A 54,761-nucleotide genomic window follows, 5' to 3' on the forward strand; every position below is an offset into this window, starting at 1 on the left:
TGGTCTACGGCGCCGACCCGCGGGCCGACGTACGGGCGCTGGCGCAGCCGCTGCGGGTCGTCGTGAACGGCAAGGTCAGGGCCTGACCCGCGCGTCGGCGTCCTGTTGACGGCGCGTGACATCCGAGGCCCGTCGGTCGTTGAAGACGGCCGCGCGGGCCGACCGACTGTGAAGGGAGGGAACTCGCGTTCCTTCTGAGGCGCCACAAATCGAATACATGCGTGGAAACCACCCTTTGGGGTGAACTCACGTCAGGTTGCCGCCCGTTCACTCACAGTGCGTAAAGATTCCGGGGTCGAGGCCGTCGGCGCGCGCAATGTCCCCCATTGGCGGCGCGACGGCACCCATCTCCCCGGGGGTTCCACCATCTTGAACAGCAACACCTTCCGCATGCCCGCGGCCGTCCTGCTCGCCACGGGAGCGGTGGCCCTCCTCACCGCCCCGCCCGCCCTCGCCACGGGAGGCGGTGGAGCCGGGGCGGGCGGCGAGGGCAAGGCCGGCGCCGTCGTCCTGCGCGCGGGACTGGACGTGGGCCTGCTCAACAAGACCGCGCACGTTCCGCTGAAGGCGACCCTCAACGAGGTCAGCGCCCCCGCGACGGCCGAGAAGACGGCGCTGACGGTCACCCTCGACGGGGTCGAGGGCAACAAGCCGGTCAGCGTCCTGCGCGCCGACGTGGCCACCTCCAAGGCGACCGCGGACAAGAACCGGGCGGAGGCGGAGGCGAACCTCGCCAAGGCCTCGGTGCACGTGCCCGGGCTGCCCCTGCTCTCCCTCGTCGAGGTGGAGAAGGTCACCTCCAAGGCCGTCTGCGAGGCGGGCAAGAAGCCGGTGGCCAGCGCGAACGTCCTCGGGAAGGTGACCGCGCTCGGCAAGAAGGTCACCCTGTCGGCGGGCGGCCCCACCAAGCTGGAGGTCCCGGGCGTGGGCGTGGTCAACCTGGAGCTGTCCGGTACGCAGACCACCTCCACCACGGCCGCCGCGGCCGCGCTGCGCCTGAAGGTCTCGGTGAACCCGCTGAACCTGAACGTGGCGCAGGTGGACGGCGAGATCGTGCTCGCCGAGGCGCACTGCGAGACCCCGGCGGGCCCGGCGCCCTCGTCGGCCCCGCCGGTGGACCCGGACGTCAAGCCCCAGGCCGGGACGGGCACCGGGACCGGCTCCGGCATCGCCTCGGGGGGCACCACTGACGCCAACCTGGCCGAGACCGGCGGCGGTTCACTGACCCCCTACGTCGCGGGCGGGGCGCTGTTCCTGCTCGGCATCGGCGGGGTCGCGCTCCTGGTGACCCGTCGGGGCAGGGCCTCGTAGGACCGCCGGCCGGACCCATACGGGCCGTTCGGCCCCCGGCCGCCGCCCGAGGAGCGCACGGAGGGGAGTGCTCAGCGGGTGGCGTGCTCCAGTCCCTGCCCGCCCGCGCCGCGTGACATCACGGCCTCGGTGACCTGCTGGTCGATCCGGGCGTACTCGCTCCGCTTCGCGGCGGGCAGGGAGGTGTCCGAGGCCGCGCAGGAGGCGCAGACGACACGGAACGGCGGCCCCATGTCCGAGTACTGCGTGAGGTATTCGGCCTTCACCACCTCCCAGCGGCCGGGGTGGGCCGCCGCCGGGGCGAAGGTGAACCGGGGCACCGAGGACTGGTTGCCGCGCAGTTTGTCGGCCGGTACGAAGCTGGCGACCTGGTCGCCCATGCCGAAGACCACCCAGGTGCCGTTGATCTTCTCGTAGGGCTGCGGCACGTGGTTGTGCGTGCCGATGATCAGATCGATGTCGGGGAGGCCGTCGGCCGAGCGGGAGGCGGTCAGCGCCTGCGCCAGTTCCTTCTGCTGCTCGTCCGGCGCCGTCTGCCACTCGGTGCCCCAGTGGACGCTGAGCACCACCACGTTCGCGCCGCCGGCCCGGGCGGCGCGGGCATCGGCGATGATCCGGTCCTTGTCGATCAGGTTCACGGCCCACGGCTTGTCCTGGGGGAGCGGGATGCCGTTCGTGCCGTACGTGTACGAGAGCTGGGCGACCTGCGCGCCGCCGGCCGTGAGCCGGGCCGGGGCCTTGGCCTCCTCCGCGCTGCGGGCCGAGCCGACGTGCGGGATGCCGACCCGGTCGAGGTGTTCCAGGGTGCGGGCGAGACCCTCGTAGCCGTCGTCCAGGGTGTGGTTCGAGGCGGTGGAACAGCCGTCGTACCCGGCGTCCTTGAGGGCGTCCGCCAGCTGGTGCGGGGCCTTGAAGGTGGGATAGCCCGTATAGGGGCCGCCGGGGCGCCCGTACGGTATCTCGTGGTGGCATATCGCCAGGTCGGCGGCGGACACCAGGGGTTTGACCCCGGCGAGTATCTTCCGGAAGTCGTATTCCCCGGCCTCGTCCGCGTCGTCCGCCGACCGCTGGACGATCGACGGGTACGGGATGATGTCGCCGGTCGCCACCAGGGTGAAGGGCGCGTGCGTCGGCCGTGCGGCGCTCGGCTCCGGGACGGGCTCGCCCCCGAGCCGCTGCTCCGAAGCCGTCGCCCTGCTGCCGCTGTCGTCGTCGAGGAGCCGAGGCGCGGCGAGAACGCCGCCGCCGATCACCACCAGCCCCGCCAGGCCGACCCCTATCCGCCCCGCCACCTTCATGAACCGCCCCCGTCCTCGCTTCCCGCCATCGTAGGCGCGACAGGCCCCCCTGGCCCGGTGACCCGGCCCACGGGCCGGGTCGGTGCCGGGGTGGGGTGTCGGCCGGGACTAAAACGAGATGACTTCGGCGCCGGGTACCGCCCGGCGGCTCGGATGCGGATCGGGCGCCGAACATCGAAGCCCGTCCCGGACGACACCCCACCCCGGCACCGGCCCGGCCCCAGCCGTCTGGCCCGGCCGGAGCCCCCGCGGCCCCGGTTCAGCGCGCGGCGAGCGCAAGGGCGTGGTCCAGGGCCTGGAGCAGCCGGCCCGTCGTCACCCGGTCCCGGACCGCCAGCCGCAGCCAGGAGCGGTCCAGCCCCGGGAAGGTGTCCCCGCGGCGGACGGCGAAGCCGAGGGCGCGCAGCCGGGTGCGGACCTCCGCGGCCCCCGCCACCCGGATCAGCACGAACGGCCCCTCCGCCACCCCCACGACCGTCACCTCGTCGAACTCCGCGAGCCCGGCCAGCAGATGGGCCCGGTCCACCGCGATCCGCCGCGCCGCCTCCTCCGCCTCGGCCAGCGCTGCCGGAGCCACACAGGCCTCGGCCGCCACCAGGGCCGGGGTCGAAACCGGCCACAGCGGCTGCGCGGCCGCCAGCTTCGCGATGACCTCCGGCTCGGCCAGTACGTAGCCGATCCGCAGTCCCGCCAGCCCCCAGGTCTTCGTCAGGCTCCGCAGCACCACCAGCCCCGGCAGGTCCATCCGTCCGGCCAGGGCCTCCCGTTCGCCCGGGACGGCGTCCATGAACGCCTCGTCCACCACCAGGATCCGGCCCGGCCGGGCCAGCGCGGCCAGCGTCGCCGCCGGGTGCAGGACGGACGTCGGGTTGGTCGGGTTGCCGATCACCACCAGGTCCGCCTCTTCGGGCACCGCCGCCGGGTCCAGCCGGAACCCGTCCGCCGCCCGCAGCACCACCCGCTCCACCCGGTGCCCCGCGTCCCGCAGGGCCGCCTCCGGCTCGGTGAACTGCGGATGCACCACCACCGGCCGTACGGCGCCCAGCGCCCGCGCGATCAGGACGAAGGCCTCCGCGGCCCCCGCCGTCAGCAGCACCCGTTCGACCGGCAGCCCGTGCCGGGCCGCCACGGCCGCGCGGGCCGCCCGGCCGTCGGGGTAGGCGGCGAGGTCCCCGAGGGAGGCGGCGATCCGCTGCTTGAGCCAGGCCGGCGGGGTGTCCGCCCGTACGTTGACCGCGAGGTCCACCAGCGAGGCGCCCGCGTCGACCACCTCGGCGTCCCCGTGGTGGCGCAGGTCGTGCGCCTGCGCCGTGGCCACCGCGCAGGTGGCCGCCACCGACCGCCGCTTGGGCACGAGGAGTTCCCCGCCCGTCGCGAGGGCCGCGGCCTCCGCCACCGAGGGGGTCCCGGCGGCGGTGCGCACCGTGTCCGAGGGGTGCGGCACGCTGATCGCGGCCAGTTGTTCGGCGGGATAGCCGACGAGGGGTACGCCGAAACGTTCCGCCGCACCCGCGATCCCCGCCTCGCCCACCTTCGACTCCACCGTGGCCAGGGCCGTCACCGCCTCCACGGTCAGCCCGGCCCCCCGCAGCGTCTCCTCGATCAGGGCGCAGACCTCCGCGACGGACACCCCCGCGCGTCCGCCGACCCCGACCACCAGACGCGTCGTGTAATCGCCCACCGGGAGTCCTCCCTCCGTAGTCATCGTCACCCTCACCTCACCGGCACGTCGCCGGCACCCGTACGTCACCGGCAGCGGTACGTCGTCAACACTCCGATGCCCGCCACCCGCGCGCGGAAGTGCGCACGGGGCGCGGAGTCTGTATTCAGGGGCACATGGCCGTGATCGTGGCGTTGGGTGCGTTCCTGATGACCCTGGCGGGCGGATGGGCGGCGCAGCGCGTCACCGACCGCCGCCACCTCGTGCTGGGCCTGGCCGGCGGGCTGATGCTCGGGGTCGTCGGCCTCGACCTGCTCCCGGAGTCCCTCCACGCGGCCGGCGACGAGGTGTTCGGCGTGCCGCTCGCCCTGCTGCTCTTCGTGGGCGGATTCCTGGTCGCCCACGTCGTGGAGCGGCTCCTGGCGGTCCGCCAGGCCGCGCACGGCGCCGAGGACGGCGCCCGCGTCCCGCAGGTCGGGCTCACCGCGGCCGCGGCGATGGTCGGCCACAGCCTCGCCGACGGGGTGGCCCTGGGCGCGGCCTTCCAGGTCGGCGGCGGGATGGGCGTGGCCGTGGCGCTGGCCGTCATCACCCACGACTTCGCCGACGGGTTCAACACGTACACGCTCACCCGGCTCTACGGGAACGACCGCCGCAAGGCCCTGATGATGCTGTTCGCGGACGCCGTCGCCCCGGTCGTCGGCGCGGCGTCCACTCTGCTGTTCACCCTTCCGGAGGAACCTCTCGGCGCGTACCTCGGGTTCTTCGGCGGTGTCCTGCTCTACCTCGCGGCCGCCGAGATCCTGCCCGAGGCCCACCACAAGCACCCCGCCCTGTCCACGCTGATGTGCACGGTGGGCGGGGTGGCCGGGATCTGGCTCGTGGTGGGCATCGCGGACTGAACTCACGGCCGGGCCGCCGCCGCCTCGACGAAGCGGAGCGCGACGGACGGCTCCGCCGCCCAGTGCGTGTGCAGGTAGCTGGCGTGCACGCCCTGCTGTACGAAGCCCTCGACCCGGCGTTCGGGGTGCGTGAACCCCCACGCCGGCGTGGCCCCGGCGCCCGGCTCGATCACCGTCCGGTGGAACTCGTGCCCGCGCAGCCGGGTGCCGTTGACGGCGAGCGCGCTGTCCGACACGGCGACCGCCTCGCGGTAGCCGAGGGTGAGCCGCTCCGACATCCGGGCGTCGGCGTCGAGCACCCCGCACATGGGCTTGCCGTCCAGCGACCGCGCGAGGTACAGCAGCCCGGCGCACTCGGCGGCCACCGGGCCGCCGGCCTCGGCGAAGCGGGCCACGGCCTTGCGGAGCGGTTCGTTGGCGGACAGCTCCGGCGCGTACACCTCGGGGAAGCCGCCGCCGATCACCAGGCCGGTGGTTCCCTCGGGCAGTGCCTCGTCCCTGAGCGGGTCGAAGGTGACCACGTCCGCCCCGGCGGCGGTGAGGAGCTCCGCGTGCTCGGCGTAGGAGAACGTGAACGCCGGTCCGCCCGCGACGGCGACGAGCGGTCGCATGCCGGGGGCGCTGCCCCCGAACCCCCGCGCCTCAAACGCCGGCGAGGCTGAAGTTTCCAGCCCCTCCGGCGTTTGAGGAGCGGGGTCTGGGGCGGCGCCCCGGCTGCGCGTTAGCGCAGTAGCCGGAGACCAGGCCTCGCAGGCCAGGGACGAGGCCGTGCGGGCCAGGGCCATCAGGGCGTCCAGGTCGCAGCCCGCCCTGACCTGCTCGGCCAGCGCCGCCACGGCGGCCACGGCATCCGCGCGGCGCTCCGCCACCGGCACCAGGCCCAGGTGGCGCGAGGGGGTGGCCACCTGTGGAGCCCGCCGCAGGACGCCGAGCACCGGCATCCCCGCCTCCTCCAGCGCCTCCCGCAGCATCACCTCGTGCCGGTCGGAGCCGACCTTGTTCAGGATCACGCCCCCCAGCCGCACCTGCGGGTCGAACGACGCGAAGCCGTGGACGAGCGCCGCCACCGAACGCGACTGCGAGGAGGCGTCGACCACCAGCACCACCGGCGCCCGCAGCAACTTCGCGACCTGCGCCGTCGACGCCAGTTCGCCCCGGCCCGCGGCCCCGTCGTAGAGCCCCATCACGCCCTCGACCACGGCGAGATCGCACCCGGCCGCCGCGTGCGCGAACAGCGGAGCGACCAGCTCCGGCCCGCACATGAAGGCGTCGAGGTTGCGCCCCGGCCGGCCGGTGGCCAGCGCGTGGTAGCCCGGGTCGATGTAGTCGGGCCCGGCCTTGTGCGGGGACACGGCGAGGCCGCGCTCCGAGAAGGCCGCCATCAGGCCCGTGGCGACGGTGGTCTTGCCGCTGCCGGACGAGGGCGCGGCGATGACCAGCCGGGGAATGTGGAACGAAGTCACCACTCGATGCCCTTCTGGCCCTTCTGCCCCGTGTCCATCGGGTGCTTGACCTTGGTCATCTCGGTGACGAGGTCCGCGAACTCCACCAGCTTCTCCGGCGCGTTGCGGCCCGTGATCACCACGTGCTGCGTACCGGGACGGTTGCGCAGCACCTCGATGACCTCGTCGACGTCGATCCAGCCCCAGTGCATCGGGTACGCGAACTCGTCGAGCACGTACAGCTTGTGCGTCTCGGCGGCCAGATCGCGCTTGACCTGCTCCCAGCCCTCCTTGGCCGCCTGCTCGTTGTCGAGCTGCGCGTCCCGCTGGACCCAGGACCAGCCCTCGCCCATCTTGTGCCAGGCGACCGCGCCGCCCTCGCCGGAGGCGCCGAGCACCTTGAGCGCGTTCTCCTCGCCGACCTTCCACTTCGCCGACTTGACGAACTGGAACACCCCGATCGACCAGCCCTGGTTCCAGGCGCGCAGCGCCAGTCCGAACGCCGCCGTGGACTTGCCCTTGCCGGGACCCGTGTGCACGAACACGAGCGGACGGTTGCGGCGCTGGCGCGTGGTGAGTCCGTCGTCCGGAACGACGGACGGCTGTCCCTGAGGCATTACGCGGCCCTCCTGTTGCTGTCGGATGTCACTGCGGTACGTACGTTCTTCACGAGCCCGGCCAGCGAGTCGGCCCGCAGTCCGTCGAGCGTGACGGCGGGCCCGCCGAGGTCGGCGGCCAGTACGCCGGCCAGCCCCAGCCGGACCGGCCCGGACTCGCAGTCCACGACCACCGAGGCGACGCCCCCCGCCTGCAGCAGCCGCGCGCTGCGCCCCGCGAGCTCCCGCGGGGTGCTGTCCGTCCGGCCCGCGGCCGTCCCGGCCGAAGTGGCCCGGCCGTCGGTGACGACGACGAGCAGCGGCCGGCGGGAGGGGTCCCTGAGCCGTTCGATCCGCAGCACCTCGTGGGCCTTCAGCAGCCCGGCGGCCAGCGGGGTGCGGCCGCCCGTCGGCAGCTGCTCCAGCCGGGCCGCGGCCGCGTCCACCGAGGAGGTCGGGGGCAGCGCCAGCTCGGCCGTGGCCCCCCGGAAGGTGATCAGGCCGACCTTGTCCCGGCGCTGGTAGGCGTCCAGGAGCAGCGACAGCACGGCGCCCTTGACCGCGCTCATGCGCTGCCGGGCGGCCATGGAGCCGGAGGCGTCGACGAGGAAGAGGACGAGGTTGCCCTCGCGGCCCTCCCGCGTGGCCTGGCGCAGGTCGTCCTTGCGGATGACCAGCCCGCGCCCGTCCCGGCCGCGGGCCCTCTGGTGCGGGGCGGCCGCGTGCACGGTGGCCATCAGGTGCAGCTTCGTCAGGTGGCCGCGGGGGCGCTGGGCGCCCGTGGTCCGGCCGTGGGCGGTGCGGGCGCGCGAACGCCGTCCGGCCGCGCCCTCGCCGAGCCCCGGCACGCTCAGCATCTTGGTCCGGAACGGCTCTGCGGCCCGTACGGCGGCCTGCTCGGGCCCGCCGTTCTCCTGGGCGGAGGGCTGCGGGGACTCGGGGGCGTCCGAGGGGGCCTCGCCGGGGGCCTCGGTGGGTCCGCCGGTGTCGGTGGAGTCCGCCGGGGCGTCCGAGCCCTGGGGGCCGCCGCTCTGCGGGGGCACCCCGCCACCGCCGTCGGGGCCACCGCCGTCGTCCGGGCCCTCGGAATCCGGATCGGCGTCCGGGTCCGGGTTCCGGCCGGGCTCCGGATCCGGGTCGGGCTCGGGTTCCTCGTCGGGGAACTCGTCCAGGATCCGGTCGAGCATGTCCTCGTCGAGCCCGGGCGCGTCGAAGGGATTGCGCCGCCGCCGGTGGGGGAGCGCCAGCAGCGCTGCCTGCCGGACGTCCTCCTTCCGTACGGAGGTCCGGCCGGCCCAGGCGGCCAGCGCGGTCGCGGTGCGCGCCATCACGATGTCGGCCCGCATGCCGTCGACCTCGAAGCCGGCGCAGGTCGCCGCGATCTGCAGCAGCGCCGTGTCCCCGAGCACGACCTGCGGGAGCAGGGCCCGCGCGGCCACCACCCGGGCGCGGACCTCGTTCTCGTCCCCGGCCCAGCGGGTGGCGAAGCCCGCGGGATCGTCCTCGTACGCGAGCCGGCGGCGCACGACCTCCACCCGCTGGGCGGGCTCGCGGGAGGCGGCGACCTCGACCGTCAGCCCGAAGCGGTCGAGCAGCTGCGGGCGCAGCTCGCCCTCCTCGGGGTTCATCGTGCCGACGAGCAGGAAGCGGGCCGCGTGCCGGACGGAGACGCCCTCGCGCTCCACGTACGAGGCGCCCATCGCGGCGGCGTCCAACAGCAGGTCGATCAGGTGGTCGTGGAGGAGGTTGACCTCGTCGACGTAGAGGATCCCGCGATGGGCGTCGGCGAGGAGGCCGGGCTCGAAGGCCTTCACGCCCTCGGCGAGGGCCCGCTCGATGTCGAGGGCGCCGACCAGGCGGTCCTCGGAGGCGCCGACCGGCAGCTCGACCATGCGGGCGGGCCGGGCGCGGCCGGGGCCGGGCTCGTGCGGGCCGTCGGGGCAGGCCGGGTCGGGTGCGGTGGGCGCGCACGAGAACCGGCAGCCGGGCACGACGTCGACCTGCGGCAGCAGCGTCGACAGCGCGCGGACGGCGGTGGACTTGGCGGTCCCCTTCTCGCCGCGCACGAGCACACCACCGACCGCCGGGCTCACGGCGTTGAGCAGGAGCGCCAGCCGCAAGTCGGCTTGGCCGACCACTGCGGTGAACGGGTAGGGCGTGCTCATGCGTTGCTCACTCCTTGGAAGATGGTGCGGACCGTTGCCGGGGCTCCGCCCCGGACCCCGCGCCTCAATCGCCGGCGGGGCTGGATCTTGCAGGCCCGGCGGCACGTCATGGCGCGCCCGGCGGAAGGAAGGGCAGGCCCGCAGGGGCTCCGTCCTCGATGAGCCGCAGCAGCGCAGCGGTGTCGGCGTGTTCTTCGATCAGGTCGCCCAGCAGGTCCAGCTGCTCCTCCCGGAGGGAGGCGAACGAGGTGTCCGGGGCGGGCACGAAGCGGCGCCCGGCCGCAGAAGCCACCTCACGGAGGAACGCGCGGCGGAAACCGTCCGACTCCAGCGAGCCGTGCCAGTGGGTTCCCCACACCGACCCGACCCGGCAGCCGTCCAGGAAGGGCTCCCCGCCGAGGACCTCGGCGACCCCGTGGTGGATCTCGTACCCCTCGACCGGTTCCCCGAGCGCCGAGCCCACCGGCCGCGCCAGGGTCTTCTCCCGCTCGAAGCGGACGCGTACGGGCAGCAGCCCGAGGCCGTCGACCTCGCCCGCCCGCGATTCGACCTCGTCCGAGATCCGCTCGCCCAGCACCTGGAACCCGCCGCAGATGCCCAGGACCGGCCGGCCCTCCGCGGCGCGCCGCAGCAGCGCGTCCGCGAGCCCGCGTTCGCGCAGCCAGGTCAGGGCCTTCACCGTGCCCCGGGTGCCGGGTACGACGACCAGGTCCGCGTCGGCCAGCTCCTCGGCCCGGTCCACGAACCGCACCACGACCCCGGGCTCCGCCGCGAGCGCGTCGACGTCCGTGAAGTTCGACATCAGCGGCACCGCGCACACCGCGACCCGCAGCACGTCCTCGCCCACGGGCGGCGCCACCACGGACTCCCGTACGGCGCCCCGCAGGGACACCCGCAGCCCGTCCTCCTCGTCGATGCCCAGCCCGTGCCGGAACGGCAGGACACCGTAGGTCGCCCGCCCCGTCAGCCCGCGGAGCATCTCCATGCCGGGCTCCAGCAGCGACACGTCGCCGCGGAACTTGTTGACCATGTATCCGGCGATCAGCGACTGGTCCTCCGGCGACAGCAGCGCCGTCGTCCCGAAGAAGGACGCGAAGACCCCGCCCCGGTCGATGTCCCCGACCACGACCACCGGGAACCGGGCAGCCCGCGCGATGCCCATGTTCACGATGTCGGTCCGGCGCAGGTTGATCTCGGCCGGACTGCCCGCCCCCTCGCAGATCACGGCGTCATACGTGCCCCGCAGCTGCTCCAGGCAGTCCGTGACGATGCCGAGCAGTTGCTCCCGTCGGCCGCCGTGCAGCGCCTTCCCGGGGGACGACCCCCCAGGCCCCCCAGCCACCCCGAAGAACCCGCGGGCGCTCATCTCGCCCACCGGCTTGCCCAGCAGCACCACCTGGCTGCTCTGGTCGCTGCCGGGCTTGAGCAGCACCGGGTTCATCAGCGCGGTGGGCTCCACGCGGGCCGCCTGGGCCTGCATGGCCTGCGCGCGCCCGATCTCGGCGCCCTCCCGCGTCACGAAGGAGTTGAGCGACATGTTCTGCGCCTTGAACGGCGCCACCTTCACGCCCTGGCGGGCCAGCCAGCGGCAGATGCCCGCCGTGACCACGCTCTTGCCGGCGTCCGACGTGGTACCGGCGACCAGGAGTCCGCCGCCGAGCTTCGCGCCGCTCATCGACGTCCCTTCCTCGTCCTGCCGGAGACCAGCGTCCGGGCGGCCACACAGGCCCCGAGCGCCAGCCAGGTCACCTGTCGCGACAGCCGTACCGCCCGCTCGATGTCCGCGACCTCCACCGGCCGGCCGGCCCCGCCGTTCAGCACCGCCCGGTGCTCGACACGGCCGCCGTACGCGAGGGTGCCGCCCAGCCGTACGCCGAGCGCTCCCGCGAAGGAGGCCTCGACGGGCCCGGCGTTCGGGCTCGGGTGCGCTGCGGCGTCCGCGCGCCAGGCGCGTACGGCTCCCCGCCGGTCGGGACCGGCCAGTACGGCCGCGGCCGCCGTGAGCCGGGCCCCCGGCCAGCCGGCCAGGTCGTCGAGCCGGGCGGAGGCCCAGCCGTAGCGCAGGTAGCGGGGGGACTTGTGGCCGACCATCGCGTCCAGGGTGTTCACGGCGCGGAAGGCCAGCAGGCCGGGGACGCCGCCGACGGCGCCCCACACCAGGGCCCCGACCACCGCGTCGGAGGTGTTCTCCGCGACCGACTCCACGACGGCGCGGGCCATCTGCTGCCCGTCCAGGGACTGCGGGTCGCGCCCGCACAGGTGCGGGAGCCGCTCCCGGGCCACCTCGGTGTCCCCGGCAGCGAGCGCCCCGCCGATGGCGCGGGCCTCCCGGCCCAGCGAGGTGCCGCCCACGACGGCCCAGGTGGCGGCCGCGGTCAGGGCGATACGGGTGGCAGCGGGCCGGGAGCGCACGGCGCGGGCGCCCAGCGCACCCACGGCGGCCGCGCCTCCGGCGCACACCAGCGTGTGCAGGAGGCCGCGGGCGCGGTCGTCGCGCCACAGGGCGCGTTCGACGGCGGCGGCGGCCCGTCCGAAGGCGGCCACGGGGTGCCCTCGGCGGGGATCACCGAGGATCCGGTCGCCGATCAGGCCCGCCGTGGCGCCGTACGCGAAGACGCGATCGGCACGCATGGTGGCAGGTATGTCCTCACTCAGGGTCCGCGCCCTGGTTCGACGTGTCCGGCGGCGAGAGTTCCTGGCTCCCGGGGCGCACGCGCGGCGTGCGCTCCCCGGTGACAGTGGCGGGACCGCGCCGGATTCGCACCGGACTTCCTCTCCATGCCGCCGTATTGGCTCGGGCAGTCCACCACGCACCGAGAAGGCCCGTCAACTCGCCGTTGACCTGCGGCGCGGCAGGGGCGCGGGATGCGAAAAGCTCCCTCCGGGACAAACCCGGAGGGAGCCTTCGCGCCTGGTCGGCCGCGGGGCGGCGGGTCAGGCGACGATCAGGTAGATCCCGTAGCCCACGGCTGCGGTGATGACCGCGAAGCAGGCGTACGCGCCGCTGCGGGCGAGGGTGGCGGTGCCGCCCTGCTCGGTGGCGGTCTCGTGCTTGGACAGGCCCACCAGGCCCAGGGTGAAGAGGGCCACGAGGGCGACGGTGGCGAAGAGGCTGACCCCGAAGACGGAGCCGAGCGCTTCCCAGTCGATCTTCATACTGCCGCTTTCTGAATGTCCGGGTCTCTGGGTGTGTCTGTCTCGGTCAGACCGCGGCGGCCGGAGCCGCCTCGGTCTGCGTCGCGGCCGGGATGGTGGCCTTGAGGGCTTCGTCCGTGACCTCGGCGGTCGTCGCCGCGGCGGTGGTGGTGCCGGCGGCGGCGACGGTCGGCGGGACGGTGACCGCGGCGATCGCCGTGGTGACGACACCCGGCTCCTCGGCGCGGGCCGGCTCCACGTCGTTGACGTTGTGGTGGTCGACGACCTGGCGGCGCGAGATGAACCAGATGGCCAGGCAGGAGCCGATCAGGAAGAGCGTGACCGCGGCGATGCCGATGTCACCCGCGCGCATGACCAGCTCGGCACCGGCCGAGACCAGCGCGGCGGCCGGCAGGGTCAGGCCCCAGGCGACGAACATGCGGGTCGCGGTGGACCAGCGGACCACACCGCCCTTGCGGCCCAGGCCCGCACCCATGACCGCACCGGAGCACGAGTGGGTGGTGGAGAGCGAGAAGCCCAGGTTCGAGGAGGCGAGGATGACGGACGCGGCCGAGGTCTGGGCGGCGAAGCCCTGCTGCGGCTGCAGGTCGGTCAGGCCGCTGCCCATGGTGCGGATGATGCGCCAGCCGCCCAGGTAGGTGCCCATCGCGATGGCCATACCGGCGGAGACGATGACCCAGACCGGCGGGTTCGCGTCGGGCGCGATCGCGCCGCCGGCGATGAGGGCCAGGGTGATGATGCCCATCGTCTTCTGCGCGTCGTTGGTGCCGTGCGCGAGGGAGACGAGACCGGCCGAGGCGATCTGACCGGCGCGGTACCCCTTGGCGGAGGTCTTGTCGCCGACCTTGTTCCCCAGCTTGTACGTGACCTTGGCGGCCAGGTACGCGGCCATGCCGGCCACCAGCGGGGCGGCGATCGCGGGGATGAGGACCTTGGTGACGACGACGCTGCCGTTGACCGCGCCGATGCCGGCGGAGGCGACCGCGGCACCGATCAGGCCGCCCATCAGGGCGTGCGAGGAGCTGGAGGGCAGTCCGACCAGCCAGGTGACGAGGTTCCAGAGGATCGCGCCGACCAGGGCCGCGAAGATCACTTCCGGCTGGATGCCCTCTTCGTTGACGAGGCCCTTGGAGATCGTCTTGGCGACCTCCACGGACATGAACGCGCCGACGAGGTTGAGCACGGCGGACATGGCCACCGCCGTCTTGGGCTTGAGGGCGCCGGTCGAGATGGTGGTGGCCATCGCGTTGGCCGTGTCGTGGAAACCGTTCGTGAAGTCGAACACGAGAGCGGTAATGATCACGATCCCGAGGAGAAGCGTTATGTGCTCCATTTACCCAGGCTTCTGTTTGACGTCAGTGGCTCGGCGACCGTAGGCAACCTGGATGAACGGAAGGTGAACTGACTCGGGCGGAGCGGTGTACTGGTCGAGGGCGTGATCGGGACATTCGTCCTGATTCTGCCGTAGTTAACTCGATAAATGCACGTCAAAGCCGGGTGAATACACACCTCCGCGCCACGGCGGAGGTGTACAGGGCCCTCCGCCCGGACCCCGGAAAGAGACCTAGATCACCCTGTCCCCGGCGGGGATGCGGCGACCGGCGGAGCGATCACCTCCGGTCAGCCTCCGGTGAGTCGTCGGTGGGCCGTCGGTGGCGCTCCGGTGGCCCTCCGCACCCCCCGACGGGACACTTGGAAGCGTGCGTACCGCGACAGCAACGGCAGCGGCCGTCACCACCACCCTCCTCGGCGCAGGCGCGGCCGCGGTCGCAGCCGCGGTCGCAGCCGGCCGGCACGCCGCCGAGGCGGCCCTGCGCTCCGAACCGGGGCGCCCGCTCTCCGGCGGGCAGCGGCTCAGCGTCCACTCCACCGCCGCCGGCCGGGTCTCGCTGACCCGCTCGCTGGCCTCCCTGCGCCCGGGCACCTACGGCCTGGTCGCACCCGGGGTGCACGCCGTGGTCGGGCCCGTGGTCGCCGACGCCGACCACTACCCGGACACCGTCGTACGGCAGCTCCTCACCGTCAACCACGGCGCCCTCGCCCCCGGCACCCGCGTCACCCTCACGCCGCAGGTGTACGTCGGCAACCCGAGCAGCGCCCTCGGGCTCGACCACGCCGACGTGGACATCCCCGGGGAGCTCGGTGCGCTGCCCGCCTGGTTCGTGCCCGCCGCCCGGGACACCTGGGTGATCACCGTGCACGGGCTCGGCGGCACCCGCGAGCACCCGATGGTGGTCATGCCCTTCCTTCACCGCCACCAGCTGCCCGTCCTGGACCTGGCCTACCGCGGCGACCTCGGCGCCCCCGCGTCCCCCGACGGCATCGGGCACCTCGGCGAATCGGAGTGGCGGGACCTGGACGCCGCCATCCGCTACGCCGTGCGCTACGGAGCCCGCCGCGTGGTCCTCCACGGCTGGTCCACCGGCGCCACCATGGCCCTGCACGCCGCCGAACGCTCGGCGCTGGCCGACCGGATCTGCGGACTGGTCCTGGACTCGCCGGTGCTCGACTGGCACGCGACCCTGCGCGGGCTCGCCGCGGCGCGCCGCACCCCCGCCGTGGTGCTGCCGCTGGCCGTCTGGGCCGCCGAGGGCCTCGCGGGCCTGCGCGCCGACCGCCGGCCGCCCGGGGCGGATCCCGGGGCGCTGCGCGTCCCCGTACTGATCTTCCACGGACCGGACGACACCCTCGCCCCCTGGGGCCCCTCCCGCCGGCTCGCCGCGGCCCGCCCCGACCTCGTCGGCCTGCACACCGTGCCCGGAGCCGGACACGGAGCCATGTGGAACGCCGACCCGGCCGGCTACGAGGAGGCCCTGCGCCGCTTCCTCACTCCCCTCATGTGAGGGCCTGTCCGAGGGCCTGTGTGAGGGCCTGTCATGTGAAGGCCGTGTGACGGACCAGGTCCTGCGGGCGTGTTGTCCCGGTCTGCACCGCGGGCAGGTGGTGGCAACGGCTGATTCCGTTTGGGCTTTCGGCCAGTGACGGGCGAGACTGCTTCCGTGACGTCCCGAAAGCCTGATGAGCAGTTGGCTCGCGACTCCAGACTCCGACTCGTCTCCCCGCGTTCCGTCGCCGCGGCACGCAAGGCGGTGACCGACCGACGCAGCCGGCCCGCCCCGAGGCCCCCGGCGGGCACCCCCGCCACGGCCGACCTCGCGAACCGGGCCCGGGCCTCGCTCGCCGACGCCGTACGCCTGACCCGCTGGGCCGAGCGCAACCTCGGCGCCGGAGACGGCGGCCGGCCCGCCCCCACGGGCGCCCTGCCGCCCTCGGACGTCGAACGCGCCGCCGCGGAACTGGGCCTGACGCACGGGCAGATCCGGGTCGGCTGGGACCGCGCACGGCTCGCCGGCCTGGTCGAGGTGCACGGCGGCCACGCCCGGCCCGGCTGGCGGCTGCGGGCCTGGGACCGCGACGACACCGCCGTACTGCGCGGCTGGGTCGCCCTCTTCGACGCCTGGTCGCTCGTCCACCCCGCCCCCGCCGACATCGCCCCCGCGGCCGTCGCCGAGGTCGTCGAGGCGATGCCCCAGCTCCTCTCCCTGCTCCAGCTCTCCGACGGCCCCGTGACCGTCCCCGACCTGCTCGACCTGCTCGGCCAGCGCGTCACCGAACTGCGCGACGAGCGGTGCGAGATCCCGTACGACGCCGAGCCCGCGGCGGCCCGCACCGCCGCCCCCGGTGAACCGGAAGCCCCCGCCCCGGACCCCGCCTCCGCCCCGGACCCGGACGGGCAGGACCGGCCCGCGGCCGCCGGAGCCGGCCCCGCGGAGGCCCGCCCCACCCCCGTCCCCCTCGCCCGGCTGCTGCGCTGGGCGCTCGGCGGACTCGCCGCCGTGGACGCCGTCACCCTCGGCCCCGCCCGGGCCGCGCTCACCCCGCTCGGCAGCTGGGCCGTCTGGGTCAAGCTGGAGCAGATCTGCGTCGCGGCGCAGAGCCCCGCCGGGAACATCGAGCAGTCCGCCGCCGCCATGCTGCACGGCTGCGCCCGGCTCACCCCCGGCCCGGCCCGCGCCGAATACCAGGCCTGGCTCGCCGCCCGGCCCGTCGGCCACGCCGTCACCGAGCTCCTGCAGGCCGCCCGCGGCGAGGACGCCCTGCTGCGCGGCCTCGCCTTCGAGGCGCTGCGCGTGGTCGGCGCCCCCGCCGAACCCGAGGTGCGCGCGACCGTGCGCGAGCCCGCCCTGCGCCCCTACGCCCTGCTCTGGCTCGCCGAGCACGACGGGATCGACCCCGACGAGGCGCAGGACGTCCTCACCGCCGAGGAGTCCACCTGGCTGTGGGTGGACACCGCGGCCGCCATCGCCGACCACGGCGAGGCCGAGCTGCTGGCCCGCCACCTGGACTCGGCGGTCCGGACCACCGTCCCCCGGCTGCTGGACGAGGTCCGCGCCGTCGGCCATCCGCGCACCGTGCAGGTCCTGGTCGCGCTGGCCGCCGCCCATCCGGACCCGGCCCTGGCCAAGGCCGTCCGCCGGGCCGCCTTCCAGGTCCACACCGGCGGCGCCTGACCCCTGGCCGGGCGCGGCGCGCGCGGGAGTGAGGCGTCGTGCCCGGGCACGGCGCCGCGGGTCTCAGACCTGCGGCGCGTACGTGCCGAAGCTCCAGATGTTCCCCTCGGCGTCCCGGGCCATGTAGTCGCGCGAGCCGTAGTCCTGGTCCTTGGGCTCCATCACGATCTCCACCCCGTGCTCGGCGGCCCGCCGGTGGTGGGCGTCCACGTCGTCGACCACGACATAGACCCCCGAGGGGCCGGCGTCCTCCATGGCCTTGTCGAAGACCCCGCCGGTGCCCTTGCTGCCCAGCATCACCATGCCGTTGCCGTAGGCCAGCTCCGCGTGCACCACCGAGCCGTCCTCACCCTCGTACACCGCGACCTGGCTGAACCCGAAGGCCTCGGTCAGCAGCCGGATGGCCGCCTTCGCGTCGCGGTAGACCAGCGTGGGACAGATGGACGGAACGCCTGCCATGACGATCACTCCCTCTCGTGACGGTGACCCGCGTCACACCAGCATGGCAGGCGGCACCGACAGTCAGCGGAAGGTGTTGCACTGGGCCATGTCGCCCGTGCGGTAGCCCTGGTAGAACCACTGCTGCCGCTGTTCGGCCGAGCCGTGCGTCCAGGACTCCGGGGTCACCCGGCCCTGGAACTTCTCCTGGATCCGGTCGTCGCCGACCGCGGCCGCCGCGTCCAGCCCGTCCCTGATGTCCTGGTCGGTCAGGTTCGTGATCAGTGGCCGCCCGGTGGACTCGTCCGGGGTGCGCGTCGCGTTGTGCGCCCACACCCCCGCGTAGCAGTCGGCCTGCAGCTCGACCTTGACCGCGTTGCTGTTCGCGCCCTGCCGGCCGTCCTGGGAGCGCTGGAGCGTGCCGAGCAGGTTCTGGATGTGGTGCCCGTACTCGTGGGCGACGACGTAGGCCTGGGCGAAGGGGCCGCCGCTCGCGCCGAACTTCGTCCGCAGCTCGTTGAAGAAGCCGAGGTCCAGATAGACCTGCCGGTCTGCGGGGCAGTAGAAGGGGCCCACCGCCGAGGTGGCGGCCCCGCACGCGGTGTTCACCCGGCCGGTGAAGAACACCGTCGACGCCGGGCTGTACTGGCCGCCGCGCCGGGCGAACTCCTGCCGCCAGAAGTCCTGGGTGCTGTTGACCACCGCGACCAGCCGGCAGTCCTCCCGCGCGTTCGCGTCCTGCCCCGTCCTGCACTCCTGCTGCACCTCGTTGACGGAGGACGCGGCCGGCCCCGGCTCCTGGTCCCCGGAGGACAGTCCGAGCTGGTCCGGACCCACACCGAAGAGCAGGCCCAGGACGAGCGCGATGATGCCGACGAGGCCGCCGCCGACCGTGGCCCTCCCGCCGGGGATGCGGCTGCTGCGCACATCCTTGACCTCGGAGGTGTCCAGGTTGGCGTTGTCGTCGAACTGCATCCCCGCACCGCCCTCTCTTCGTGGGACCGGGTGGGCCGCGTGACCGTCCCTGCGGTGAGTATCGGCCCATTCCTCCCGGTACGCGCCCCGGCACTCCCCGGGATCCCTGGGCCGAACGGGGGACGCGGCGGAGCGGCCCCGAGCCGCCGGGTGGTCCGGCCCGCGCCCGGAAACCAGTTGCACACCCCCGGTAGAATGTCTCCCATGGCGAATCTCCTCGCGGATTAGCGGCGTCGAAGCTCGCGTTCTGCCCCCCTCTTCCGCCGTCCCGACCCGCCCTGGAGTATTTCCGTGATCACCGCCACCGGCATCGAGCTGCGCGCCGGCGCCCGCATCCTCATCGAGTCCGCCTCCTTCCGTGTCGCCAAGGGCGACCGCATCGGCCTGGTCGGCCGCAACGGAGCGGGCAAGACCACCCTCACCAAGTGCCTCGCGGGCGAGGGGCAGCCCGCCGCCGGCGCCATCGCCCGCTCGGGCGAGGTCGGCTACCTCCCGCAGGACCCGCGCACCGGCGACCTCGAGGTCCTGGCCCGCGACCGGATCCTGTCCGCGCGCGGTCTCGACGTACTGATCAAGAAGATGCGCGCCAACGAGGAGCGCATCGCCACCGGCGCCGGCGCCACCCGCGAGAAGGCGCTCCGGCAGTACGAGCGCCAGGAGACCGAGTTCCTCACCAAGGGCGGGTACGCCGCCGAGTCCGAGGCCGCCACCATCTCCGCGGCGCTCAGCCTGCCCGACCGGGTGCTCGGCCAGCCGCTGCACACCCTCTCCGGTGGTCAGCGCCGCCGCGTCGAGCTCGCGCGGATCCTCTTCTCGGACGCCGACACCCTGCTCCTCGACGAGCCCACCAACCACCTCGACGCCGACTCCATCGTCTGGCTGCGGGACTACCTGAAGAACTACCGCGGCGGCTTCATCGTGATCTCCCACGATGTCGACCTGGTCGAGACCGTCGTCAACAAGGTCTTCTACCTGGACGCCAACCGCGCCCAGATCGACGTCTACAACATGGGCTGGAAGCTCTACCAGCAGCAGCGCGAGGCCGACGAGAAGCGCCGCAAGCGCGAGCGCCAGAACGCCGAGAAGAAGGCCGCGGCCCTGAACTCGCAGGCCGACAAGATGCGGGCCAAGGCCACCAAGACCGTCGCCGCGCAGAACATGGCCAAGCGCGCCGACCGGCTGCTCGCCGGCCTGGACGCCGTCCGCGTCTCCGACAAGGTCGCCAAGCTGCGCTTCCCGGACCCGGCTCCCTGCGGCAAGACCCCGCTGACCGCCGAGGGCCTCTCCAAGTCCTACGGCTCGCTGGAGATCTTCACCGACGTCGACCTGGCCATCGACAAGGGCTCCCGCGTCGTCATCCTCGGCCTCAACGGCGCCGGCAAGACCACGCTGCTGCGCCTGCTGTCGGGCACCGAGAAGCCCGACACCGGCACCGTCGTCCCCGGTCACGGCCTCAAGCTTGGCTACTACGCCCAGGAGCACGAGACCCTGGACCCGGAGCGCACGGTCCTGGAGAACATGCGTTCCTCCGCGCCCGACCTGGACCTGGTCGCCGTACGCAAGACGCTCGGCTCCTTCCTCTTCTCCGGGGACGACGTGGACAAGCCCGCCGGAGTGCTCTCCGGCGGCGAGAAGACCCGCCTGGCCCTGGCCACGCTGGTCGTCTCCTCGGCGAACGTGCTGCTGCTCGACGAGCCCACGAACAACCTCGACCCGGCCAGCCGCGAGGAGATCCTGGGCGCCCTGCGCACGTACAAGGGCGCGGTCATCCTCGTCACGCACGACGAGGGCGCCGTCGAGGCGCTGGAGCCGGAGCGGATCATCCTGCTCCCGGACGGCGTCGAGGACCTGTGGGGCCCGGACTACCGGGACCTGGTGGCGCTCGCCTGACCCCGGAGGGCCTCCGTCCGATCACGGTCCGGGCCTGCGGTGACCCTGATCCAGTTCCTTATGGATCATTCGGCTCAGGGGTGATCCATCATCTGAGTGAGACGGTCTCGTACCGTTGCGCGTCGTACGACGGCCCCGGCCGCACCCGTGAAGGTGCGCGACCGGGGCCGTTCGTTTTCCGCCGCCCGGCCTCTGACCTGGAGATTCCCGGTGGGGGCGGCGAAGTGTGACAGAAGTCATGCGGCGGAAGAGAAGATTCCGTTCTGCTCGTGTGTCCACAGCTTGAGAAATGCCGCCGTACCGACCTTGCTGAATGGGTGGCCAGGAAGCGTGGGAGGGGTGATCATGAGAAGTCCAGAGCGCACTTCCCATGAGGAGGCACGGGTGGCCGAGACTCTGAAGAAGGGCAGCCGGGTAACCGGCGCCGCGCGCGACAAGCTCGCGGCAGACCTGAAGAAGAAGTACGACTCCGGTGCGAGTATCCGGGCGCTGGCCGAAGAGACCGGCCGGTCCTACGGATTCGTCCACCGGATGCTCAGTGAGTCCGGGGTTTCGCTGCGCGGTCGCGGAGGCGCCACGCGCGGTAAGAAGGCGGCTACGGCCTGACCCCGGTCCCATCGGTTCCAACGCTCCAAGGCTCCAACGGCTTCACAGCTCACATGTTCCGACGTTTCCTTCGGTGACCCCCGGTCGGCCCCGTGGTCGACTGGGTGGTTACTGTGCAGTCACTTAGGCCGGGCTTGCGGCCGACTGCACACCGGAGGCATACACAGATGGCTCTGCTCGACAAGGACGGCGTACGACTCACCGTCGACGACACGGTCGCCACGGTGACACTGACCAATCCGGCCAAGCGAAATGCCCAATCCCCCGCGCTCTGGCGGGCTTTGGCCGAGGCCGGGAGGTCGTTGCCGGGCACCGTCCGGGTCGTCGTGCTGCGCGGTGAGGGCAAGTCCTTCTCCGCAGGGCTCGACCGGCAGGCGTTCACCCCCGAAGGCTTCGAGGGCGAGCCGTCCTTCCTCGATCTGGCACGTGGATCGGACGAACTGCTCGACTCCACGATCGCCGAGTACCAGGAGGCATTCACCTGGTGGAGGCGTAACGACATCATCTCCGTCGCCGCCGTGCAGGGGCACGCGATCGGCGCCGGCTTCCAGCTCGCGCTCGCGTGCGATCTGCGCGTGGTCGCGGACGACGTGCAGTTCGCCATGCGCGAGACCAGCCTGGGCCTGGTCCCCGACCTGGCCGGAACCCAGCCCCTGACCTCCCTGGTCGGCTACGCCCGCGCGCTCGAGATCTGCGCGACGGGCCGCTTCGTGCATGCCGAAGAGGCCGAGCGGGTCGGCCTCGCCAACCTGGTCGTCCCGGCCGACGAGCTCGAAGCCGCCGTCCAGGACCTCACCACGGCCCTGCTGGCCCCGTCGCGGGACGCCGTGATCGAGACCAAGGCACTCCTGCGCGCCGCGCACTCCCGCCCGTACGACGACCAGCGCGCCGCCGAGCGCGCCGCCCAGGCCCGCCGCCTGCGGGACCTGGCGGGGCTGTCCGACTAGCGCAACAGCCGAGAAGTGCCCCAGTGCCTCGAACGCCGGCCCGGTTCAGCCCCGCCGGCGTTCGAGGCGCGCGTGCGGAACCGGCCGAGCGGCGCAGTCACAGCGCGCGAGCGCGGCCCCGCGCTTAACGTGGTGCGGAGTGAGTCCGACTCCGCACGCGCGAAAGGGCACGCCATGACCGAATTCTCATCAGGCGGCGGTGGCTCCGCCAAGGAACCCGGCGACCGGGGACGCACGAGCATCTCCGACGGCGTGGTCGAGAAGATCGCCGGGCTGGCCGCCCGCGAGGTCGTCGGCGTACACGCCATGGGCAGCGGCACCGCCCTCTCCCGTACCTTCGGCGCGGTCCGCGACCGCGTGCCCGGCGGCCAGAAGGCCGCCGTCAGCCGCGGCGTCAAGGCGGAGGTCGGCGAGGTCCAGACCGCCCTCGACCTGGAGATCGTCGTCGACTACGGCGTGTCGATCCGCGACGTGGCACGGGCGGTCCGTGAGAACGTCATCTCGGAAGTCGAGCGGATGACCGGCCTGGAGGTCGTCGAGGTCAACATCGCCGTCAGCGACGTCAAGCTGCCCGATGAGCCCGACGAGGAGCCGGAGACCCGTCTTCACTAGCCGAGAGGAGCCGTAATGAGCATGGCGATCGCCGGCCTGTTCGCCGGAATGGCCCTGGCGTTCGCCGGGTACTTCGGCGGTTTCGGCGCCTTCCTCCTGGTGGCGGCCCTCGGCGCCCTCGGGTTCGTCGTCGGGCGCTTCCTCGACGGGGACATGGACGCCGGGGACCTGTTCCGCCGACGTGACGACAGGCGCGGGTGAGGGGCCGATGAGCACCACTCAGCCCCGGGCCACCCCACCGCGGGTGGCCGCCGCCGACCGCGGGTCCACCCTCATCGCCGACCGGGTCGTCGCCAAGATCGCCGCCCAGGCCGCCAGGGAGGCCCTCGACGCCCCCTCGGGCGCACCCCCGCACGCCACCGTCACCGTCCACCACGACATCGCGCGGGTACGGGTGAGCCTGGAGCTCGGCTACCCCTCCGACGTCGCCGCCCAGTGCGCCGCCGTACGCGCCCGGGTGGCCCAGCGCGTCGAGGAGTGCGCGCAGATGTCCGTGCCCGAGGTGGACATCGAGGTCGAACACCTGCACTCCGCCCACACCCGGACCGCCGCGGGGCGGGACCGGCGGCTCCGGTGACGGCCCCCGGATCCGTGACGGCCCCCGGACCCGGCCGCGCCCACCGGTTCCGCTCCGCCCGGCGGGTGCCCGCCGCGCTCACCGCCCTGGCCGTGCTGGGGGTGGCGGGCCTGTTCCTGTACGACCTGGCCGCCGTACGGTCCGGCCGGCCCGCCATGAGCTGGCGCCGCGACCTCGCCCACTGGCTGGAGACGGCGACCCCCGCCGACCTGTCGGTGCAGCTGACCGGCGCCGCCCTGGCCGTGGCCGGGGCGGTCCTCCTGCTGCTGGCGCTCACCCCCGGGCTGCGCCGGATCCTGACCATGCGGACGCCCGGCCAGGGCGCGGCGGTACACGCCGGGCTCGGCCGCAAGGACGCCGCGCAGGTCCTGCGGGACCGGGCCATGGAGGTGTCCGGGGTGCGCTCGGTCCGGGTCAAGGTGGGCCGGTCCCACGTCGGGGTGCGGGCCACCTCGCACTTCCGCGAGCTGGACGACGTACGGGCCGACCTGGACGCCGTGCTCGCCGTTGGCATTGAGGAACTGGGCCTCGCGCGCCCGCCGCGGGCGCGCGTACGGGTCAGGAGGTGAGCGGGATGCTCGGGGTGGTGAACCGGATCCTGCTGGCGGTGGCCGGAGCGGCCCTGCTGGCGGCCGGGATCGTGCTGCTGACGGGCTGGTGGCCGCTGCACGGGCGGCACGCGCCGCTGCTGACGGCCCAGGCGCGGCACCGGTACTGGCACGCGGACGGCTGGGTGTGGTGGGCGGTGCTCGCCGGGCTCGGCGTGGTCGTACTGCTGGCGTTGTGGTGGCTGCTGTCCCAGCTGAGGCGCCCGCGGCTGCCCGCGGTGGTCGTGGACACCGGGGACGGAGCCTTCGCCCTGCTGCGCGGGCGCGCGCTGGAGGAGGCGGTGGCCGCGGAGGCCGGCGCGCTGGAGGGCGTCGCCGGCTGCCGGGTCGCCCTGCGCGGGCGGCGCGGATCGCCCGCGCTGCGGGTCGCGCTCGAACTGGAACCCCACGCGGTCCCCGCCGACACGCTGGCCGCCGTGGCCGGCCCGGTCCTGACCCACGCCCGTACCTCGGCGGGCCTCGCCGAACTCCCGACGGAGGCCCGCCTCAAGGTCACGTCACACCGGGCACAGCGGGTCACCTAGGCCCTGTCCGGACGCGGCGGAGCCCACGGTGGGTCAGAAGCCGTGGCGGGAGCCGCCGTCGACGGGGAGCATGACGCCCGTCAGGTACGAGGCGGCCGGGGACAGCAGGAAGGCCGCCGTGCGGCCGAACTCCTCCGGGGCGCCGTAACGCCGCAGCGGGATGCGGGACTCGTTCCCGGCGCGGGCCGCGTCGGCGTCACCGCCGAGCGCGTCGAGCTCCCGTACGCGGTCGGTGTCGATGCGCGCCGGGAGCAGGCCGACGACGCGGATCCCGCGCGGGCCGAGCTCCACCGAGAGGGACTTCGCGAAGCCCGCCAGGCCCGGGCGCAGGCCGTTGGAGATGGTCAGCCCGGGGATCGGCTCGTGGACCGAGCCCGACAGGACGAAGCCGATGACCCCGCCCTCGCCCAGCTCGGCCGCCGCCGCCCGCGCGAGGCGCACCGCGCCCAGGAAGACCGACTCGAAGGCCGCCGACCACTGTTCGTCGGTGTTGTCGGCCGCGAAACCGGGGGTCGGGCCGCCGACGCTGATGAGGATGCCGTCGAAACGGCCGAAGCGCTCGCGCGCGGTGGCGACGAGCCGCCCGGCCACCGCCGGGTCGGAGTTGTCCGCCGCCACACCCACGGCGTCCGGGCCGAGCGCGGCGGCGGCGTCGGCCGCCCGCTTCTCGTCCCGGCCCGTCACGATGACCTTCGCGCCGTCGGCGGTCAGTTCCCGGGCGGAGGCGAAGCCGAGGCCGCGCGTGGCCCCGGTGACGATGTAGACACGGTCCTTCAGTCCAAGATCCATGCCGACACGCTACGCCGTCGCGGGCTCCTGTTCGACGGCTTCGGCCTTGGCCGCCGCTTCCTCGCGGTCGCGCTTCTCCCGCCGTACGAGGACCACCCAGCCCACCGGCACCGCGGCCGCGAACAGCCACCACTGGACGGCGTACGCCATGTGGGGGCCGATCGAGTCGTGGTCGGGATCGGCGACGGTCTCGGGGCCGGCCTCGGGGGACGGGGCGGTGAGCTCCAGGTACCCGCCGAGGACCGGCTTGCCCAGGTACTGCGCCTGCTGCGCGCTGTTGATCAGCATGACCTGGCGGTCGGGCAGGCCCTTGCGGTCCTTGATGCCGCTGCCGCCGCTCGTCTCGTCGGCCTTCAGCCGGCCGGTGACGGTGACCTCGCCCGCGGGCGCGGCCGGCACCGGCGGGTAGGCGCGGGGGTCGTCGCCGCCCGGCACCCAGCCCCGGTTGACCAGGACCACCCGGCCGTCGGAGAGGACCAGCGGGGTCAGGACGTGGAAGCCGACCTTGTCGTCGTTGTCGGTGCGCATCCGTACGACGACCTCGTGCGCGGAGTCGTACGTGCCGGTCGCGGTGACCGCGCGCCAGAAGTCCGCGCGGGGGACCCGGTGCCCGGGGGAGGTGACCTCGGTCATGGGGACCGGCTTGGCCCGCAGGTTCGCCTCGATCAGCTGGTTCTGCGCGACCCGGTGCTCATGGCGGTGGTACTGCCAGAACCCCAGCTTGATCATCACAGGGATGAGGGCGAGGGTGATGAGGGTGAGGCACACCCACTGCCGGGTCAGCACAAAGCGGTACACGCCCACGACGGTACCCCCAGCGCGGAGGACCCCGGCGGCCGGGTGGCCGTCCGGGGTCACGGGTACGGGATCGGGAGGAGAGGACGAGGAGGAGACGAGGAGGAGACAGGGAGGAGACGGGGGAGTCAGACGCGGTCGACGATGCCCACCTTCCCCTCTGCGCGGGCGCAGTGCGCCCCGCAGAACCACTGCCCCGAGACCTCGACGCCCTGCCCGATGATCGAGACCCGGCAGTGCTCACAGACGGGCGCCATGCGGTGGATGGCGCAGGAGAAGCAGTCGAAGACGTGCACGGCGCCCTGCGCGTGCACCTCGAAGGACATGCCGTAATCGTTTCCGCAGACCTCACAACGTGCCATGCGCCGAATGCTGCGCACGGCGAGGGAGCGGAACAAGATCCAGCGGGGTGAGTCGCCGCGCCTGCACCCGGCCGGCGCAACGGCACTTCCCCGTCCCCGTTCAGGCGCTCGGGCTCAGCACTCCGCCGGGGCCACGTCCCGCAGCAGCTGGGTGAAGGCGGCCTCGTCGACGACCGGCGTGCCGAAGGACTTCGCCTTGACCGTCTTCGACGTCGCCGAGTCGGGGTCGTTCGTCACCAGGAGGCTGGTGAGCCGCGACACGCTCGTCGCGATGTGCAGACCCGCCTCGACCGCGCGGTCCTCCAGCAGCTCCCGCTCCACCGAGGTGTCACCGGAGAAGGCGATCCGCATGCCCTGCTTCAGCGGCTCGCCGTCCTTGTAGCGCCCCGGATTCGGGTGCGGGCACGGCGGCCGCTTGCGCGAGGGCCGCCAGCCGCTGCCCCGGTACGAGGACTGGTACCCGACGCGCGGGGCGGCGGCCGAGTCCGACCACTCCGTCAGCGGCCGGCACTCCAGCAGGGGCAGCCGTACGCCGCCCTGCGCGGCCGCGTGCAGCGACGGACGGAAGGCCTCCGCCAGCACCCGGGCGTCGTCGAGCGCGTGGTGGGCGCGCTGCTGGACCACGCCGAAGTGCGCGGCGAGCGACTCCAGCTTGTGGTTGGGCAGCGGGAGGTTCAGCTCCTTCGACAGGGCGATGGTGCACAGCCGCTGACGGACGGGCGCGGTCTCGGCGGCCCGCGCGTACTCCCGGGCGATCATCTGCCAGTCGAAGATGGCGTTGTGCGCGACCAGTACCCGGTCCGCGAGCCGGCCGGCGAACTCCTCGGCGATGTCCTTGAAGAGCGGGGCGCCGGCGAGCACCTCGCTCGTCAGCCCGTGGATCCACACCGGTCCCGGGTCCCGCTGCGGGTTGACCAGGGTGTACCAGTGGTCCTCGACATTGCCCTGCGCGTCGAGCCGGTAGACGGCGGCGGAGACTATCCGGTCGTCGCGGGCGAGCCCGGTCGTCTCCACGTCGACGACCGCGTACCCCTGTGGGTAGGCGGTCGGCCACGTCGTCTCTGCGGTCGTACGGTCGTCGAGCATGGTCACAGAGGATATCGGCCCCAACTGACAGCCGTTGCCGCGATGCCTCCTCCCCTGGTTCCGCGCCCCGTTTCGCCGGCGCTCACGCGCCGGGTTTCAGCAGGGCGGTCGTCAGGGCGCGTACGGACAGCAGGAACAGGCGTTCCGGGTCGGCCGGGCGGGCCAGGGCGCGGGCGAGGGCCGGGTCGTGGGGGGCCGCGGCCGGGTCCCAGAGCTCGCTCTCGGCCGGGGACTGGGCGGGGGCGCGCTCACGGTTGCGCTCGACGAGCAGGAAGCCGACGATCTGGAACTGGATCGCGCGCACCGCGTCGGCCGCGCGGGCGCCGCGCAGTCCCGCGGCGTGCACCTCGTGGACGAGCGCCTGCTGCGCGGGCAGGAACATCCGCTCGGTGAGGCCGCGCTCGTGGACCATCGCGATCAGGTGCGGGCGCTCGCGCAGTTCGCGGCGCAGGATCCGGGCCACCGACAGGATGCGGTCGGCGGGGGTGCGGCCGACGGGCCCGATGGCGCCCATCTCCTCCACGGTCCGCCGTACGAGGGCGTCGAGCAGCGATTCGCGGTTGCCGACGTGCCAGTAGATGGACGTCACCGCGGTGCCCAGTTCGGCGGCGAGCTTGCGCATGGTGAGGGCGGCCGGACCGTGCTGCTTGACCAGGGACGCGGCGGCGTCCAGCACCTCGTCGCGGGTCAGCGTTGATCTGACCATGGCTTCGGGCCGCCGATCTGTCGGAGTGTCAGTTCCGGTGGTGCACGGGTCTTTACCCTTCATCGGTGGCGGTGTAACTGTGTTACAGAACCGATTCCGCTCAATGACGAGGGATGGGGCGACACATGGCACGCGTACGGTACGGAGCGCGGACCGAGGCCGAGATCGCGGCGTCGCGCGAGAAGAGTTCCAAGCTCCCCGACATCTGGTCCACCGGGGTGGTGGCCGTCTGGGAGAGCGACCCCGACGTCGTGGCGGCGGTCCTGCCGCCGCCCCTCAAGCCGGCCGACCGGCCCCTCGTACGGGCCAACATCAGCAAGGTCGACCTGCCCGGCTACCCGCTCGGCGCCGGCTCGGTGGCCGTCGCCGCCCAGCACGGCGGGGTCGAGGGCTGGTACCCGCTGGTCATGCCGATGACCCACGAGCGCGCGCTGATCGGCGGCCGCGAGGTCTTCGGCGAGCCGAAGAAGCTGGGCGAGGTCACCGTCGAACGCGACGGCCTCGTCGTCCGGGCCGTCCTCGCCCGGCACGGGATCGCCTTCGTCGAGGTGCGCGGGGCGGTGGACCGCGCGCTGCCGCTGCCCGAGCCCACCCAGAAGACCGACTTCTACTTCAAGTTCCTTCCGGCCGTGGACGGTTCGGGCTTCGATGCCGCCCCGGTCCTCGTCCACTGCACGCGCAACGAGAAGGTCCGCAAGCTGGAGCACATCACCGGGGACATCGTCCTGCGCGAGTCGATGTTCGACCCCATCGCCGACCTCCCCGTCCGCCGGATCGTGGAGATCACCATCGGCGAGAAGACCACCGACCAGAAGGGCCGGGTCGTCGAACGGGTCAGCGCCCAGGCCCTGCTCCCGTACATCCACCAGCGCTACGACGACCCGATGCAGATCCTCGACGCGCCCCCGGAGGGATCGTCAGGGGGGAGGGGCTGACATGCGGATCGAATCCGGACAGGTGGCCGTCGTCACCGGAGCCGCCGGCGGCATCGGCCTCGCGATGGCCCGCCGCTTCGCCGCCGAGGGACTCAAGGTGGTCCTCGCCGACGTGGAGGAGGGCGCCCTGCGCAAGGCCGCCGACGAGCTCACCGCGGACGGGGCCCAGGTGCTCGCCCGGCTCGTCGACGTCGGCGACCGCGACTCCGTGACCGCGCTGGCCGACGCCGCGTACGAGACCTTCGGCGCCGTGCACGTGCTGTGCAACAACGCGGGCGTCGGCTCCGGCGCCGAGGGCCGGATGTGGGAGCACGAGCCCAACGACTGGAAATGGGCCTTCTCCGTCAACGTGTGGGGCGTCTTCCACGGCATCCAGGCCTTCGTCCCCCGCATGATCGCGGGCGGCGCGCCCGGCCACGTCGTCAACACCTCCTCCGGCGACGGCGGCATCGCCCCCCTGCCCACCGCCTCCGTCTACGCCGTCACCAAGGCGGCCGTGGTCACCATGACCGAGTCGCTCTACGCCCACCTCAAGGCGGAGGGCGCCGCCGTCGGGGCCTCCGTCCTCTTCCCCGGACCGCACATGCTGCGCACCGGACTGTGGGAGTCGCACCGCAACCGGCCCGAGCGGTACGCGAAGGAGCGGCCGCGCAAGTCCCCGTACCGCAGCCTCGACCAGTACGAGGCCGCGATGCGGAAGGCCGGCCACCAGGTGGACTTCACCCCCGTCGAGGAGGTCGCCGAGCACGTCCTCGACGGCATCCGCGCCGACCGCTTCTGGATGCTCCCGGCCAGCGAGCACAGCGACCGGCAGATCCGGGCCCGGTCGCAGTCGATGCTCGACCGTGCCAACCCCGCCTACCTGGAAAGCTTCATCCTCGACTGAGGGGCGTTCGTCGTGAGTGACATAGCGAGTGACACACCGTACGAAGACCCGTACCTGATCATCTCCTCCGACTGCCACGCGGGCCTGCCCACGGAGCGGTACCGGCCCTATCTCGATTCCCGCTTCCACCCCCGGTTCGACGAGTTCCTCGGCGAGCGCGACGCCCGCCGCGCGGAAGCCACCCGGCTCGGCGTCCGCAACGAGGCCTTCGCCGAGAAGTGGTTCCACGACCACGAGGAAGGCCTGCGGGGCGGCTGGGACACCGGGCAGCGGCTGAAGGAACTCGACGGCGACGGCGTGGCCGCCGAGGTCGTCTTCCCCGACGCGGACGCCGTCGACAGCCAGACCGCGGCCCCCTTCGGAGTGGGCCTCGGCCTCTCCGGCGACCAGGACCCCGAGCTCGGCATGGCGGGCGCGCAGGCCCACAACCGCTGGCTGGCGGAGTTCGTCTCGGAGAATCCCGAGCGCCACTGCGGGGTCGCCCTGCTCCCCATCACGGGCGAGCCGTCGAAGGTCGTCGCCGAGATCCACCGGGCCAAGGAATCCGGCCTGGGCGCGCTGATGATCCCCGCCATGTGGGTGGACAAGGCGCCCTACCACGACCGCCGCTACGACCCCGTGTGGGCGGCGGCGGCCGAGACGCGGATGCCGATCGTCACCCACTCCGGGTCCTCGCCGCGCCACGAGTACGGCGACCACCTGGGCATCTTCGTCTCCGAGGTCACCTGGTGGCCGGCCCGCCCGCTGTGGTTCCTGCTCTGGTCGGGGGTCTTCGAGCGCCACCCGGGCCTCAAGTTCGGCGTGGCCGAATCCGGCTGCTGGTGGCTGCCGAACCAGCTGTGGTTCATGGACCGGCTCTACCTCGGCGCGCACGGCGGCAAGAAGCTCTCCCCGTTCGAGGAGCTGAAGCGGCCGCCGAGCGAGTACCTGGACCGCCAGGTCTTCGTCTGCGCGACGAACACCAAACGGCGCGAACTCGCCCAGCGCTACGAGATCGGCGTGGACAACATCCTGTGGGGCTCGGACTTCCCGCACCCGGAGGGCACCTGGCCCGACACCCGGAACTGGCTGCGCAAGACCTTCCACGACATCCCGGTCGACGAGACCCGCCGGATGCTCGGCCTCGCGGCGGCCGAGGTCTTCGGCTTCGACACGGCGAAGCTGGCCCCGATCGCCCGCCGGATCGGCCCCACCCCGGCCGAGCTGGGCCAGTCCCCGGACCAGGCGGCCGTGGCGGCCTCCTGGGCCCGCTCCCGCGAGACGGGCCGCCACTGGCTCACCGGCGGCGACTTCCCGGTACTGGGGGTCTCGTGATGACGGACGACCAGGACCGCTACACGGTCATCTCGGCGGACTGCCACGCGGGCGCCGACCTGCTGGACTACAAGCCGTACCTGGAGAAGCGGCACCACGACGACTTCGACGTCTGGGCCGCCGGCTACGTGAACCCGTACGAGGACCTCCTCGCGGACACGGCGGACCGCAACTGGAACTCCGCGCGGCGCCTCGCGGAGCTGGAGGCGGACGGCATCGTCGCCGAGGTCGTCTTCCCCAACACCATCCCGCCGTTCTTCCCCAAGGCCTCGCTGATGGCGCAGCCGCCGACGGCCGCCGAGTACGAGATGCGCTGGGCCGGCCTCCAGGCGCACAACCGCTGGCTGGCGGACTTCTGCGCGGACGCACCGGGCCGGCGGGCGGGCGTGGTGCAGATCCTGCTGAACGACGTGGACGCGGCGGTGAAGGAGATCCGCCGCACGAAGGAGGCGGGCCTCACGGGCGGCATCCTGCTGCCCGGCGTCCCGCCCGGCTCCCCGGTCCCGGAGCTGTACTCGGCGGCGTACGACCCCATCTGGGCGGTATGCGACGAGCTGGACGTCCCGGTCAACCACCACGGCGGCTCGGCGTCCCCGCCGCTGGGCGACGAACCGGCCGCCCGCGCGGTCTTCATGGTGGAGACCACGTGGTTCTCGCACCGCGCCCTGTGGCACCTCATCTTCGGCGGCGCCTTCCGCCGTCATCCGGGCCTCAAACTGGTCCTGACGGAGCAGGGATCCGGCTGGATCCCGGGCGTGCTGGAGATGCTGGACTACTACCACGGCCGCCTGGTCGCGGCCTCGGCGACGGCGGAGGCCAAGTTCGGGGCGGGCCTCGCGGAGTCGATGGGCAGCGGCCCGAGCGAGGTCTGGCGGGAGAACTGCTTCGTGGGGGCCAGCTTCATGCGCCCCCACGAGGTCCCGCTCCGGGACCGGATCGGCCTCGACAAGATCATGTGGGGCAGCGACTACCCGCACGACGAGGGCACCACCCCCTTCTCCCGCGAAGGCCTCCGCATCGCCTACGCGGGTCTCCCGCGCGAGGAGGTCGCGGCGATGGCCGGCGGCAACGCGGCCCGCGTCTACGGCTTCGACCTGGCCCTGCTGGACGCGCTGGCCGCGAAACACGGCCCGCTGGTCTCGGAGATCGCCGAGCCGTTGACGACCGTGCCCCCGGAGGCCACCAGCCCGGCCTTCGCCAAGGGCGGCTCGGTCCGGGTCTGGTGACGCGGGCTCCCGCCGGGGCGGATCAGTATGACCTGAGCTTCCCCGGCGGGAAGAGGCCGGTTCCCAGCACAGGAGTACTCGCAGTGAGGTCGATGCGCAGCTGATCGAGGTCCGCCAGCGGGGTCAGGTCGATCGCCGGACCGCATTGGTGGATGCTCAGGTGCGTCAGGTGCTGCAGTTCACGCAGGGGTTCGAGACCGCTCGTCAGCGTGCATGTGCTGATGTACAGGTCGGTCAGGGCCCCGTAGCGCGCAAGCGAGGCGGGTTCGAGTGAGGGATGGTTGAGGAGCTGCAGGGTGCGGAGCCTTGGAGGGCTGATCCGAGCGAGTTCGGCGGCTTGCGTAGGTCCAGTCACCGTCAGCCACTCCAGGCCGCTCCAGTCTTCGATTCCCCGTAGGCTCATGTGCCCGGCGCCCGCGTAGAGGCCGAGGCCGGACAAGGGCGCGGGAAGTGGTATGTCTTCCACACAGGCGGCTTCCGGGGCGAAGTCCAGGCCCAGATGGGACAGCTGGACAAGCTCGGCGATCGGCGTCAGGTCCAGTCCGTTGGGCATGCGGTAGAGGTACAGGGTCTCCAACGGGAGGTCCCGGACGCCGCTCAGGTCGACGGCCGAGCAGGCGTCGAAGCCGAGCAGCTTGAGCCCGGGGAAAGCCGAGAGCGGGGACAGGTCGTCCAGCATGGGGTTGGACGCGAAGAAGAGTTCTTCCAACCCCTCGTGGTCCAGCAATCTGGGCGGTATCCCGTGCTTGCCCTCCAGGCGGATGCGGTTGAGGTGCCGCAGCCTGGGCAACTGTGCCAGCTGGTCCGCAGTGTGTACCTGCAGGAAGGCCACGGGGCCGAGCGCACCATCGGTTAGCACGGCGTCCGTGTAGGCCTCGGCGTCGAACCTGCGCCAGCTTCCGGACAGTTCGTGGCACACCTCGAAGCGCATATCGTTGCGGAACTTCGAGACGAACTCCAGCGCGCGCGGGGTGCCGACGACGGCGGCGGTGCGGATGGTGGCGGCGGCTGCCGCTTCACTCATGTGTTCGTCCCTGCCAGCCAGCTCGTTCAGCTCTGCTGGTCCTTGCAGCAGATCCAGGACCAGCTCGCCGACCTTGCCCAGCTCGTCGGCTTCGGCGAGAGTGAACGGCGGCAGCAGGTCTGCCGTGCGGGACCCGATGTCAGAGTGGATCGCCGGGTCCAGCTCCGGGGCGTGTTCCAAACAGGTCGCGGCCAGCAGGATCAGGCGGTTGCGGGCGCCCTTGACCTTGTCGGCACGTTTCAGGAGGCCGCGCAGGATGCGGGTGCGTTCGTCCAAGCGGGCGTGGCCCACGGCCATCCGCACGACGTCGTCCCAGGTGTCGTCGTGCGCATTCTTCACCAGCACGCCGAAGTCACGGGACTCCACCGCAGCCTTGGCGGCCAGGTAGTCCTGGAAGGTGCGGTGGACGAAGTTCACCGAGCCCTTAACCGGCTCGCGCAGGAGGCCGCTGCGGATCAACAGGTGGGTGAAGACCTGCTCTGCGCCGCCTTGCGCAGCAACTTGCGGCATCGAGTTCAGCCACTCGCCCACCATCTCGACGGCCTCGTCCCGGTCCGCCTCCACCTGGCCGTTCCTGATCAGCCAGTACGCGAACCGCTGGAGCAGCAGGACCTGTTCGTCGCGGGTGAGGTAGACGCCCTCGACCCCGCTGATCTCCCGTTCCGTGTCCCGCCGGACCAGCAGCATGTCCAGGGCAGCGTCGTACAGCTCCTTGCGGGCCCGAGGCAGGTGCATCCGGCGGTCTCGGTTCAGCGCGCAGAGCAGTGCGCACATCAGGGGGTTGGTGGCCAGTCGGGCCAGGTCGCGGCGGGCCGACACCGCTTCCAGCAGCGAGGCCTCGTACGCGTCCAGGTCCTCGCCGGGGCATTCGGCGCGCGCCGCCCGGTGCCAGTGCGAGACGAAGGCGTGGATGTCGTCCAACTCCATCGGCAGCAACGCGTGCGGCGTGAAGCCCTGCCCCGCCAGCCAGTCCTCCGGCACGGCCGACGGGCGGGTCGTCACCACGTACCGCGCCTTCGGGAACGCAGCGATCAGCGACCGCAGCCAGGTCTCTGTGCGGGTGCGCAGCCGCTGCGGGACCTCGTCCACCCCGTCCACGAGCACCAGCGCCCGGCCGTTCAGCATCAGTTCCTCGGCCCATCCGGCAGGGGCCGACAGCGGCACGCCCGAGGCCTTGAGGAACTTCTCCGGCAGCGGCAGGTTCTCCGCGGCCGTGAAGGCCCGCAGGCGCAGGACGAACGGCACGCACGTCGACCACGGCCCCTGCACCTGCCGGGCCGCGTTCAGGGCTAGCCACTGCACCAGCGTGCTCTTGCCGGAGCCGGCCGGGCCGCGCAGCAGCACCCGGTCCGCCGAGCCCAGGGCGTGCTCCGCTCTGACCTGGCTCTGGTGCATGCCCGGCTCGCCCGGCATCAGCTGCTGCTCGCCGCTCACCGTGAGGCTGATGTAGGCGAGGTCCAGCGGCCACTCCTCCCGCGCCCGGCCGGTGGTCAGCCCGAACAGCTGGAGGCGGCCGTGGGTCTGCGTCACGTACTGCGCGTACTTCTGCTCGAAGCGGTAGGCCTCCGATTCCGCCGTCGCCGCCAGCCGCTCCGCCATCCGGTCCATGTGCCGTTCGAGCCGGCCCGTACGACGCACCAGCTCCACATCGGCCCGGGCGCCGAACCCCGGCAGGGTCGTCAAGTACTCCACCGCGTGGACGCAGCACAGGCCGACGAGCTCCGCGTACGCCCGCTCCGCGCCCTCGCCCAGGCCCGCCGCCGGGGTGTGCTCCCGTACCGCCGCCGCCAGGGTCGCCGGGTCCAGGTCCGTCGCGAAGAGGGCGTCCGCGTCCAGCTTGCCCAGTGCGGCGAAGGCGTCGCCCACCGCGTCCAGGGCCGCGAGGCGTTCGTGCTCGGGGAGTCCGGAGGTGGCCCTGCCCAGGCGCTCCGCCAAGGTGCTCGCCAGCCGGCGGAACTCCCGTTCCCCCAGTTCCGCCGACGGCTTGCGCCAGCGCGGCACCGGGCGGGCCGGGTCCGTCGTCAGGCTCGCGCCGGGGGCCCGGGACAGGGCGGACCTCACCAGGGCGCTCGCCGCCGTCCCGGCCACCCGTAAGAGAACCGTCTCGATGCCCGTCATACCCCGCCCTCCCCTTGGCCCGGACATCATCTCGCGAACCGCTGGTAACACCGATGGATACCGATCGGTAACAACCTCTAGCGGTGCCCCCGGAGGCGCCTCTATGGTGCGCTCATGCCGAACCTGCCCGATGTCGTGCTGTGGTCCATACCGGCCTTCGTGCTGCTCACCGTCCTGGAGGTGGTGAGCTACCGGATCCATCCCGACGAGGACGCGGCCGGGTACGACACCAAGGACGCGGCCACGAGCATCACCATGGGGCTCGGCAGCATCGGCTTCGACCTGCTGTGGAAGATCCCGGTCGTCGCCGTCTTCACCGCGGTCTACGAACTCACCCCGCTGCGGGTGCCGTTCCTGTGGTGGACCGCCCTGCTGATGCTGTTCGCGCAGGACTTCCTCTACTACTGGCAGCACCGGCTCCACCACGTCATCCGCATCCTGTGGGCCTGCCACGTGGTGCACCACAGCAGCCGGCGGTTCAACCTCACCACGGCTCTGCGCCAGCCCTGGACCAGCGCCACCACCTGGTGGTTCTACCTCCCGATGGTGGCCCTCGGCGTGCACCCCGCGGCGATCCCGTTCTGCTACGGACTCAACCTCCTCTACCAGTTCTGGGTCCACACCGAGCGCATCGGCAAGCTGCCCCGGGCCTACGAGTACGTCTTCAACACCCCCTCCCACCACCGCGTCCACCACGCCTCGCAGGGCGGATACCTGGACCGCAACTTCGGCGGGATCCTGATCGTCTGGGACCGGATGTTCGGCTCCTGGGTGGGGGAGACGGAGCGGCCCGTCTACGGGCTCACCAAGAACATCGGCACCCACAACCCGCTGCGCGTGGCCACCCACGAGTACGCGGCCATCGCGCGGGACGTGCGCGCCGCCGCGAACTGGCGCGAGCGCGCCGGACGGGTCTTCCGCGGCCCCGGCTGGCAGCCCGCCGCCCCGGCGACCGCCGCCGCTGCCACGGAAGCCCCCGCCCCCGCCTCCGCTGTCGCGGAAGCGCCCGCCGTGGGCGCCCCCGCCGACGCCCGCCCCTCCGTACGGGAGACCACCGCGTGAGCACCGCACCGTCCCCGGAACGCCCGGCCCCCTCCTGGGCCGCCGGCCGCGCGCCGGCCGACCGGGACCGCCTCGGCCGCCTCGCCCTCGCGGCCTTCGCCGCGGCCACCGCCGTCGACCTCGTCTCCCTGCTGGCCGACTGGCACCCCGGGCACCTCATCGCCAAACCGCTGCTGATGCCGCTGCTCGTCACCTACGTGATCACCCGCGGCGCGCCCCGGCTGCTCGTCGCCGCCCTGCTGTTCGGCTGGGGCGGGGATCTGGCCCTGCTCTTCGACGCCGAGCCCGCCTTCCTCGTCGGCATGGGCTCCTTCGCCGTCGGGCACGTCTGCTACCTCGTCCTCTTCGGCAAGCGGCCCGCGAACCCGCTGCTCGGGGGCGCGTACGCAGTCGCCCTCCTCGGGACCGTCGTCCTGCTCTGGTCCGACCTGCCGGCCGACCTGCGGATCCCGGTCGCCGGCTACAGCCTGCTGCTCACCGCCATGGCGTTCCGCTCCAGCGCCCTCGGCCTGCGGGCCGGGATCGGCGGGGCGCTGTTCCTGCTCTCCGACACCCTCATCGCCTCCGGGGTCGCCGATTGGCCCCAGCTGCCCCGCCCGGACTTCTGGATCATGGCCACCTACGTGGCCGCCCAGTACCTCCTGGCCACCGGTTCGACAGCCACCCGGGAAGCAGGCGTACCGTAGGACGGTCCTCAGTCGTACAAGACTGAACAACCCCGAGCCGGAGGACTGCACCACCATGCGCGCCACCGTCATCCACGCCCCTCACGACATCCGTGTGGAGGAGGTGCCCGACGCTGCGATCCAGCGCCCCGAGGACGCCGTCGTCCGCGTCCTGCGCGCCTGCATCTGCGGCAGCGACCTGTGGGCCTACCGCGGCGAGGCCGCGCGCCAGCCCGGCCAGCGCATCGGCCACGAGTTCCTGGGCATCGTCGAGGAGACCGGTTCCGACGTCTCCGGCGTGCGCGCCGGCGACCTGGTCGTCGCCCCGTTCATGTGGTCGGACGGCACCTGTGAGTACTGCAAGGAGGGCCTCTTCACCTCCTGCGACCACGGCGGCTTCTGGGGCTCGGTCGGCCACGACGGCGGCCAGGGCGAGGCCGTCCGGGTCCCGCACGCCGACGGCACCCTCGTCAAGCTGCCCGCCGAGGCCGTCTCCGACGACCACCTGCTGACCGGTCTGCTCGCGCTCTCCGACGTCATGGGCACCGGCCACCACGCCGCGCTGGGCGCGGGGGTCCGCCCTGGCTCCACGGTCGCCGTCGTCGGCGACGGCGCGGTCGGCCTGTGCGGTGTCCTCGCCGCCAAGCGCCTGGGCGCCGAGCGGATCATCGCACTGGGCCGCCACACCGTCCGTACGGACATAGCCCGGCTCTTCGGGGCCACCGACGTCGTCGCCGAGCGCGGTGAGGCCGCCGAGGCGGCCGTGCGCGAGCTCACCGGCGGCCGGGGCGCCCACGCGGTCATCGAGGCGGTCGGCACCGAGCAGTCCATGCGCACCGCCGTGAACATCACCCGCGACGGCGGGGCCGTCGGCTACGTCGGCGTCCCGCACGGCAGCGGCACCGGCCTCGACCTCGGCGTGATGTTCGACCGGAACATCACCCTGCGCGGTGGCGTGGCCCCGGTCCGCGCCTACATCCCGGAGCTGCTGGAGGACGTGCTCAGCGGCGCGATCGACCCGTCGCCCGTCTTCGACCGCGCCGTGTCCCTGGACGAGGTCCCGGACGGCTACCGCGCGATGGACGACCGCAGCGCGCTCAAGGTGCTGATCAAGCCCTGACACCGGTGAAGCGGACGGTGGGGCGGGGTGATCCCCGCCCCACCGTCCGTTCACGTGCTCCGTTCCTGCCGCAGGGCTACTTCACGGCCTTGAGCGCGTCGACCACGCCGTATCCGTAGTAGCCCGTCTGGCCCCACTTGGCCTTGCACGTGGTGGCGTCGACCAGCGCGCCCGCGGCGTCGTAGATCTGCGTCGGGCAGGCCGCCTTCGTGGACTGCGCCTTGAGCATGGCCTGCAGCTGGGAGGGCGTGGCCCCCGGGTGGGCGCTCTTGAGCAGCGCCGCGACGCCCGCGACGTGCGGGGCGGCCATCGAGGTGCCCTGCTTGTAGCCGTAGCCGCCGCCCGGGACGGTCGACAGCACGCGCCCGTTCGCGTCCGGGGTGGCCGGGACCTGCCACTTGTCGCCGCCGGGGGCGGCGACGTCCACGACCCCGAGGCCGTAGCTGGAGTAGTACGAGCGCAGTCCCTTGTCGCCGGTGGCCGAGACGGTGACCACGCCCGGCAGCTGCGTGGGCAGGTCCAGGCAGACGCTCGGGTCGATGGTGCGGGGGACCGGGGTGGTGTCGTTCGGGCTGGTCTCGTCGACGAGGGAGTCGGCCGCCAGGTCCTGGTCGGAGTTGCCGGCCGAGGCCACGTGGAGCGTGCCCTTGCGCTCGGCGTACCTGGTGGCCCGGCCGATGGCCTCCACCAGCGCCTTCTGGTCGTCGTCGGTCTTGCAGTTGAAGAGGTACGGGTCGACGTAGTAGCTGTTGTTGGTCACCTCGATCCCCTTCTCGGCGGCGAACATGAAGCCGCAGACGACCGCCTCGGTGTAGAAGAGGCTGGTCCCGGGCTCGCTCACCTTGATCGCGGCGATCTTCACGCCCGGTGCGACACCGCTGATGCCGAGGCCGTTGCGCGCGGCGCCGATGGTGCCGGCCACGTGCGTGCCGTGGTCGCTGCCGTCGGGGTACGGACGCCAGGCGCCCTCGGTGGTGTCCGCGACGCCGCCGACGCAGTTGGCCGACTGGCCCTTGGAGAAGTTCGGGGCGAGATCGGGGTGGGTGTCGTCCACACCCGTGTCGATGATGCCCACGGTGACGTTCCGGCTGCCATCGTTGATCTTGTGAGCCTCGTCGGCCTTGATCGTCCGCAGGTCCCACTGGTTGGGCTCCAGCGGCTCCTGACCCTCCTGGGCCAGCGCCGCGGCCTTGGCGGCGTCCGCCGCGCTCAACCGCTGCGTCGCGCCCTCCTCGGTGGTCTGCACCGCCTGCATCGGGGCCGTCCGGGTGGCGCCGACCGACACGAACAGACCGCGCTGGGCGCGCAGCTGCTTGGCGAAGTCCGGGTTCTGGGAATGTGCGACGACGACCCCGATCTGCTCATAGGCCGTCACCACCGTTCCGCCGGCCCGCTCGACGGCCTTCTTCGCCGCCTTCACCGTGGCGTACGCGTTCAGGTTCGCCACGTACGACAGCTTGGGCCCGGAGGCCGCGGGCTTCGAGGCCGTCGCCGCGTCCGCCGTGTTGCCGAGCGGCGCGGCGGAGGCCGCGACCGAGGGCAGGAAGGCGAGCGAGGCGGTGAGCGCCAGGCCGACCGGCACGGCGAGGGCGCGCCGGCGGACGGATCCCAGATGAGCCATGGGTTCTCCAGATCATCTTTGGAAAAGCCGTCCGCACGCGGTCGCGTCGGACGGGTTCATGACAAGCGAACCTAGCGCTGTCGTTCGTCCCTACGCCATCAGTTCGAGAAATCGGATCCCGAAGAATCCATGGGTGTTGAACCGTCCCGACACGCCGTACGTGCCGTTGACAGGGGGGCTCAGCACCATCGGCCCCCCACACGGAGGTTGTTTTGTCCGTCGTCCCCACCGCACCCGCGTCACAAGGAGATCCCCCCGTGACCACCGAAGCAGCGCCGCCTCCGGGCAGCGCGGGAACGCCCCTGGCGGGCCCCACGGCCGAAGATTTCGCGAGCGTCCAGCAGAGCGCCGAGTTCGCCGAACTGCGGAGCTCCTACCGCTCCTTCGCCTTCCCGCTCACCGTGGCCTTCATCGCCTGGTACCTGCTCTACGTCCTGCTGTCCAACTACGCCGGCGGCTTCATGGGGACCAAGGTCTTCGGCAACATCAACGTCGCCCTGGTGCTCGGCCTCGCCCAGTTCGCGACGACCTTCCTCATCGCCTGGCTGTACGCGCGGCACGCCGCCACCCGGCTCGACCCGAAGGCGGAGGCCATCAAGGTGCGGATGGAGGCCGCGGAATGAGCGGAGCGCTCCACCTGACCACGGCCGCGGGCGCCTCCGAGCACCGCCCGCTGATCATCACCCTGTTCGGGCTGTTCGTCGTCGCCACCCTGATCATCACCGTCTGGGCCGGCCGCCAGACCAAGGACGCCGCCGACTTCTACGCGGGCGGCCGCCAGTTCACCGGCTTCCAGAACGGCCTCGCCATCTCCGGCGACTACATGTCCGCCGCGTCCTTCCTCGGCATCGCCGGGGCCATCGCCCTCTTCGGCTACGACGGCTTCCTCTACTCCATCGGCTTCCTCGTCGCGTGGCTGGTCGCCCTGCTGCTCGTCGCCGAGCCGCTGCGCAACTCCGGCCGCTACACGATGGGCGACGTGCTCGCCTACCGGATGCGCCAGCGGCCCGTCCGGACCGCCGCCGGCACCTCCACCATCGTCGTCTCGATCTTCTACCTGCTCGCCCAGATGGCCGGCGCCGGCGTGCTCGTCTCGCTGCTCCTGGGCATCACCAGCGACGGCGGCAAGGTCGCCATCGTCGCGCTGGTCGGCGTCCTGATGATCGTCTACGTGACCATCGGCGGCATGAAGGGCACCACCTGGGTCCAGATGGTCAAGGCCGTCCTGCTCATCGCGGGCACCCTCCTGATCACCTTCCTGGTGCTGGTGAAGTTCAACTTCAACATCTCCGACCTGCTGGGCAAGGCCGCGGAGAACAGCGGACAGGGGGCGAAGTTCCTCGAACCGGGGATGAAGTACGGCAAGGACTCGACCTCGAAGCTGGACTTCATCTCGCTCGGCATCGCCCTGGTCCTCGGCACCGCCGGCCTGCCGCACATCCTGATCCGCTTCTACACGGTGCCCACCGCGCAGGCCGCCCGTAAGTCCGTCCTCTGGGCCATCGGCATCATCGGCGCCTTCTACCTGATGACCATCGCCCTCGGGTTCGGCGCCGCGGCCCTGCTCAACAGGGACGAGATCATCAAGTCCAACAAGGCGGGGAACACGGCGGCGCCGCTGCTCGCCCAGGCGGTCGGCGGAGGACCCGACTCCACCGGTGGCGCGATCCTGCTCGCCGTCATCTCCGCGGTCGCCTTCGCCACCATCCTCGCCGTGGTCGCGGGCCTCACCCTCGCCTCCTCCTCGTCCTTCGCGCACGACCTGTACGTGAACGTGATCCGCAAGGGCAAGGCCACGGAGAAGGAGGAGATGCGCGCGGCCCGCTGGTCCACCGTCGTCATCGGTGCCGTCGCCATCGGCCTGGGCGCCCTGGCCCGCGATCTCAACGTCGCCGGGCTGGTCGCGCTCGCCTTCGCGGTCGCCGCCTCCGCCAACCTGCCGACGATCCTCTACAGCCTCTTCTGGAAGCGCTTCACCACCCAGGGCGCGCTCTGGTCGATCTACGGCGGTCTGATCTCGGCGGTCGGCCTGGTGCTCTTCTCCCCGGTCGTCTCCGGAAAGCCCACCTCGATGTTCAAGGACGCCGACTTCTTCTGGTTCCCCCTGGAGAACCCGGGCATCATCTCGATCCCCCTCGGCTTCTTCCTGGGCTGGCTCGGAACCGTCCTCTCCAAGGAGAAGGCCGACCCCCAGAAGTTCGCCGAGCTGGAGGTGCGCTCCCTCACCGGAACAGGGGCACACTGACATCATCCGAACACCCAGCGTGGCCGCGTCGTAGGTCCCTACGACGCGGCCACGTTACGTCTCGTTCATTTGGGCACCTCTTCGCGACACGGGCGTCGCGTAGGCTCGAAATAGAACGCGTGAAGTAGATCCAAATGTCGCGCGTACCTCTAGATCCGGACAGGGGAGGGGGCCCACAGTGCTTCTCGACACCTACGGCCGCGTGGCCACTGACCTGCGCGTCTCACTCACCGACCGGTGCAACCTGCGCTGCACGTACTGCATGCCCGAAGAGGGGCTGCAGTGGCTCGGGAAGTCCGATCTGCTCAGCGACGACGAGATCGTCCGGCTGATCCGCATCGCCGTCACCCGGCTCGGCATCACCGAGGTCCGCTTCACCGGCGGCGAGCCGCTGCTGCGACCCGGACTGGTCGGGATAGTCGAGCAGTGCGCGGCCCTGGCGCCCCGCCCCAGGATGTCGCTGACGACGAACGGCATCGGTCTCAAGCGCACCGCGCAGGCCCTCAAGGCCGCCGGCCTGGACCGCGTGAACGTTTCCCTGGACACCCTGCGCCCCGAGGTCTTCAAGACCCTCACCCGCCGCGACCGGCACAAGGACGTCATCGAGGGCATGGCCGCGGCCCGCGAGGCCGGCCTCACCCCCGTCAAGGTCAACGCCGTGCTCATGCCCGGGCTCAACGACGACGAGGCCCCCGACCTGCTGGCCTGGGCCGTGGAGAACGCGTACGAGCTCCGCTTCATCGAGCAGATGCCGCTCGACGCCCAGCACGGCTGGAAGCGCGACGGCATGATCACCGCCGGGGACATCCTGGAGTCCCTGCGCACCCGCTTCACCCTCACCGAGGAAGGCGCCGCCGAGCGCGGCTCCGCCCCGGCCGAGCGCTGGGTGGTCGACGGCGGCCCGGCCACCGTCGGCGTCATCGCCTCCGTCACCCGCCCGTTCTGCGGCGCCTGCGACCGTACCCGCCTCACGGCCGACGGCCAGGTCCGTACGTGCCTGTTCGCCACCGAGGAGTCGGACCTGCGCGCCGCCCTGCGCTCGGGCGCCCCGGACGAGGAGATCGCCCGGCTCTGGAAGGTCGCGATGTGGGGCAAGAAGGCCGGGTCCGGCCTCGACGACCCGTCGTTCCTGCAGCCCGACCGCCCGATGTCCGCGATCGGCGGCTGACCGCCCCCGGCAGCCGGCCTCGGCCGCCTGCCGGGCTCAGCGGCCTGCCGGGCTCAGCGCAGGCGCTCCGAGCCCTCCGGCTGCACCCACTCGTCGAGCTTCACGACGTCCTTGAGGAAGCCGCGGACCCCCAGGAACTGGGAGAGGTGTTCGCGGTGCTCCTCGCACGCCAGCCAGGTCTTGCGCCGCTCCGGCGTGTGCAGCGTCGGATTGTTCCACGCCAGGACCCACACGGCCGCGTCACGGCAGCCCTTGGCGGAGCAGGTGGGAGTCTCGTCGGAACCGGGGGCGCTGGAGGAAGTCACAGGCCCACATTAGAACGGAATGGCGACGCCGAGCAGCCACGGGGGGAGCTGCCCGGCGTCGGTCCGTCGCTCCGACGGGGGATGCGGAGCGCGTGAGCAGTATGTCACGCAGGACCCGGTGCAGTGCACCGGAACTTCATGATTGATCTGAGCTTTTCTTGAGGTTTTCCGCGCCCAGCGCCGGCCGCACCGGAGCGGGGATGAAGTGGGAGGGCAGCGAGGGCGTCGACTCGCGGCCCGCGTTGGCGATGACCACGGCCACGTACGGAAGCAGGGCTCCCGCGACGAGCGTCACGATGGCCACCGGGCGCTGCACGTTCCACAACAGCACGGTCGCGATGACCGACAGCGTCCTGATCACCATCGAGATCACGTACCGGCGCTGGCGGCCCCGTACGTCCTCGTCGAGGCCCATCCGCGCACCGGTGATCCGGAACACCTCGGCCCCGTTCCGCTTCTGCCGCTTCGTCCGTTCCACGCTCCACCGCCCGATCGCCCGCCGGGCGCACCCCGGCCCGGACCCTCACCACGGTACGCCGCCCCCGCATCGGCGAGGAGAGGGGGCACCCCCATTGGGGTGTGCCCGAAATGCGCGGTACGCCGGGCGGGCCGAAACTGGGCCCACGTGCGCACAACGCGCCAGGAGGAGGCTCGTCATGAGTTGGTTGTGGGCGATCATCGTCGGTTTCGTGCTGGGGCTGATAGCCAAGGCCATCCTGCCGGGCAAGCAGCACCAGCCACTGTGGCTGACCACCCTCTTCGGCATCGCCGGCGCGGTCCTCGGCAACGCCGTCGCGGGCTGGATCGGCGTGGGCGAGACCGCGGGCATCGACTGGACCCGGCACCTGCTGCAGCTCGCCGGCGCGGTCCTCGTGGTCGGGCTGGGCGAGATGCTCTACGGAGCGATCCGGGGCCGCAAGCGGCAGATGACCTGAGGCACCCCGGATCACGACGGAGGGGCCGGCCGGACCCATCGGATCCGAACCGGCCCCTCCGCCGTGTTCCGCGCGCCGCTCTACGAGGCGTCAGGCGTCAGGCGCCGGTGACCTCGACGGCCGCCAGGTTCTTCTTGCCCCGGCGCAGCACCAGCCAGCGCCCGTGCAGCAGGTCCTCCTTGGCGGGGACCGCGTCCTCGGCTGTGACCTTCACGTTGTTCACGTAGGCGCCGCCCTCCTTCACGGTCCGGCGGGCGGCCGACTTGCTCGCGACCAGGCCGGTCTCCGCGAGCAGGTCCACGACCAGGCCCAGCTCCGGGACCCGGGCGTGCGGCAGCTCGGACAGGGCCGCGGCCAGCGTGGCCTCGTCCAGCTCCGCCAGCTCGCCCTGACCGAACAGCGCCTTCGACGCGGCGATCACGGCGGCGCACTGGCCGGCGCCGTGCACGAGCGTGGTCAGCTCCTCCGCCAGCGCCCGCTGCGCGGCACGCGCCTGCGGCCGCTCGGCGGTCTGCGCCTCCAGCTCCTCCAGCTCCTCACGGGACTTGAAGGACAGGATCCGCATGTAGGTGGAGATGTCGCGGTCGTCCACGTTCAGCCAGAACTGGTAGAACGCGTACGGGGTGGTCATCTCCGGGTCGAGCCAGACGGCGCCGCTCTCGGACTTGCCGAACTTGGTGCCGTCCGCCTTGACCATCAGCGGGGTCGCCAGCGCGTGCACCACCGCGCCCGGCTCGACGCGGTGGATCAGGTCGAGTCCGGCCGTCAGGTTGCCCCACTGGTCGGAGCCGCCCTGCTGGAGCACGCAGCCGTAGCGCCGGTACAGCTCCAGGAAGTCCATGCCCTGGAGCAGCTGGTAGCTGAACTCGGTGTAGCTGATGCCCTGGTCGGAGTCGAGCCGCTTGGCGACCGAGTCCTTCGTCAGCATCTTGTTGACCCGGAAGTGCTTGCCGATGTCCCGCAGGAACTCGATGGCGGACATGCCCGCCGTCCAGTCCAGGTTGTTCACCATGAGCGCCGCGTTCTCGCCCTCGAAGGACAGGAACGGCTCGATCTGGGTGCGCAGCCGCGTCACCCAGTTCGCGATGGTCTCCGGGTCGTTCAGGGTCCGCTCGGCGGTCGGCCGCGGGTCGCCGATCTGCCCGGTGGCCCCGCCGACCAGCGCCAGCGGCCGGTTCCCGGCCTGCTGGAGCCGGCGCACGGTGAGCACCTGCACCAGGTGTCCCACGTGCAGCGAGGCGGCCGTCGGGTCGAAGCCGCAATAGAACGTGACCGGACCGTCCGCGAAGGCCTTGCGCAGCGCTTCTTCATCGGTGGACTGGGCGAAGAGCCCACGCCACTTCAGTTCGTCGACGATGTCCGTCACGGTCTCTCGACTCCTTCGGATGATGGAAATTGCAACACTTCGTTGCAACGGTCAGTCTAGGCCGGTCAGACGCCCTTGCTGACCGAACTCATGTTGAAATCCGGGATACGAAGCGCGGGCATCGCGGCCCTGGTGAACCAGTCGCTCCACTCGCGCGGCAGGGTCTTCTCGGTCCGGCCGGCCTCCGAGGCCCGCGACAGCAGGTCCACGGGGGACTCGTTGAAGCGGAAGTTGTTGACCTCGCCGACGACCTGCCCGTTCTCCACGAGGTAGACGCCGTCCCGGGTGAGCCCCGTGAGCAGCAGCGTGGCCGGATCCACCTCGCGGATGTACCAGAGGCAGGTCAGCAGCAGCCCGCGCTCGGTCCCCGCCACCATCTCCTCCAGGGACTTCTCGCCGCCCCCGTCGAGGATCAGGTTCCCGAAGCCGGGGGAGAGCTGCATGCCGGTCAGCCCGGCGGTGTGCCGGGTCGTGGTCAGCCGGGCCAGCTCCCCGTCGCGGATCCACTCGGTCGGCGGGACCGGCAGGCCGTTGTCGAAGACCGAGGCGTCGTCGCCGGAGCTGTGCGCGATCACGAACGGCGCGCTCTCCAGGCCCGGCGCGTTCGGGTCGCTGCGCAGCGTCAGCGGCAGCCCGGACAGCCGCTCGCCGAGCCGGGTGCCGCCGCCGGGCTTGGAGAAGACCGTACGGCCCTCCACCGCGTCCCGGGCCGCCGCCGACCACATCTGGTAGATCAGCAGGTCCGCCACGGCCGTCGGCGGCAGCAGGGTCTCGTACCGCCCGGCGGGCAGGTCGATCTTCCGCTCCGCCCACCCCAGGCGTACGGCGAGCTCCGCGTCCAGCACGGTCGGGTCCACGTCCTTGAAGTCCCGCGTGGAGCGGCCCGCCCAGGCCGAGCGCTGCCGGTCCGGGGACTTCGCGTTGAGCTCCAGCGTCCCCTTGGGCTGGTCGTGGCGCAGCCGCAGCCCGGTGGAGGTGCCGACGTACGTGGAGACCAGCTCGTGGTTGGCGAAGCCGTACAGCTCCCGGCCGCCCGCCCGGGCCCGGGCGAAGGCCTCGCCGAGGGCCGGGGCGAAGTCCGCGAACACCGCCGAGGTGGTCTCGGCCGGGGCGTCGGTGAAGTCCGGCGAGGCCGGGGTCCCGGTGACGAGCGGCTGCGCGTCCTCCGCCGGGCCCGCCCCGCGCGCGGCCGCCTCGGCGGCCCGCACCAGCGGCTCCAGGTCGGCCGCGGTCACGGCGGAGCGCGAGACGACCCCCGAGGCCGTGCCCTCCTTGCCGTCGACCGTGGCGATGACCGTCAGGGTCCGGCCCCGGGTGACGCCGTTGGTGGTGAGCGCGTTGCCCGCCCAGCGCAGGTTGGCGCTGGACTCCTCGTCGGCGATGACGACACAGCCGTCGGCGGTGGACAGCTCCAGCGCCCGCTCGACGATCTCGTGGGGCTTGGTGCGTCCGTTCGAAAGCGTGCTCATCGGCCGGCCTCCTGCGTGGTGTTCAAGATGTTCACGTCGCGGAACAGCGCGGACGGGCAGCCGTGCGAGACCGCCGCGACCTGGCCGGGCTGGGCCTTTCCGCAGTTGAAGGCGCCGCCCAGGACGTAGGTCTGGGGGCCGCCGACCTTCTCCATCGAGCCCCAGAAATCGGTCGTGGTGGCCTGGTACGCGACGTCGCGCAGCTGTCCGGCCAGCCGGCCGTTCTCGATCCGGAAGAACCGCTGCCCGGTGAACTGGAAGTTGTAGCGCTGCATGTCGATCGACCAGGAGCGGTCGCCGACCACGTAGATCCCGCGCTCCACCCCGCCGATCAGGTCCTCGGTCGAGAGCCCGCCCGGATCCGGCTGCAGCGAGACGTTCGCCATCCGCTGGACGGGCACGTGCCCGGGGGAGTCGGCGTAGGCGCAGCCGTTGGAGCGGCCGAGGCCGGTCAGCTTCGCGATCCGCCGGTCCAGCTGGTAGCCGACCAGGGTGCCGTCCTTGACGAGGTCCCAGGACTGCGCCTGGACGCCCTCGTCGTCGTACCCGATGGTCGCCAGACCGTGCTCCGCCGTGCGGTCACCGGTCACGTTCATGATCGAGGAGCCGTACGTCAGCTTGTTCAGCTGGTCGAAGGTGGCGAAGGAGGTCCCCGCGTACGCCGCCTCGTAGCCCAGCGCCCGGTCGAGCTCGGTGGCGTGGCCGATGGACTCGTGGATGGTGAGCCACAGGTTGGACGGGTCCACCACCAGGTCGTAGCGCCCGGCCTCGACGCTCGGCGCCCGCATCTTCTCGGCGAGCAGGCCGGGGATCTGCTCCAGCTCGGTGTTCCAGTCCCAGCCGGTGCCGGTCAGGTACTCCCAGCCGCGGCCCGCCGGCGGGGCGATGGTGCGCATCGAGTCGAACTCGCCGGTCGTGCCGTTCACGGCGACGGCCGTGAGCTGCGGGTGGATCCGCACCCGCTGCTGCGTGGTCGTGGTGCCCGCAGTGTCGGCGTAGAACTTGTTCTCGTGCACGGCGAGCAGCGAGGCGTCCACGTGCGCCACCCCGTCGGCGGCCAGCAGCCGCGCGCTCCAGTCGGCGAGCAGCGCCGCCTTCTCCGCGTCCGGTACCTCGAAGGGGTTGACGTCGTAGGCGGAGATCCACGTGCGGTCGTCGTGCACGGGCTCGTCGGCGAGCTCCACGCGCTCGTCCGAACCGGCGGCCTTGATCACCTGGGCGGACAGCTTCGCCATGGCCACGGCCTGCGAGGCCACCTTGGCGGCGGCGTCCATGGTGAGGTCCACACCGGAGGCGAAGCCCCAGCTGCCCCCGTGGACCACCCGGACCGCGAATCCGAGGTCGGTGGTGTCGGACCCGCCGGAGGGCTTGGCGTCCCGCAGGCGCCAGGAGGCGCTGCGGATCCGCTCCAGCCGGAAGTCGGCATGCTCGGCGCCCAGCGCGCGGGCCCGGGCGAGCGCCGCGTCGGCGAGCGCCCGCAAGGGAAGCGCGGTGAAGGCCGCGTCGATGGAATGGGGCACGGAAGTCCTCCCGGGGTCGGAGCCGGTCGCCCCGATCATGTCGCGATCGGGGCCTTCGTGCCTACATCTTTCTGTAGGGACTCGACAGAGCCCGCCGCAAGGCCCTGTCGGGGGTCGATTCTCCGTACGAGGGATGCGACCTATAGGTTTTTGGTATTCAGACCGCTAGCGAAAGGGTGATCCGTTGAGCCGCTCGGTTCTCGTCACCGGAGGAAACCGGGGCATCGGCCTCGCCATCGCCCGAGCCTTCGCGGAGGCCGGCGACAAGGTCGCGATCACGTTCCGGTCGGGTGAGCCGCCGGAGGCGCTCACCTCGCTCGGTGTCCTGGCGGTGCGGTGCGACATCACCGACTCCGAGCAGGTGGAGCAGGCCTACAAGCAGATCGAGGACGCGCACGGCGCGGTCGAGGTGCTGGTGGCCAACGCGGGCATCACCAAGGACACGCTGCTGATGCGGATGTCCGAGGAGGACTTCGCGTCCGTCGTCGACACGAACCTCACCGGCACGTTCCGGGTGGTCAAGCGCGCGAACCGTGGCATGCTCCGTGCGAAGAAGGGCCGCGTCGTCCTGATCTCCTCGGTCGTCGGACTGCTCGGCTCGGCCGGCCAGGCCAACTACGCCGCCTCGAAGGCCGCGCTGGTCGGCTTCGCCCGCTCGCTCGCCCGTGAGCTGGGGTCCCGCAACATCACCTTCAACGTCGTCGCCCCCGGTTTCGTGGACACCGACATGACGAAGGTGCTCACCGACGAGCAGCGCGCGGGCATCGTGGGCCAGGTGCCGCTCGGCCGTTACGCGCAGCCCGAGGAGATCGCGGCAGCCGTCCGCTTCCTGGCGTCCGACGACGCCGCGTACATCACCGGAGCCGTCATTCCCGTTGACGGCGGATTGGGCATGGGTCACTGATCGCCATGAGTGGAATTCTCGACGGCAAGCGCATCCTCATCACGGGGGTGCTGATGGAGTCGTCCATCGCCTTCCACACCGCCCGGCTGGCCCAGGAGCAGGGCGCCGAGGTCGTCCTCACCGCGTGGCCGCGCCCGAGCCTGACCGAGCGCATCGCCAAGAAGCTGCCCAAGCCGGTCAAGGTGATCGAGCTCGACGTCACCAACGACGAGCACCTGGCCCGCCTGGAGGGCCTCGTCCGTGACGAGCTCGGCGGCCTCGACGGGGTCGTGCACTCCATCGGCTTCGCCCCGCAGGACGCCCTCGGCGGCAACTTCCTGAACACCCCGTTCGAGTCGGTCGCCACCGCCATGCACGTCTCGGCGTTCTCGCTGAAGTCGCTGACCATGGCCTGCAAGCCGCTGTTCCCGGCGGAGGGCGCGGCCGTCGTCGGCCTCACCTTCGACGCGCAGTTCGCCTGGCCGCAGTACGACTGGATGGGCCCGGCCAAGGCCGCCCTGGAGGCCACCAGCCGCTACCTCGCCCGCGACCTGGGCAAGGAGAACATCCGCTGCAACCTGGTCTCGGCCGGTCCGATCGGCTCGATGGCCGCGAAGTCCATCCCGGGCTTCTCGGAGCTGGCGGACGTCTGGAACTCCCGCTCGATGCTGGAGTGGGACATGAGCGACCCGGAGCCCGCGGGCAAGGGCGTCGTGGCCCTGCTGTCGGACTGGTTCCCGAAGACCACCGGCGAGATCGTCCACGTGGACGGCGGCCTGCACGCGATGGGTGCCTGACCTCGGGTCGGCACTCCCGCGTCCGTACGGCGGCGGCCGCGCCTCCCGGAAGGGAAGCGCGGCCGCCGCCGTTTCGCGTGGCCCGCGGCCGTCCCTCGCTCGTATGTTCACCGGCCGACCGGATCTTCCCGAGTCGAAAACCGGGACGGATGCCTGCAAACTGGCCAGGTCGGGATCTTCCCGGCTCGTGCGGGGAGGAGGGCAGGAGTGCGAGCGAGGCCGAGCCGAACGGTATCGATGCTGGTCACCTCGGTGATCCTGACCGGACTCCTGGTCCCCGGAGCGGCCGCCGAGCCCGTGGGGGACGCATCGGCACCCGGCCCCGAAGCGGTGGCCCCCGCCGTCGTGGAGCTCGCCGAGATCCCCGCCGAACCCCCCGCCCAGCCCTCTCGCCCCGCCGCGCGGGAACTCTTCGGAGCCGACTGCGACACCACCATCGAGGGCTCGCAGGTGACGGCGAACTGCCACAACGCCTACCCGGAGACCGACCTGCTGCGGCTGCACGTCGAATGCGACCGCTGGTGGGACGTGGACGGAGACGGCGCCGCCGTCCCCGTCGGACCAGCCGGGCGGGTGGAGCTCACCGGACGCTGCTGGAAAGAGGTCCGCTCGGCCTGGATCACCCACCAGCGGGCGTGAGCGGGTCCCCGTCCGTGCTCTTGCCGAGACAGGCGAAGGGGTAACCCGCCGCCTCCGAGGCCGCCGCGTCCCCGTCGCCCCGCCGGATCGCCCCGATCAGCCGGGCGTGGTCCAGATGGGCCGACGGGTGCAGCTCGGTGCCCACGTCCGCCCGCAGCCAGTCGGCCACCAGGTCGCCGAGGTCCGCATACAGCTCGATCAGCACGTCGTTGTGCGAGGCCGTCACCACCGCCATGTGCAGGCTCACGTCCGCGGCCACGAACACCTCCGCGTCCCCGCCCGCCCAGGCCTCCTCGCGGCGCGCCAGCAGGGCGTCCAGCTGTATGAGGTCCCGCTCGGTGCGCCGCTCCGCCGCCAGCCGGGCCGCCGCGGACTCCAGCGTCGAACGCAGCTCGGCGATGTGCCGCGGCTCGGCGCCGGCGAACCGGCGGTGCATGACGCCGGCCAGCTCGCTCGTGGCGATCACGTACGTGCCCGAGCCCTGCCGGATGTCCAGGAGGCCGTTGTGCGCCAGCGCCCGCACGGCCTCGCGCACCGTGTTGCGCGCGACGCCGAGCAGCTCGACGAGCTCCGGCTCGGTCGGGATGCGGGCGCCGACCGGCCACTCGCCGGAGGTGATCTGGTTCCGCAGCTGGGTGATCACCTGATCGACGAGAACGGAGCGCCGTGGCGAGGTCAGCGGCATGGGTTCCTCTCAAGAGCGACTGGACAACCAATCATCCCATGATTCTATGATGGTGGGATGTCCGACGAAGAAATCCAGACGCTCGACCGGCCCACCGCGAGCCACCGGCCCGCGCGGCAGGCCGCGGCCGACCGCATGGCGCCCGCCACCACCCCGCAGCCGACCTGGCTCGGCCCGGTGCTCATCGTCGGAATCGTGCTGGCCGCCCTCAACCTGCGGCCCGCCATCACCAGCCTCGGCGCCCTCTTCGAGGAGACCCGCACGGGCCTCGGCATGAGCGCCACCGTCGCCGGACTGATCACCTCCGTCCCGGCCCTCTGCTTCGCCGTCTTCGGCGTCACCGCGCCCCGGCTCTCCCGCCGCTTCGGCCCGGCCGCCGTCGTCTGCGCCGGCATGGCCGCCGTCGCCACCGGCCTGCTGATCCGCCCCTTCACGAACGGGGCCGCGGGCTTCCTGGCCGCCAGCTCCCTCTCCCTGGCCGGCATAGCGCTCACCAACGTCCTGCTCCCGGTGATCGTCAAGCGCTACTTCCCGGACCGGGTCGGCACCATGACCGGCCTGTACTCCATGGCCCTGGCCGCGGGCACCTCGCTCGCCGCCGCCGCGACCGTCCCGCTGACCGCCGCCCTCGGCGGCAGCTGGCGCACCGGCCTGCTCATGTGGGCCTCCCTCGCCGTCGTCGCCGTACTGCTGTGGCTGCCCATCGCCCGCGCCGCCCGGCGCGCCGACCGGGCCCAGGCCGCAGCCGCCGGCACCGGTGCCGCCCTACGGGCCGACGCGGGCCCGCGGGTCGTCCGCAGCCGCACCGCCTGGGCCCTCGCCTGCTACTTCGGCCTCCAGGCCACCGGCGCGTACATCACCATGGGCTGGCTCCCGCAGATCTTCCGCGACGCCGGGGTCTCCGCCTCCACCGCCGGCGTGCTCCTCGCCGTCACCATGGTCATGGGCGTCCCCCTCGCCTTCGTCATCCCGGGCCTCGCCGGCCGGATGAAGAACCAGGGCGCCATCGCCGTCGTCCTCGGCGTCTTCGGCCTCACCGGCTACCTCGGGCTGTACTTCGCCCCCGCCGCCGGCGCCTGGGCCTGGGCGCTCCTGCTCGGCATATCCAACTGCGCCTTCCCCCTCGTCATCACCCTCATCGGGCTGCGCGCCAAGTCCCCGGCCGGCGTGGTCAGGCTCTCCGCCTTCGCCCAGAGCACCGGCTACCTCATCTCCATCCCCGGCCCCCTCCTCATCGGCGCCCTCTACCAGCACAGCGGCGGCTGGGACCTGCCGCTCGCCCTGATGGCGTGCCTGCTCGTCCCGCAGATCGCGCTCGGCGTGCTCGCGGGCAGGGACCGCACGATCGAGGACGAATGCGGCATGCGAGACTGAACGGCATGTCGCCCGTACTTGAACCGAACCCGCAGGACGGCCGCAAGAAGCTCGGCCTCGTGCTCGGCGCGATCCTCGCCATCACCGTGGTCATCTCCGTGATCGCGACCATCGCGTCCCCCTGAGGACGACCGTCCCCGCCCTGAGGGTGGGGACAACCCCACCACCCCTAGGGGGCCAGGCTCAGGGTGAAGTGGGGTGTGCCCCGGATGGGAACGGCCGCAGCGGATCCATAGATTCGTGAACAGCGAGCCAGTCCCGTCCGCACACCCACGGAGGCGGCCATGTCGGCCCCCACGCACCCCCGGTCCCTCCCGTCCGCCGCCGCCCCCCGGGCCCGCGCCACCGCCGGCGCGAGCGCCCGGCTGCACTGGTGGGCGCTGGCCCTGCCCGCCCTCGCCTTCGGCCTCCTGCTGATGCTCCTCGCCGGCTCCGGCCAGGCCCACGCCGCCACCGGCGAGGTCTCCTCCCTGGTCCAAGTCGCGGAGCAGCTCCTGCGCGCCGTGGAGTGACCTCCCGAGCGCCCCACCCCATCGGGGGTGAGCCCCCTCAACACCCTGCGCCCCGTGGCTCGTTTCATGCGAAGCTGGGAGTCATGAGCGCCGACACACCCCGCAGGATCGCCTTCCTCCGGCACGCCAAGGCCGACTGGCCCGAGGTGTCCGACCACGACCGCCCCCTGGCGGAACGAGGCCGCAAGGACGCGCCGGCCGTCGGTCTGAAGCTCGCCGAGACCGGCATCGTCTTCGACCTGGCCCTCTGCTCCACCGCGGCCCGCACCAGAGAGACCTGGAAGCTCGCCGTCCAGGAGATGCCGCACCGGCCGAAGACCCACTACGAGGAGAGGCTCTACGACGCCTCGCTGGGCGAGCTCATCGCCCTGCTGAACGAGACCTCCGACGAGGTCTCCGACCTCCTCCTCATCGGCCACAACCCCGGCATGCACGCCCTCGCCGACGCCCTCTCGGGGCGCGCGGAGGGAGACACCCTGGCGCGGATGACCCAAACGGGATTCCCGACCGCGGCCCTCGCCGTCGTCTCCTTCACCGGATCGTGGAAGTCCGTGGAGCACGGGGTGGGCACCCTGCTCGACTACTGGACCCCCAAGGGACACTGACCCGGCCCGACCGGCCGCGTACGCGCGAACGGGCCCCGGCAGCCGCACCGGCCGCCGGGGCCCCTTCGCATCCCGGTCGTGTCCCGCGGGTCAGGCCAGGTCGGCGGCCTCGATCTCCTCACGGGTGATCCCGAGCAGGTACAGCACCGCGTCCAGGAAGGGCACGTTCACCGCCGTGTGGGCGGCCTCGCGCACCACCGGCTTGGCGTTGAAGGCCACGCCCAGCCCGGCCGCGTTCAGCATGTCCAGGTCATTGGCCCCGTCACCGATCGCCACCGTCTGCGACAGCGGTACGTCGGCCTCCGCGGCGAACCGCCGCAGCAGCCGGGCC

The 54,761-nt window shown here is 72.4% G+C and carries 56 protein-coding genes and 1 riboswitch (2 of these 57 running past the window's edge); of the genes, 31 read left to right on the top strand and 25 right to left on the bottom strand.

Going from position 1 to position 54,761, the window contains the following annotated elements:
* Positions 1-86: the end of an amidohydrolase family protein gene (locus tag ACFYZ4_RS08865; protein WP_351291318.1), read on the top strand. It extends 1,000 nt beyond the left edge of the window; only the last 86 of its 1,086 coding nucleotides appear in the window; its start codon lies beyond the left edge, outside the window; its stop codon occupies positions 84-86.
* Between the two features lie 283 nt (positions 87-369).
* Positions 370-1,311: an SCO1860 family LAETG-anchored protein gene (locus tag ACFYZ4_RS08870; protein WP_384341263.1), complete on the top strand. Its 942-nt coding sequence runs from the start codon at positions 370-372 to the stop codon at positions 1,309-1,311.
* A 71-nt stretch (positions 1,312-1,382) separates the two neighbouring features.
* Here the strand turns inward: ACFYZ4_RS08870 and ACFYZ4_RS08875 are convergent, their stop codons facing one another.
* A complete protein-coding gene (locus ACFYZ4_RS08875; protein ID WP_390783416.1) occupies positions 1,383-2,609 on the bottom strand; it encodes a CapA family protein in 1,227 nt (408 codons plus the stop codon).
* Positions 2,610-2,868: 259 nt separating this feature from the next.
* A complete protein-coding gene (gene cobC, locus ACFYZ4_RS08880; protein WP_390783417.1) occupies positions 2,869-4,314 on the bottom strand; it encodes an Rv2231c family pyridoxal phosphate-dependent protein CobC in 1,446 nt (481 codons plus the stop codon).
* A gap of 131 nt (positions 4,315-4,445) precedes the next feature.
* Between cobC and ACFYZ4_RS08885 the strand changes: the two genes are divergently transcribed.
* Positions 4,446-5,171 (top strand): ZIP family metal transporter, encoded by a 726-nt coding sequence (locus ACFYZ4_RS08885; RefSeq protein ID WP_351293080.1) that lies wholly within the window; start codon positions 4,446-4,448, stop codon positions 5,169-5,171.
* A gap of 2 nt (positions 5,172-5,173) precedes the next feature.
* Here the strand turns inward: ACFYZ4_RS08885 and ACFYZ4_RS08890 are convergent, their stop codons facing one another.
* From ACFYZ4_RS08890 to ACFYZ4_RS08920, 7 genes are all read right to left on the bottom strand, one after another.
* On the bottom strand, positions 5,174-6,637 hold the full coding sequence (locus ACFYZ4_RS08890; RefSeq protein ID WP_390783418.1) for a cobyrinate a,c-diamide synthase: 1,464 nt from the start codon (positions 6,635-6,637) through the stop codon (positions 5,174-5,176).
* The gene (gene cobO / locus ACFYZ4_RS08895) at positions 6,631-7,230 is read right to left on the bottom strand and encodes a cob(I)yrinic acid a,c-diamide adenosyltransferase (protein ID WP_319731803.1); all 600 of its coding nucleotides are present in this window, start codon (positions 7,228-7,230) and stop codon (positions 6,631-6,633) included. The genes ACFYZ4_RS08890 and cobO overlap by 7 nt, the downstream gene beginning before the upstream one ends.
* Positions 7,230-9,374, bottom strand: a complete 2,145-nt coding sequence (locus ACFYZ4_RS08900) for a putative cobaltochelatase (RefSeq protein WP_351293076.1) — start codon at positions 9,372-9,374, stop codon at positions 7,230-7,232. Before ACFYZ4_RS08900 ends, cobO begins: the two co-directional genes overlap by 1 nt.
* 106 nt (positions 9,375-9,480) lie before the next feature.
* A complete protein-coding gene (locus tag ACFYZ4_RS08905; protein ID WP_390783419.1) occupies positions 9,481-11,049 on the bottom strand; it encodes a cobyric acid synthase in 1,569 nt (522 codons plus the stop codon).
* A complete protein-coding gene (locus ACFYZ4_RS08910) occupies positions 11,046-12,005 on the bottom strand; it encodes a cobalamin biosynthesis protein (RefSeq protein WP_384341257.1) in 960 nt (319 codons plus the stop codon). Before ACFYZ4_RS08910 ends, ACFYZ4_RS08905 begins: the two co-directional genes overlap by 4 nt.
* Positions 12,006-12,063: 58 nt before the next feature.
* Positions 12,064-12,150: riboswitch (cobalamin riboswitch) on the bottom strand.
* Between the two features lie 158 nt (positions 12,151-12,308).
* Complete coding sequence (locus ACFYZ4_RS08915; RefSeq protein ID WP_266598020.1) at positions 12,309-12,530, bottom strand: hypothetical protein; 222 nt, start codon at positions 12,528-12,530, stop codon at positions 12,309-12,311.
* Between the two features lie 46 nt (positions 12,531-12,576).
* Positions 12,577-13,863, bottom strand: coding sequence for an inorganic phosphate transporter (locus ACFYZ4_RS08920; RefSeq protein ID WP_351293070.1), 1,287 nt, complete (start codon positions 13,861-13,863; stop codon positions 12,577-12,579).
* 367 nt (positions 13,864-14,230) lie between these two features.
* Here ACFYZ4_RS08920 and ACFYZ4_RS08925 point away from each other — a divergent pair, with 367 nt between their 5' ends.
* Positions 14,231-15,373: a hypothetical protein gene (locus ACFYZ4_RS08925; RefSeq protein WP_351293068.1), complete on the top strand. Its 1,143-nt coding sequence runs from the start codon at positions 14,231-14,233 to the stop codon at positions 15,371-15,373.
* A gap of 156 nt (positions 15,374-15,529) precedes the next feature.
* Positions 15,530-17,041, top strand: coding sequence for a hypothetical protein (locus ACFYZ4_RS08930; RefSeq protein WP_390783420.1), 1,512 nt, complete (start codon positions 15,530-15,532; stop codon positions 17,039-17,041).
* Between the two features lie 63 nt (positions 17,042-17,104).
* Here ACFYZ4_RS08930 and ACFYZ4_RS08935 read toward each other — a convergent pair whose 3' ends face one another.
* The gene (locus ACFYZ4_RS08935) at positions 17,105-17,500 is read right to left on the bottom strand and encodes a VOC family protein (RefSeq protein WP_351293066.1); all 396 of its coding nucleotides are present in this window, start codon (positions 17,498-17,500) and stop codon (positions 17,105-17,107) included.
* A gap of 63 nt (positions 17,501-17,563) precedes the next feature.
* Positions 17,564-18,454, bottom strand: coding sequence for a neutral zinc metallopeptidase (locus tag ACFYZ4_RS08940; protein WP_384341254.1), 891 nt, complete (start codon positions 18,452-18,454; stop codon positions 17,564-17,566).
* Positions 18,455-18,745: 291 nt separating this feature from the next.
* Here ACFYZ4_RS08940 and ACFYZ4_RS08945 point away from each other — a divergent pair, with 291 nt between their 5' ends.
* The 8 genes from ACFYZ4_RS08945 to amaP all read left to right on the top strand — a co-directional run bounded on the left by ACFYZ4_RS08945 (position 18,746) and on the right by amaP (position 24,218).
* Positions 18,746-20,344 carry an ABC-F family ATP-binding cassette domain-containing protein gene (locus tag ACFYZ4_RS08945; RefSeq protein ID WP_351293062.1) on the top strand — a complete coding sequence of 533 codons (1,599 nt, stop codon included), beginning with the start codon at positions 18,746-18,748 and terminating at the stop codon, positions 20,342-20,344.
* A gap of 384 nt (positions 20,345-20,728) precedes the next feature.
* Positions 20,729-20,950: a helix-turn-helix domain-containing protein gene (locus tag ACFYZ4_RS08950; protein ID WP_030010789.1), complete on the top strand. Its 222-nt coding sequence runs from the start codon at positions 20,729-20,731 to the stop codon at positions 20,948-20,950.
* A 167-nt stretch (positions 20,951-21,117) separates the two neighbouring features.
* Complete coding sequence (locus ACFYZ4_RS08955) at positions 21,118-21,897, top strand: enoyl-CoA hydratase/isomerase family protein (protein WP_351293060.1); 780 nt, start codon at positions 21,118-21,120, stop codon at positions 21,895-21,897.
* Positions 21,898-22,071: 174 nt separating this feature from the next.
* The gene (locus tag ACFYZ4_RS08960; protein ID WP_351293058.1) at positions 22,072-22,509 is read left to right on the top strand and encodes an Asp23/Gls24 family envelope stress response protein; all 438 of its coding nucleotides are present in this window, start codon (positions 22,072-22,074) and stop codon (positions 22,507-22,509) included.
* A 15-nt stretch (positions 22,510-22,524) separates the two neighbouring features.
* Positions 22,525-22,710 (top strand): hypothetical protein, encoded by a 186-nt coding sequence (locus tag ACFYZ4_RS08965; protein WP_351293057.1) that lies wholly within the window; start codon positions 22,525-22,527, stop codon positions 22,708-22,710.
* Positions 22,711-22,717: 7 nt separating this feature from the next.
* Positions 22,718-23,086, top strand: a complete 369-nt coding sequence (locus tag ACFYZ4_RS08970; protein WP_351293055.1) for a hypothetical protein — start codon at positions 22,718-22,720, stop codon at positions 23,084-23,086.
* A gap of 14 nt (positions 23,087-23,100) precedes the next feature.
* Complete coding sequence (locus ACFYZ4_RS08975; RefSeq protein ID WP_390783421.1) at positions 23,101-23,655, top strand: DUF6286 domain-containing protein; 555 nt, start codon at positions 23,101-23,103, stop codon at positions 23,653-23,655.
* A gap of 5 nt (positions 23,656-23,660) precedes the next feature.
* Entirely contained in the window at positions 23,661-24,218 is a 558-nt protein-coding gene (amaP, locus tag ACFYZ4_RS08980) for an alkaline shock response membrane anchor protein AmaP (protein ID WP_351586708.1), read from the top strand.
* 33 nt (positions 24,219-24,251) lie between these two features.
* Here the strand turns inward: amaP and ACFYZ4_RS08985 are convergent, their stop codons facing one another.
* The 5 genes from ACFYZ4_RS08985 to ACFYZ4_RS09005 form a co-directional block, all read right to left on the bottom strand.
* Positions 24,252-25,007: an SDR family oxidoreductase gene (locus tag ACFYZ4_RS08985; protein ID WP_351293049.1), complete on the bottom strand. Its 756-nt coding sequence runs from the start codon at positions 25,005-25,007 to the stop codon at positions 24,252-24,254.
* A gap of 9 nt (positions 25,008-25,016) precedes the next feature.
* The gene (locus ACFYZ4_RS08990; protein ID WP_351293047.1) at positions 25,017-25,805 is read right to left on the bottom strand and encodes an SURF1 family protein; all 789 of its coding nucleotides are present in this window, start codon (positions 25,803-25,805) and stop codon (positions 25,017-25,019) included.
* Between the two features lie 125 nt (positions 25,806-25,930).
* Positions 25,931-26,164, bottom strand: a complete 234-nt coding sequence (locus ACFYZ4_RS08995) for a hypothetical protein (protein WP_030716941.1) — start codon at positions 26,162-26,164, stop codon at positions 25,931-25,933.
* A gap of 114 nt (positions 26,165-26,278) precedes the next feature.
* Positions 26,279-27,256, bottom strand: coding sequence for a DEDDh family exonuclease (locus tag ACFYZ4_RS09000; protein WP_351293044.1), 978 nt, complete (start codon positions 27,254-27,256; stop codon positions 26,279-26,281).
* 76 nt (positions 27,257-27,332) lie between these two features.
* A complete protein-coding gene (locus ACFYZ4_RS09005) occupies positions 27,333-27,956 on the bottom strand; it encodes a TetR/AcrR family transcriptional regulator (protein WP_390783422.1) in 624 nt (207 codons plus the stop codon).
* Positions 27,957-28,081: 125 nt separating this feature from the next.
* On the opposite strand from ACFYZ4_RS09005, the gene ACFYZ4_RS09010 reads away from it, so the two are divergent.
* Genes ACFYZ4_RS09010 through ACFYZ4_RS09025 form a run of 4 tightly spaced genes read left to right on the top strand, consistent with a single transcriptional unit; the run spans position 28,082 to position 32,317 of the window.
* Positions 28,082-28,891 (top strand): acetoacetate decarboxylase family protein, encoded by an 810-nt coding sequence (locus tag ACFYZ4_RS09010; RefSeq protein ID WP_390783423.1) that lies wholly within the window; start codon positions 28,082-28,084, stop codon positions 28,889-28,891.
* 1 nt (position 28,892) lies between these two features.
* The gene (locus ACFYZ4_RS09015; RefSeq protein WP_351293038.1) at positions 28,893-29,777 is read left to right on the top strand and encodes an SDR family NAD(P)-dependent oxidoreductase; all 885 of its coding nucleotides are present in this window, start codon (positions 28,893-28,895) and stop codon (positions 29,775-29,777) included.
* Positions 29,778-29,789: 12 nt separating this feature from the next.
* Entirely contained in the window at positions 29,790-31,091 is a 1,302-nt protein-coding gene (locus ACFYZ4_RS09020; RefSeq protein ID WP_390783424.1) for an amidohydrolase family protein, read from the top strand.
* The gene (locus ACFYZ4_RS09025) at positions 31,091-32,317 is read left to right on the top strand and encodes an amidohydrolase family protein (RefSeq protein WP_351293034.1); all 1,227 of its coding nucleotides are present in this window, start codon (positions 31,091-31,093) and stop codon (positions 32,315-32,317) included. The genes ACFYZ4_RS09020 and ACFYZ4_RS09025 overlap by 1 nt, the downstream gene beginning before the upstream one ends.
* Positions 32,318-32,339: 22 nt before the next feature.
* Here ACFYZ4_RS09025 and ACFYZ4_RS09030 read toward each other — a convergent pair whose 3' ends face one another.
* The gene (locus ACFYZ4_RS09030) at positions 32,340-35,459 is read right to left on the bottom strand and encodes an NACHT domain-containing protein (RefSeq protein ID WP_390783425.1); all 3,120 of its coding nucleotides are present in this window, start codon (positions 35,457-35,459) and stop codon (positions 32,340-32,342) included.
* A 114-nt stretch (positions 35,460-35,573) separates the two neighbouring features.
* On the opposite strand from ACFYZ4_RS09030, the gene ACFYZ4_RS09035 reads away from it, so the two are divergent.
* The 3 genes from ACFYZ4_RS09035 to ACFYZ4_RS09045 are packed head-to-tail and all read left to right on the top strand — an operon-like array spanning position 35,574 to position 38,306.
* Positions 35,574-36,521: a sterol desaturase family protein gene (locus ACFYZ4_RS09035; protein WP_351293030.1), complete on the top strand. Its 948-nt coding sequence runs from the start codon at positions 35,574-35,576 to the stop codon at positions 36,519-36,521.
* Positions 36,518-37,207 (top strand): lysoplasmalogenase, encoded by a 690-nt coding sequence (locus ACFYZ4_RS09040; RefSeq protein ID WP_390783426.1) that lies wholly within the window; start codon positions 36,518-36,520, stop codon positions 37,205-37,207. The genes ACFYZ4_RS09035 and ACFYZ4_RS09040 overlap by 4 nt, the downstream gene beginning before the upstream one ends.
* A 55-nt stretch (positions 37,208-37,262) precedes the next feature.
* A complete protein-coding gene (locus ACFYZ4_RS09045) occupies positions 37,263-38,306 on the top strand; it encodes a zinc-dependent alcohol dehydrogenase family protein (protein WP_351293028.1) in 1,044 nt (347 codons plus the stop codon).
* 76 nt (positions 38,307-38,382) lie between these two features.
* Here the strand turns inward: ACFYZ4_RS09045 and ACFYZ4_RS09050 are convergent, their stop codons facing one another.
* Positions 38,383-39,927: a S8 family serine peptidase gene (locus ACFYZ4_RS09050; protein WP_351293026.1), complete on the bottom strand. Its 1,545-nt coding sequence runs from the start codon at positions 39,925-39,927 to the stop codon at positions 38,383-38,385.
* A gap of 257 nt (positions 39,928-40,184) precedes the next feature.
* Here ACFYZ4_RS09050 and ACFYZ4_RS09055 point away from each other — a divergent pair, with 257 nt between their 5' ends.
* The 3 genes from ACFYZ4_RS09055 to moaA all read left to right on the top strand — a co-directional run bounded on the left by ACFYZ4_RS09055 (position 40,185) and on the right by moaA (position 43,340).
* Positions 40,185-40,550: a DUF485 domain-containing protein gene (locus ACFYZ4_RS09055; RefSeq protein WP_351293024.1), complete on the top strand. Its 366-nt coding sequence runs from the start codon at positions 40,185-40,187 to the stop codon at positions 40,548-40,550.
* Positions 40,547-42,172, top strand: coding sequence for a cation acetate symporter (locus tag ACFYZ4_RS09060; RefSeq protein WP_351293022.1), 1,626 nt, complete (start codon positions 40,547-40,549; stop codon positions 42,170-42,172). The genes ACFYZ4_RS09055 and ACFYZ4_RS09060 overlap by 4 nt, the downstream gene beginning before the upstream one ends.
* A 178-nt stretch (positions 42,173-42,350) precedes the next feature.
* Complete coding sequence (moaA, locus tag ACFYZ4_RS09065; protein WP_351293021.1) at positions 42,351-43,340, top strand: GTP 3',8-cyclase MoaA; 990 nt, start codon at positions 42,351-42,353, stop codon at positions 43,338-43,340.
* A gap of 53 nt (positions 43,341-43,393) precedes the next feature.
* On the opposite strand, the gene ACFYZ4_RS09070 is transcribed toward moaA, so the two are convergent.
* Positions 43,394-43,645, bottom strand: coding sequence for a hypothetical protein (locus ACFYZ4_RS09070; protein ID WP_351293020.1), 252 nt, complete (start codon positions 43,643-43,645; stop codon positions 43,394-43,396).
* A 136-nt stretch (positions 43,646-43,781) separates the two neighbouring features.
* On the bottom strand, positions 43,782-44,060 hold the full coding sequence (locus ACFYZ4_RS09075) for a DUF3099 domain-containing protein (RefSeq protein ID WP_351293084.1): 279 nt from the start codon (positions 44,058-44,060) through the stop codon (positions 43,782-43,784).
* A gap of 241 nt (positions 44,061-44,301) precedes the next feature.
* Between ACFYZ4_RS09075 and ACFYZ4_RS09080 the strand changes: the two genes are divergently transcribed.
* Positions 44,302-44,580, top strand: coding sequence for a GlsB/YeaQ/YmgE family stress response membrane protein (locus ACFYZ4_RS09080; RefSeq protein ID WP_351293019.1), 279 nt, complete (start codon positions 44,302-44,304; stop codon positions 44,578-44,580).
* Between the two features lie 97 nt (positions 44,581-44,677).
* Here the strand turns inward: ACFYZ4_RS09080 and tyrS are convergent, their stop codons facing one another.
* The 3 genes from tyrS to ACFYZ4_RS09095 all read right to left on the bottom strand — a co-directional run bounded on the left by tyrS (position 44,678) and on the right by ACFYZ4_RS09095 (position 48,935).
* On the bottom strand, positions 44,678-45,946 hold the full coding sequence (gene tyrS / locus ACFYZ4_RS09085) for a tyrosine--tRNA ligase (protein ID WP_351293018.1): 1,269 nt from the start codon (positions 45,944-45,946) through the stop codon (positions 44,678-44,680).
* A 65-nt stretch (positions 45,947-46,011) separates the two neighbouring features.
* The gene (locus tag ACFYZ4_RS09090) at positions 46,012-47,415 is read right to left on the bottom strand and encodes a metallopeptidase TldD-related protein (RefSeq protein WP_351293017.1); all 1,404 of its coding nucleotides are present in this window, start codon (positions 47,413-47,415) and stop codon (positions 46,012-46,014) included.
* On the bottom strand, positions 47,412-48,935 hold the full coding sequence (locus ACFYZ4_RS09095) for a TldD/PmbA family protein (RefSeq protein ID WP_351293016.1): 1,524 nt from the start codon (positions 48,933-48,935) through the stop codon (positions 47,412-47,414). The genes ACFYZ4_RS09090 and ACFYZ4_RS09095 overlap by 4 nt, the downstream gene beginning before the upstream one ends.
* Before the next feature lie 184 nt (positions 48,936-49,119).
* Between ACFYZ4_RS09095 and fabG the strand changes: the two genes are divergently transcribed.
* The 3 genes from fabG (at position 49,120) to ACFYZ4_RS09110 (ending at position 51,254) form a co-directional block, all read left to right on the top strand.
* Positions 49,120-49,839, top strand: a complete 720-nt coding sequence (gene fabG / locus ACFYZ4_RS09100; protein WP_030717003.1) for a 3-oxoacyl-[acyl-carrier-protein] reductase — start codon at positions 49,120-49,122, stop codon at positions 49,837-49,839.
* 5 nt (positions 49,840-49,844) lie between these two features.
* Positions 49,845-50,615: an enoyl-ACP reductase FabI gene (gene fabI / locus ACFYZ4_RS09105; protein ID WP_351293014.1), complete on the top strand. Its 771-nt coding sequence runs from the start codon at positions 49,845-49,847 to the stop codon at positions 50,613-50,615.
* A 207-nt stretch (positions 50,616-50,822) separates the two neighbouring features.
* A complete protein-coding gene (locus ACFYZ4_RS09110) occupies positions 50,823-51,254 on the top strand; it encodes a hypothetical protein (protein WP_351299338.1) in 432 nt (143 codons plus the stop codon).
* On the opposite strand, the gene ACFYZ4_RS09115 is transcribed toward ACFYZ4_RS09110, so the two are convergent.
* Positions 51,235-51,939 carry a FadR/GntR family transcriptional regulator gene (locus ACFYZ4_RS09115; protein ID WP_390783427.1) on the bottom strand — a complete coding sequence of 235 codons (705 nt, stop codon included), beginning with the start codon at positions 51,937-51,939 and terminating at the stop codon, positions 51,235-51,237. The genes ACFYZ4_RS09110 and ACFYZ4_RS09115 overlap by 20 nt on opposite strands.
* A 57-nt stretch (positions 51,940-51,996) precedes the next feature.
* Between ACFYZ4_RS09115 and ACFYZ4_RS09120 the strand changes: the two genes are divergently transcribed.
* From ACFYZ4_RS09120 to ACFYZ4_RS09135, 4 genes are all read left to right on the top strand, one after another.
* Complete coding sequence (locus ACFYZ4_RS09120; protein WP_390783428.1) at positions 51,997-53,313, top strand: CynX/NimT family MFS transporter; 1,317 nt, start codon at positions 51,997-51,999, stop codon at positions 53,311-53,313.
* 5 nt (positions 53,314-53,318) lie between these two features.
* Positions 53,319-53,438, top strand: a complete 120-nt coding sequence (locus tag ACFYZ4_RS09125; RefSeq protein ID WP_351299347.1) for an SGM_5486 family transporter-associated protein — start codon at positions 53,319-53,321, stop codon at positions 53,436-53,438.
* A 159-nt stretch (positions 53,439-53,597) separates the two neighbouring features.
* Positions 53,598-53,825, top strand: coding sequence for a hypothetical protein (locus ACFYZ4_RS09130; RefSeq protein WP_351299350.1), 228 nt, complete (start codon positions 53,598-53,600; stop codon positions 53,823-53,825).
* 83 nt (positions 53,826-53,908) lie between these two features.
* The gene (locus ACFYZ4_RS09135) at positions 53,909-54,430 is read left to right on the top strand and encodes a histidine phosphatase family protein (RefSeq protein WP_351299353.1); all 522 of its coding nucleotides are present in this window, start codon (positions 53,909-53,911) and stop codon (positions 54,428-54,430) included.
* 90 nt (positions 54,431-54,520) lie between these two features.
* Here ACFYZ4_RS09135 and serB read toward each other — a convergent pair whose 3' ends face one another.
* Positions 54,521-54,761, bottom strand: the final stretch of a protein-coding gene (gene serB, locus ACFYZ4_RS09140; RefSeq protein WP_030773088.1) for a phosphoserine phosphatase SerB. 959 nt of this gene lie beyond the right edge of the window; only the last 241 of its 1,200 coding nucleotides appear in the window; the start codon falls outside the window, past its right edge; it ends in the stop codon at positions 54,521-54,523.

The organism is Streptomyces sp. NPDC001513, assembly GCF_042894695.1.
GTDB lineage: Bacteria > Actinomycetota > Actinomycetes > Streptomycetales > Streptomycetaceae > Streptomyces.

Excerpts from the sequence above, each read along its gene's own strand:
- ACFYZ4_RS08875 (WP_390783416.1), bottom strand. The coding sequence starts at position 2,609 with ATGAAGGTGGCGGGGCGGATAGGGGTCGGCCTGGCGGGGCTGGTGGTG.
- cobC (WP_390783417.1), bottom strand. The coding sequence starts at position 4,314 with ATGACTACGGAGGGAGGACTCCCGGTGGGCGATTACACGACGCGTCTG.
- ACFYZ4_RS08885 (WP_351293080.1), top strand. The coding sequence starts at position 4,446 with ATGGCCGTGATCGTGGCGTTGGGTGCGTTCCTGATGACCCTGGCGGGC.
- cobO (WP_319731803.1), bottom strand. The coding sequence starts at position 7,230 with ATGCCTCAGGGACAGCCGTCCGTCGTTCCGGACGACGGACTCACCACG.
- ACFYZ4_RS08900 (WP_351293076.1), bottom strand. The coding sequence starts at position 9,374 with ATGAGCACGCCCTACCCGTTCACCGCAGTGGTCGGCCAAGCCGACTTG.
- ACFYZ4_RS08905 (WP_390783419.1), bottom strand. The coding sequence starts at position 11,049 with ATGAGCGGCGCGAAGCTCGGCGGCGGACTCCTGGTCGCCGGTACCACG.
- ACFYZ4_RS08910 (WP_384341257.1), bottom strand. The coding sequence starts at position 12,005 with ATGCGTGCCGATCGCGTCTTCGCGTACGGCGCCACGGCGGGCCTGATC.
- ACFYZ4_RS08915 (WP_266598020.1), bottom strand. The coding sequence starts at position 12,530 with ATGAAGATCGACTGGGAAGCGCTCGGCTCCGTCTTCGGGGTCAGCCTC.
- ACFYZ4_RS08920 (WP_351293070.1), bottom strand. The coding sequence starts at position 13,863 with ATGGAGCACATAACGCTTCTCCTCGGGATCGTGATCATTACCGCTCTC.
- ACFYZ4_RS08935 (WP_351293066.1), bottom strand. The coding sequence starts at position 17,500 with ATGGCAGGCGTTCCGTCCATCTGTCCCACGCTGGTCTACCGCGACGCG.
- ACFYZ4_RS08940 (WP_384341254.1), bottom strand. The coding sequence starts at position 18,454 with ATGCAGTTCGACGACAACGCCAACCTGGACACCTCCGAGGTCAAGGAT.
- ACFYZ4_RS08955 (WP_351293060.1), top strand. The coding sequence starts at position 21,118 with ATGGCTCTGCTCGACAAGGACGGCGTACGACTCACCGTCGACGACACG.
- ACFYZ4_RS08960 (WP_351293058.1), top strand. The coding sequence starts at position 22,072 with ATGACCGAATTCTCATCAGGCGGCGGTGGCTCCGCCAAGGAACCCGGC.
- ACFYZ4_RS08965 (WP_351293057.1), top strand. The coding sequence starts at position 22,525 with ATGAGCATGGCGATCGCCGGCCTGTTCGCCGGAATGGCCCTGGCGTTC.
- ACFYZ4_RS08970 (WP_351293055.1), top strand. The coding sequence starts at position 22,718 with ATGAGCACCACTCAGCCCCGGGCCACCCCACCGCGGGTGGCCGCCGCC.
- amaP (WP_351586708.1), top strand. The coding sequence starts at position 23,661 with ATGCTCGGGGTGGTGAACCGGATCCTGCTGGCGGTGGCCGGAGCGGCC.
- ACFYZ4_RS08985 (WP_351293049.1), bottom strand. The coding sequence starts at position 25,007 with ATGGATCTTGGACTGAAGGACCGTGTCTACATCGTCACCGGGGCCACG.
- ACFYZ4_RS08995 (WP_030716941.1), bottom strand. The coding sequence starts at position 26,164 with ATGGCACGTTGTGAGGTCTGCGGAAACGATTACGGCATGTCCTTCGAG.
- ACFYZ4_RS09005 (WP_390783422.1), bottom strand. The coding sequence starts at position 27,956 with ATGGTCAGATCAACGCTGACCCGCGACGAGGTGCTGGACGCCGCCGCG.
- ACFYZ4_RS09010 (WP_390783423.1), top strand. The coding sequence starts at position 28,082 with ATGGCACGCGTACGGTACGGAGCGCGGACCGAGGCCGAGATCGCGGCG.
- ACFYZ4_RS09015 (WP_351293038.1), top strand. The coding sequence starts at position 28,893 with ATGCGGATCGAATCCGGACAGGTGGCCGTCGTCACCGGAGCCGCCGGC.
- ACFYZ4_RS09025 (WP_351293034.1), top strand. The coding sequence starts at position 31,091 with ATGACGGACGACCAGGACCGCTACACGGTCATCTCGGCGGACTGCCAC.
- ACFYZ4_RS09030 (WP_390783425.1), bottom strand. The coding sequence starts at position 35,459 with ATGACGGGCATCGAGACGGTTCTCTTACGGGTGGCCGGGACGGCGGCG.
- ACFYZ4_RS09035 (WP_351293030.1), top strand. The coding sequence starts at position 35,574 with ATGCCGAACCTGCCCGATGTCGTGCTGTGGTCCATACCGGCCTTCGTG.
- ACFYZ4_RS09045 (WP_351293028.1), top strand. The coding sequence starts at position 37,263 with ATGCGCGCCACCGTCATCCACGCCCCTCACGACATCCGTGTGGAGGAG.
- ACFYZ4_RS09050 (WP_351293026.1), bottom strand. The coding sequence starts at position 39,927 with ATGGCTCATCTGGGATCCGTCCGCCGGCGCGCCCTCGCCGTGCCGGTC.
- ACFYZ4_RS09060 (WP_351293022.1), top strand. The coding sequence starts at position 40,547 with ATGAGCGGAGCGCTCCACCTGACCACGGCCGCGGGCGCCTCCGAGCAC.
- ACFYZ4_RS09075 (WP_351293084.1), bottom strand. The coding sequence starts at position 44,060 with ATGGGCCTCGACGAGGACGTACGGGGCCGCCAGCGCCGGTACGTGATC.
- ACFYZ4_RS09080 (WP_351293019.1), top strand. The coding sequence starts at position 44,302 with ATGAGTTGGTTGTGGGCGATCATCGTCGGTTTCGTGCTGGGGCTGATA.
- ACFYZ4_RS09090 (WP_351293017.1), bottom strand. The coding sequence starts at position 47,415 with ATGAGCACGCTTTCGAACGGACGCACCAAGCCCCACGAGATCGTCGAG.
- fabI (WP_351293014.1), top strand. The coding sequence starts at position 49,845 with ATGAGTGGAATTCTCGACGGCAAGCGCATCCTCATCACGGGGGTGCTG.
- ACFYZ4_RS09115 (WP_390783427.1), bottom strand. The coding sequence starts at position 51,939 with ATGCCGCTGACCTCGCCACGGCGCTCCGTTCTCGTCGATCAGGTGATC.
- ACFYZ4_RS09120 (WP_390783428.1), top strand. The coding sequence starts at position 51,997 with ATGTCCGACGAAGAAATCCAGACGCTCGACCGGCCCACCGCGAGCCAC.
- ACFYZ4_RS09125 (WP_351299347.1), top strand. The coding sequence starts at position 53,319 with ATGTCGCCCGTACTTGAACCGAACCCGCAGGACGGCCGCAAGAAGCTC.
- ACFYZ4_RS09130 (WP_351299350.1), top strand. The coding sequence starts at position 53,598 with ATGTCGGCCCCCACGCACCCCCGGTCCCTCCCGTCCGCCGCCGCCCCC.
- ACFYZ4_RS09135 (WP_351299353.1), top strand. The coding sequence starts at position 53,909 with ATGAGCGCCGACACACCCCGCAGGATCGCCTTCCTCCGGCACGCCAAG.